The organism is Paenibacillus polysaccharolyticus (assembly GCF_023714295.1).
Taxonomy (GTDB): Bacteria; Bacillota; Bacilli; order Paenibacillales; family Paenibacillaceae; genus Paenibacillus; species Paenibacillus polysaccharolyticus_A.
On sequence record NZ_JAMAUN010000013.1, the window covers coordinates 57,672 to 115,342 of the forward strand.

General features: G+C 47.6%; 44 protein-coding genes (2 of these 44 cut by a window edge). 35 read left to right on the plus strand and 9 right to left on the minus strand.

Annotated features, from left to right (window positions below; translation table 11 throughout):
• The 9 genes from M3629_RS24145 to M3629_RS24185 all read left to right on the plus strand — a co-directional run.
• Positions 1–877 carry the 3' end of a sensor histidine kinase gene (locus M3629_RS24145; RefSeq protein ID WP_353056775.1) on the plus strand. 1,490 nt of this gene lie to the left of the window's left edge, so the window shows 877 of its 2,367 coding nt (coding positions 1,491–2,367); its start codon lies off the left edge, out of view; its stop codon occupies positions 875–877.
• Positions 865–2,484, plus strand: coding sequence for a response regulator transcription factor (locus tag M3629_RS24150; protein WP_251510960.1), 1,620 nt, complete (start codon positions 865–867; stop codon positions 2,482–2,484). Before M3629_RS24145 ends, M3629_RS24150 begins: the two co-directional genes overlap by 13 nt.
• 135 nt (positions 2,485–2,619) lie before the next feature.
• Positions 2,620–3,939: an extracellular solute-binding protein gene (locus tag M3629_RS24155; protein ID WP_251510961.1), complete on the plus strand. Its 1,320-nt coding sequence runs from the start codon at positions 2,620–2,622 to the stop codon at positions 3,937–3,939.
• A gap of 128 nt (positions 3,940–4,067) precedes the next feature.
• Positions 4,068–4,937, plus strand: coding sequence for a carbohydrate ABC transporter permease (locus M3629_RS24160; protein WP_154984848.1), 870 nt, complete (start codon positions 4,068–4,070; stop codon positions 4,935–4,937).
• Between the two features lie 15 nt (positions 4,938–4,952).
• Positions 4,953–5,834, plus strand: coding sequence for a carbohydrate ABC transporter permease (locus tag M3629_RS24165; protein WP_222592195.1), 882 nt, complete (start codon positions 4,953–4,955; stop codon positions 5,832–5,834).
• 325 nt (positions 5,835–6,159) lie between these two features.
• Positions 6,160–6,777 carry a polysaccharide deacetylase family protein gene (locus tag M3629_RS24170; protein ID WP_251510962.1) on the plus strand — a complete coding sequence of 206 codons (618 nt, stop codon included), beginning with the start codon at positions 6,160–6,162 and terminating at the stop codon, positions 6,775–6,777.
• Between the two features lie 178 nt (positions 6,778–6,955).
• Entirely contained in the window at positions 6,956–8,209 is a 1,254-nt protein-coding gene (locus tag M3629_RS24175; RefSeq protein WP_251510964.1) for a mechanosensitive ion channel family protein, read from the plus strand.
• Positions 8,210–8,426: 217 nt separating this feature from the next.
• Positions 8,427–10,376: an AraC family transcriptional regulator gene (locus tag M3629_RS24180; protein WP_251510965.1), complete on the plus strand. Its 1,950-nt coding sequence runs from the start codon at positions 8,427–8,429 to the stop codon at positions 10,374–10,376.
• Between the two features lie 125 nt (positions 10,377–10,501).
• Complete coding sequence (locus M3629_RS24185; RefSeq protein WP_251510966.1) at positions 10,502–11,353, plus strand: aldo/keto reductase; 852 nt, start codon at positions 10,502–10,504, stop codon at positions 11,351–11,353.
• 196 nt (positions 11,354–11,549) lie between these two features.
• Here the strand turns inward: M3629_RS24185 and M3629_RS24190 are convergent, their stop codons facing one another.
• Positions 11,550–14,723, minus strand: coding sequence for an alpha-mannosidase (locus M3629_RS24190; RefSeq protein WP_251510967.1), 3,174 nt, complete (start codon positions 14,721–14,723; stop codon positions 11,550–11,552).
• Between the two features lie 362 nt (positions 14,724–15,085).
• Between M3629_RS24190 and M3629_RS24195 the strand changes: the two genes are divergently transcribed.
• Both M3629_RS24195 and M3629_RS24200 read left to right on the plus strand, forming a co-directional pair.
• Positions 15,086–16,018, plus strand: coding sequence for an AraC family transcriptional regulator (locus tag M3629_RS24195; RefSeq protein WP_251510968.1), 933 nt, complete (start codon positions 15,086–15,088; stop codon positions 16,016–16,018).
• A gap of 260 nt (positions 16,019–16,278) precedes the next feature.
• Positions 16,279–17,316, plus strand: a complete 1,038-nt coding sequence (locus M3629_RS24200) for a fibronectin type III domain-containing protein (protein ID WP_251510969.1) — start codon at positions 16,279–16,281, stop codon at positions 17,314–17,316.
• Between the two features lie 122 nt (positions 17,317–17,438).
• On the opposite strand, the gene M3629_RS24205 is transcribed toward M3629_RS24200, so the two are convergent.
• The 4 genes from M3629_RS24205 to M3629_RS24220 all read right to left on the minus strand — a co-directional run bounded on the left by M3629_RS24205 (position 17,439) and on the right by M3629_RS24220 (position 20,442).
• Complete coding sequence (locus M3629_RS24205; protein WP_251510970.1) at positions 17,439–18,125, minus strand: ABC transporter ATP-binding protein; 687 nt, start codon at positions 18,123–18,125, stop codon at positions 17,439–17,441.
• On the minus strand, positions 18,125–19,246 hold the full coding sequence (locus tag M3629_RS24210; protein WP_251510971.1) for an ABC transporter permease: 1,122 nt from the start codon (positions 19,244–19,246) through the stop codon (positions 18,125–18,127). Before M3629_RS24210 ends, M3629_RS24205 begins: the two co-directional genes overlap by 1 nt.
• A gap of 113 nt (positions 19,247–19,359) precedes the next feature.
• Entirely contained in the window at positions 19,360–19,926 is a 567-nt protein-coding gene (locus M3629_RS24215; protein WP_251510973.1) for a TetR/AcrR family transcriptional regulator, read from the minus strand.
• A gap of 180 nt (positions 19,927–20,106) precedes the next feature.
• Positions 20,107–20,442: a winged helix-turn-helix transcriptional regulator gene (locus M3629_RS24220; protein WP_251510974.1), complete on the minus strand. Its 336-nt coding sequence runs from the start codon at positions 20,440–20,442 to the stop codon at positions 20,107–20,109.
• Positions 20,443–20,547: 105 nt separating this feature from the next.
• Here M3629_RS24220 and M3629_RS24225 point away from each other — a divergent pair, with 105 nt between their 5' ends.
• Complete coding sequence (locus M3629_RS24225; protein WP_154891536.1) at positions 20,548–20,934, plus strand: RidA family protein; 387 nt, start codon at positions 20,548–20,550, stop codon at positions 20,932–20,934.
• A gap of 153 nt (positions 20,935–21,087) precedes the next feature.
• Here the strand turns inward: M3629_RS24225 and pdxA are convergent, their stop codons facing one another.
• The 4 genes from pdxA to M3629_RS24245 form a co-directional block, all read right to left on the minus strand.
• Complete coding sequence (pdxA, locus tag M3629_RS24230) at positions 21,088–22,089, minus strand: 4-hydroxythreonine-4-phosphate dehydrogenase PdxA (protein ID WP_251510975.1); 1,002 nt, start codon at positions 22,087–22,089, stop codon at positions 21,088–21,090.
• Positions 22,086–23,381, minus strand: a complete 1,296-nt coding sequence (locus tag M3629_RS24235) for a four-carbon acid sugar kinase family protein (protein ID WP_251510976.1) — start codon at positions 23,379–23,381, stop codon at positions 22,086–22,088. The genes pdxA and M3629_RS24235 overlap by 4 nt, the downstream gene beginning before the upstream one ends.
• Before the next feature lie 311 nt (positions 23,382–23,692).
• On the minus strand, positions 23,693–24,679 hold the full coding sequence (locus M3629_RS24240; RefSeq protein ID WP_251510977.1) for a 2-keto-3-deoxygluconate permease: 987 nt from the start codon (positions 24,677–24,679) through the stop codon (positions 23,693–23,695).
• Between the two features lie 220 nt (positions 24,680–24,899).
• Complete coding sequence (locus M3629_RS24245) at positions 24,900–26,588, minus strand: PrpR N-terminal domain-containing protein (protein WP_251510978.1); 1,689 nt, start codon at positions 26,586–26,588, stop codon at positions 24,900–24,902.
• A 230-nt stretch (positions 26,589–26,818) separates the two neighbouring features.
• Here M3629_RS24245 and M3629_RS24250 point away from each other — a divergent pair, with 230 nt between their 5' ends.
• The 23 genes from M3629_RS24250 to M3629_RS24360 form a co-directional block, all read left to right on the plus strand.
• On the plus strand, positions 26,819–27,037 hold the full coding sequence (locus M3629_RS24250) for a hypothetical protein (protein WP_251510979.1): 219 nt from the start codon (positions 26,819–26,821) through the stop codon (positions 27,035–27,037).
• An 87-nt stretch (positions 27,038–27,124) separates the two neighbouring features.
• Complete coding sequence (locus M3629_RS24255) at positions 27,125–27,832, plus strand: PspA/IM30 family protein (protein WP_251511043.1); 708 nt, start codon at positions 27,125–27,127, stop codon at positions 27,830–27,832.
• Positions 27,833–27,862: 30 nt separating this feature from the next.
• Positions 27,863–28,894 carry a TFIIB-type zinc ribbon-containing protein gene (locus tag M3629_RS24260; RefSeq protein WP_251510981.1) on the plus strand — a complete coding sequence of 344 codons (1,032 nt, stop codon included), beginning with the start codon at positions 27,863–27,865 and terminating at the stop codon, positions 28,892–28,894.
• Positions 28,867–29,688, plus strand: coding sequence for a TPM domain-containing protein (locus tag M3629_RS24265; protein WP_435368268.1), 822 nt, complete (start codon positions 28,867–28,869; stop codon positions 29,686–29,688). Before M3629_RS24260 ends, M3629_RS24265 begins: the two co-directional genes overlap by 28 nt.
• A 96-nt stretch (positions 29,689–29,784) precedes the next feature.
• The gene (locus tag M3629_RS24270) at positions 29,785–30,804 is read left to right on the plus strand and encodes an SPFH domain-containing protein (protein ID WP_251510983.1); all 1,020 of its coding nucleotides are present in this window, start codon (positions 29,785–29,787) and stop codon (positions 30,802–30,804) included.
• A gap of 349 nt (positions 30,805–31,153) precedes the next feature.
• Entirely contained in the window at positions 31,154–31,381 is a 228-nt protein-coding gene (locus M3629_RS24275) for a DUF896 domain-containing protein (RefSeq protein WP_090924289.1), read from the plus strand.
• Between the two features lie 178 nt (positions 31,382–31,559).
• Positions 31,560–32,519 (plus strand): ring-cleaving dioxygenase, encoded by a 960-nt coding sequence (locus M3629_RS24280; RefSeq protein ID WP_251510984.1) that lies wholly within the window; start codon positions 31,560–31,562, stop codon positions 32,517–32,519.
• Between the two features lie 105 nt (positions 32,520–32,624).
• Positions 32,625–33,713 carry a low temperature requirement protein A gene (locus M3629_RS24285; protein WP_251510985.1) on the plus strand — a complete coding sequence of 363 codons (1,089 nt, stop codon included), beginning with the start codon at positions 32,625–32,627 and terminating at the stop codon, positions 33,711–33,713.
• 276 nt (positions 33,714–33,989) lie between these two features.
• On the plus strand, positions 33,990–36,797 hold the full coding sequence (locus tag M3629_RS24290; protein ID WP_435368269.1) for a glycoside hydrolase family 3 C-terminal domain-containing protein: 2,808 nt from the start codon (positions 33,990–33,992) through the stop codon (positions 36,795–36,797).
• 243 nt (positions 36,798–37,040) lie between these two features.
• Positions 37,041–37,232 (plus strand): hypothetical protein, encoded by a 192-nt coding sequence (locus M3629_RS24295; RefSeq protein WP_090924244.1) that lies wholly within the window; start codon positions 37,041–37,043, stop codon positions 37,230–37,232.
• A gap of 379 nt (positions 37,233–37,611) precedes the next feature.
• On the plus strand, positions 37,612–38,631 hold the full coding sequence (locus M3629_RS24300) for a sialidase family protein (RefSeq protein WP_251510988.1): 1,020 nt from the start codon (positions 37,612–37,614) through the stop codon (positions 38,629–38,631).
• Between the two features lie 77 nt (positions 38,632–38,708).
• Positions 38,709–39,614 carry a copper homeostasis protein CutC gene (locus tag M3629_RS24305; protein ID WP_251510990.1) on the plus strand — a complete coding sequence of 302 codons (906 nt, stop codon included), beginning with the start codon at positions 38,709–38,711 and terminating at the stop codon, positions 39,612–39,614.
• A gap of 163 nt (positions 39,615–39,777) precedes the next feature.
• On the plus strand, positions 39,778–41,256 hold the full coding sequence (locus tag M3629_RS24310; protein WP_251510992.1) for an alpha-L-fucosidase: 1,479 nt from the start codon (positions 39,778–39,780) through the stop codon (positions 41,254–41,256).
• Position 41,257: 1 nt separating this feature from the next.
• A complete protein-coding gene (locus M3629_RS24315; RefSeq protein WP_251510993.1) occupies positions 41,258–43,069 on the plus strand; it encodes a glycoside hydrolase family 35 protein in 1,812 nt (603 codons plus the stop codon).
• Positions 43,070–43,178: 109 nt separating this feature from the next.
• Positions 43,179–44,045 carry a sugar phosphate isomerase/epimerase family protein gene (locus M3629_RS24320; protein ID WP_251511044.1) on the plus strand — a complete coding sequence of 289 codons (867 nt, stop codon included), beginning with the start codon at positions 43,179–43,181 and terminating at the stop codon, positions 44,043–44,045.
• A 282-nt stretch (positions 44,046–44,327) separates the two neighbouring features.
• Positions 44,328–45,386, plus strand: coding sequence for a Gfo/Idh/MocA family protein (locus tag M3629_RS24325; protein WP_251510994.1), 1,059 nt, complete (start codon positions 44,328–44,330; stop codon positions 45,384–45,386).
• A 617-nt stretch (positions 45,387–46,003) separates the two neighbouring features.
• Positions 46,004–47,416, plus strand: a complete 1,413-nt coding sequence (locus M3629_RS24330; protein ID WP_251510995.1) for an alpha-L-fucosidase — start codon at positions 46,004–46,006, stop codon at positions 47,414–47,416.
• A 314-nt stretch (positions 47,417–47,730) separates the two neighbouring features.
• Positions 47,731–48,708, plus strand: coding sequence for an ABC transporter permease (locus M3629_RS24335; RefSeq protein WP_154891520.1), 978 nt, complete (start codon positions 47,731–47,733; stop codon positions 48,706–48,708).
• Between the two features lie 15 nt (positions 48,709–48,723).
• Positions 48,724–49,632: a carbohydrate ABC transporter permease gene (locus M3629_RS24340; RefSeq protein ID WP_090924237.1), complete on the plus strand. Its 909-nt coding sequence runs from the start codon at positions 48,724–48,726 to the stop codon at positions 49,630–49,632.
• A 102-nt stretch (positions 49,633–49,734) separates the two neighbouring features.
• Complete coding sequence (locus M3629_RS24345) at positions 49,735–51,369, plus strand: ABC transporter substrate-binding protein (RefSeq protein WP_251510996.1); 1,635 nt, start codon at positions 49,735–49,737, stop codon at positions 51,367–51,369.
• A gap of 170 nt (positions 51,370–51,539) precedes the next feature.
• Entirely contained in the window at positions 51,540–53,765 is a 2,226-nt protein-coding gene (locus M3629_RS24350; RefSeq protein WP_251510997.1) for a helix-turn-helix domain-containing protein, read from the plus strand.
• Between the two features lie 43 nt (positions 53,766–53,808).
• Positions 53,809–56,136 (plus strand): glycoside hydrolase family 3 N-terminal domain-containing protein, encoded by a 2,328-nt coding sequence (locus M3629_RS24355; protein ID WP_251510998.1) that lies wholly within the window; start codon positions 53,809–53,811, stop codon positions 56,134–56,136.
• Positions 56,133–57,671, plus strand: the 5' end (the start) of a protein-coding gene (locus M3629_RS24360; RefSeq protein WP_251511000.1) for an alpha-mannosidase. 1,767 nt of this gene lie beyond the right edge of the window; the window shows 1,539 of its 3,306 coding nt (coding positions 1–1,539); the start codon lies at positions 56,133–56,135; its stop codon lies off the right edge, out of view. Before M3629_RS24355 ends, M3629_RS24360 begins: the two co-directional genes overlap by 4 nt.

A 57,671-nucleotide genomic window follows, 5' to 3' on the forward strand; every position in this document is an offset into this window, starting at 1 on the left:
TTCTTTTATTATCTCTCGCAGCGTCATCAAGCCGATTCATAAGTTACTCCGATCCATGCAAAAAGCACCCAGTGGCAACTTCCGCAAAGTGAAAGTGGAGCTGAACAGTTACGAATTCGAACAGCTGTATAGTGGCTACAACCAGATGATTGAGCAGATCGAGCAGATGCTGAGTCGCATTATTCGGGAACAACAGACGATCCGCCGAGCGGAGCTAAACACGCTCCAGGCACAGATCAAACCGCACTTTCTGTACAACACACTCGACTCGATTACTTCTCTGGCGATGTCGGGTATGAACGATAAAGTGTGCGAGATGCTGGAGGCTCTTGGAAGTTATTATCGGCTGAGTGTGAGCAAAGGCAATGAGGTCATCACACTACGCGAAGAGGTTGAGATTGTACGTCACTATCTAACCATTCAGCAGGTGCGTTATCCGGGTGTATTTGAGGTGCGGTACGATATCGATCTGGACTGTGAGCAGGCAATGATTCCCAAACTCGTACTCCAACCTCTGGTGGAAAATTCACTCTATCATGGCATTCGCGCCAAAGGCAGCTCAGGCATTATACGTATTCAGGCGCAGCAATCGGGAGATAGCGTTACTCTAACACTTACGGATGACGGTGCGGGTATGTCCGAGGAACAAGTACAGCAGATTGAGCGCACAGAAAAGCACAAATTCTTAAGGCCTGTGCATGATCAGTCAGAGTCTAACTCCAATGTGAATGCAAGCTTTGGTCTGTGGGGAACGATGGAACGGCTGCGTATATTTTATGATCGTGAAGATGTGTTGAATCTTAAGAGTGTGCCTGGAAAAGGAACCACCATAACCATTACGATCCCGAAGGGAGACGTTGGATCATGGAACCATTAAAAGTACTGCTCGTGGATGACGAATATCTCATCCGAAATCTCCTACGTATGCGCATCGATTGGCAGGAACAAGGCATGCAGATCGTTGGCGAAGCCTGTGATGCGGCAGAAGCCTTAGAGCAGATAGAGTTGTTACATCCCGACATCGTATTCACGGATATTTATATGCCCAAGATGGACGGCATTGAGCTGAGTGGTCTCATTTTGGAGCGTTATCCGAACATCAAAATTGTAGTGGTGACAGGACACGATGAATTTGAATATGCACGTCAGAGTGTGAAGCTGGGCATATCCGATTTTATTTTGAAACCGATTCGAGCTACTGAATTATTACAGGTTACCACCAAGTTGCGAGCGGCTATCGAGCAGGAGAGAGGAAGGGAATATGAGCTGTCCAAGCTGCGAGAGGAGATGAAGCGCAGTCTGCCGTATCTCAAGGAACGTTTTGTGAATCAGTGGCTGCAAGGGGTGTTGCATGAGGAAGAGGTGCGGGAACAGGTGCGTTTCTTCGGCATTCCAATCGCTGCAGACAATCCGCAGTCTCGAGTAGCCATCATCGAGGTACAGGCCACGTTACCTTCACAAGCGGAGACTACTACAGAGGAAGTTCAGATCCTGCTGCGTATGAATGGTTTGAAGCACGTACAGACCTATTACCAGCAGGATATATACAAAATCATTGTCATGGACACACACAATCGTATTGTCATCCTTACGACTCACCCTGATGCCAAGCTAACCGAGCAAGCTGAGCAAATTCTGGGAGAACTTCGATGTCTGCTGAAAGTTGACGGTTCCGAGGCAGACGTAACGATCGGGATTGGACAGCTGTACTCCGGGTGGGAGAGAGTCTGTATCGCTTACCGTGAAGCATGTCTTGCTCTGGATTACCAGACGTTTGTGGGGAAAAATCAGGTCATCTGCTTCGAGGATCTCGTGATCGAAAGCGATCAACAAAGCCAGCCGTATCGCTCGGATAAAGGGCTTCTAGAGCAACTGCAATTCTGCATTAGCGTTGGTGCGAGAGAGGAGGCAGTATCTTTACTTCAACAGATCCTTGCTGCCCCATTCTCCAAACCAGCACAGTTCCGCATGGCGGCTATGGATGTAATTACTGAATGCCAACGTGCAGCCATGGAGCAGCAACTTGAGGGTGAGCAGGTATTCAACCAGGAAGCTGTTGCCATGATGCTGATGGCAGAGCATTTACCAGACTTGAGGGCGATGCTGGAGCAACATGTCCGGGCCATATCGGGTGTGATTAAAGACAAACGACAAGCGAAGGAAGTTAATTTAATCGATCAGGTCAAGGCGTATTTGGAAGAGCAGATGAGCAATGCAGAGGTGGGATTGTCGAGTACAGCCGCGGCTTTTTACGTAAGTCCGGGTCACTTGGGGCGTTTGATGAAAAAAGAAACCGGGCAGACGTTTGTGGAATATTTAACGCAGCTTCGTATGAAGAAGGCCGAATTATTGCTGAAGCAGACGGATTTGAAAGGGTATGAGATCGGGGAGCAGGTAGGTATCCCGGACCCGCATTATTTCAGCGTGTTATTCAAAAAACAGTTCGGCCGCTCTATGAACGAGTACCGAAACGTCCGAAATTAACCCGGTATATTTCAAAATGGTCACGCTTTCAATTGTGTTCGAATATTACAAGTCGATGCCTGTTTTCTAAATGGAGCGCAGTGCGAACCACTACTAAAATATGGATAGAACCAATAAAAAGATCAGGGAGGTCATATGATGAAAGCGCTATTAAAGAAATCGTTAAGTCTATTTTTGGCTTTGGGACTTGCGGGTAGTCTGGGGGCTTGTTCGTCCGATTCGTCCGGCGGAGCACAGGGAGAAAGCAATGGCAAGATCAAGCTGACGCTGTGGGATCAATCGGTTGGTACAACAGACCCGTCAGCCAAACTACTGCCTGAGATTGTGGAGAAATGGAATAGCGAGCATCCCGATATCCAGGTTGAACGTACAGGTACAACAGGTGAACAATACAAAACGAAAGTGAAAACATCCATTGCAGCTGGTGAGTCACCAGACCTGTTCTACGGAATGGGCGGGGGCAGCTTCATGCAGCCCTATATTAAATCCGGTAACGTACTGGAGATTACGAGTTATCTGACGGACGATATTAAGGAACGAATGGGTCCGGGGATGGCAGAAGCCATTAATATGGATGGCAAAATCTATACGCTACCTGTGTACACACACATCGCCAACCTTTACGTGAATACGGAGCTGTTTGAGCAGGCGGGTGCCAAAATCCCGACTACATATAACGAGCTGCTGGATGCTGTCAACAAACTGAAAGCGGCAGGAATTACCCCGGCTGTGATTGGTGAAAAAGACCGCTGGCCGGGCATGTACTGGTATGACATGATTGCGATGCGCCAAGCGGGGAATACGGCGGTGATCGAGGCGTTCAAAGATCCGTCCAAGTGGGATTCACCGGACTTTGTCGCGGCGGCTACCAAGATGCAGCAGTTGGCACAAGCCGGAGCATTTAACAGCAGTATGTTCAGTATGAGTTATGACGAGATGCTTGGCGCATTTAATGCAGGCAAAGGAGCTATGATGTTCCAAGCCAATTGGGTGAATGCAGGTATTGAAGACCCGTCTGCCTCGGCAGTCAAAGGCAAAGTGAAGGTGATTCCGTTCCCGGTATTTGAGGATGGCAAAGGCACTAGCACTGAAATCTTTGGCGGAGCTGTCGACGGTTTCTATATCAGCCAGACGACCAAACATCCGAAGGAAGCTACGGAATTCCTCATGTATCTGAGCGAGCAACTAGGCACACAAGGTTTCCTGGCGGGAGCGGGACTGCCAAGCTGGAAAACCGATTCACTCGACACGTCCAGCTTGTCTTCACTCGATCTGTCCGCGGCGGACATTATGAAAACGGCTACCTCGTTTATCGCCTGGTGGGATAACATTCTGCCAGCCGAGTCTGCGGAAGCACATAAAAATCTGATCGCACAGCTGCTGGCTGGTGACGTGACGCCAGAGGAGTTCTGCAAACAGATGGCGCAGCTGAAACCAACGGAGCTAAGTCTGTAGGCTAAACAGGCAAGCAAGTATAGGCTTATGCTACGTGCGCGCTCATATACACTTGTAAACCATCAAAATAATGCCCAAACGAGGCGTGATCCGGGATTTCCGGTCACGCCTTTGAGAGGAGAAGAGTCATGAACTCTGTATTTTCCAATAAAGGTACGATTGCCGTTTTTGTATTACCTACACTGATTCTGTTCTGCGGCATTGTGCTGATTCCGATCTTTGTCTCCAGTTATTACAGTCTGCTCGATTGGAATGGCGTGGGGAAAGGCGCGTTTATCGGTCTGGACAACTATGTGGAGATGTTCAAGGATACCCGAGTGATTAACTCGATCAAAAATTCCCTGCTCTTTGCAGGAGCCTCCGTATTCATTCAGTTGCCGATCTCACTGGTGCTGGCGTTGATTTTGGCATCCAACGTTAAGGGAGAGGGTTTCTACCGAACGGTGTATTTCATTCCTGTACTGATCTCTACAGTCGTTATTGCCCAGTTATGGTCGAAAATTTATAATGCCGATTACGGTCTGCTCAACGTGATGCTGCAAAACATTGGTCTATCCAGCTGGGCGCAGGATTGGCTGGGTCAGAAGGAGACGGCTCTGACGGCCTCCTTCATTCCAACGCTCTGGCAGTACATGGGATATCATATGTTGCTGATGTACGCTGGGGCAAAATCCGTTTCCCAGGATGTATTGGAGGCGGCACGAATTGACGGCGCTTCCCGGATGCGTGTGGCATGGTCCATTATGATCCCGCTGATGAAGCCGATTCTGAAGGTGTGTCTTGTATTTTCGGTGATCGGGGCGTTTAAGGTGTTTGACCTGATCTATGTGCTGACAGGCGGCGGACCGTTTTACAGTACAGAGGTGCCGAGCACGCTGATGTACGCTACCATTTTTGACACGTTCCGGTACGGATACGGCAGTGCTATTTCTGTTTTTATTATCGTGGAATGTCTGGTGTGTACCATCCTTATTAATTCGTTGTTTAAGACAGAGTAGAGGGAGGGAAGACGTATGAGTACGGTTAACAATATCATGTTGCAAAAAAAGCCCCAGCCTCGGCGCTCCCTCACCGGAGCTATCGGCAAAGTGTTATTGCAGGCGTTTCTGATCCTGATCGCCGTCATTCAGATCTATCCGCTGATTTGGCTGGCACTGTTTTCCCTGAAGGATAACAGTGAAATTTTCAGCGGTGACGTGGCAGGGCTACCCAAAGCCTTTCTGTGGAGCAACTATACCAAGGCGCTGTCTGATGGGCATGTCCTGAACTATTTTATGAATAGCGTGCTGGTCACGGCAGTCTCCATTATTCTGGTGCTGATTCTGTCCTCGATGACGGGATACGCGATTACAAGAATGAACTGGAAGCTCAGTGGGCTGACGATGACGTTGATTCTGCTCGGGATGATGGTGCCGATCCATGCGGCGCTGCTGCCGTTATTTATTATTTTGAAAAACCTGAGTCTGCTCAACAGTTACTGGGCCTTAATCATTCCTTATGTAGCCTTCGGCATTCCGATGGCGGTCTTCATCCTGGGCAGCTTTTTCAAAGGTATCCCGAGAGAGATGGAGGAGTCTGCCGTTATAGACGGATGCGGGATTTACCGCACGTTTTTCTCCATTATTTTGCCACTCGTAACCCCGGCGATCTCCACGGTAGCGATATTTACATTTTTGTCGTGCTGGAATGAGCTGATGTTTGCGGTCACGTTTATTAACAATACGGCGTATCAAACGCTGACGGTGGGTATGATGTCCATGGTTGGAACGTACATTACGCAGTGGGGTATCATTGGCGCGGGTCTAATGATTACGACCGTACCGACGGTTGTGATCTATCTGCTCCTGAACAAGCAGGTGCAGAAGAGTATGATTGCTGGTGCGATTAAAGGTTAGCTTTTTGCTAGTGTGATTACTATATAAGTTCAACTATTTTTTACACAAAAACGGAAAGGACAGAAAAAAGCTGGATAAGCGAAGCTAAAAGCTTTCTGAAAGAAAGCTACACCGGAAGCATACGCCTCGCCTTTATCACCGGATTTTTCCTTTTAAAAAGGGGAATCAAAAAATCTGGGGATAACAGCGATTGGAGGGTTGTTCTGTCATTGGAGTGCTTGTGTAAACATATCAAGTTCAACTTATATGGACTAGACCCCAGCTTCCAGCCGTGGAATAATAAGGGGGAGTTGATCTGAGCAGTCAGAGAGGGGAATGTGGTTACATGATAGCGCAGTTAGTTGAGCAGGTATCTGTACAGGAAAAGGTTGTAGCTTTTACGTTTGATGATGGCCCGCATCCGGTGTATACCCATCAAGTGCTGGACATTTTCCGCCGTGCAGGCGGGCATGCGACGTTTTTCATGATCGGCAAGGAGATGGAGGCATACCCGGATATTGCGGCACAGGTGCATCGTGAAGGCCATGAGATTGCCAATCATACATACACTCATCCGAACCTGACCGAGCTTACGCTGGATGAGGCCGGGGAAGAATTGCGGCAAGCAGAACGCCTTGTTCAAGAAGTCAGGGGTAATTCTGCCCGCAGCTTCCGTCCGCCTTATTTTGGCGTGAACGAGGACATTCTAGCTCTGGCTGCGGAGCGGGGTTACCGGACGATCGGTGCGGTGAACGGCGGTGCACAGGATTGGGACAATCCCGGGGTTGAACACATTTTGGAGCATACTCGTTCCGTGGTAAAACCCGGCAGTGTTTTGATCTTCCATGACGGATACGGGGAACGTTCCCAGACCGTAGAGGCGGTGCGTGTGCTGGTGGAAGAACTGACGGCGGAGGGATATCGCATGGTCACGGTGAGTGAATTGTTAAGAATGGCCGAGTGACATGGTGTAAGCTGTAAAATGAAGTGAAGTGTCATAAAATAGAACAGACCCGTCAATCTATAGATTGATGGGTCTTTTTATTGTGTAAATGGATGTAGAACATCTTCCATGTGTTTTACTTTACTATAAAATCTGCTCTATAATAGTAGGCTAAACTAGACTGCGTCAGGAGGAAACTATGGATTTTATCAAAAAACAGTTAACGGAACTAGGCATGACTGAGCCCTCCATCGGGTATGTTTCCAGTGTAATCATGATTATTTTTATTGCGCTGATCTCGATGATTGCCAATTATATTGCCAAACGACTTGTGCTTAAGGCCGTGCATCGGATTGTGAGCCATAACCGGTTCAAATGGGGGCATATCGTTGTCCAGAAACAGCTGTTCCAGCGACTTTCCCATCTTGTGCCGGCTATTATTATCTATTACACAGCTTACATTTTCCCGGGTTATCAGGCTTTGATTGAAAAAGCGGCCATGACCTACATGATTGTTATCATGATTACGGTGCTCAATGCATTGCTTAACGTGTTCGATGATATTTATCGTACCTATGAAGTGTCCAAAATTCGCCCGATCAAGAGTTACATTCAGGTAGCCAAAATTGTACTGTTTATCATCGGCGGTATTATCGTGATCTCCAGTCTGGTCGGACAGAATCCGTTGATCATCCTCAGTGGATTAGGTGCATTATCAGCAGTATTGATGCTCATCTTCAAAGATTCCATTCTGGGTCTGGTCGCGGGTGTGCAACTGTCATCCAATGATATGGTGCGAGTAGGCGACTGGATTGAGATGCCAAAATACAACGCGGACGGCGATGTCATCGACATTACATTGAATACGGTGAAAGTCATGAATTTTGATAAGACGATTACCATGATTCCGAGTTATGCGCTGATCTCTGACTCGTTCCGAAACTGGAGAGGCATGCAAGTGTCCGGTGGTAGACGGATTAAGCGGAGCATTTTTATCGATATCAGCAGTATCCGATTTTGTGACGAAGAGATGGTGGCTGAGTTCGAAAAAATCCACTATTTAAACAATTATGTAACGTCGAAATTAAAAGAGATTGAAGCGTACAACGAGGAGCATCAGGTGAATCGGGAAAGTAATGTGAATGGCAGACAACTCACCAACATCGGTGTGTTCCGTGAATATATTCATCAATATTTGCGACATCATCCGAAGATCAATAAGGATATGACGATGATTGTGAGACAGCTTGCTCCGGAGGATCGCGGATTACCTCTCGAAATTTATGCGTTCAGCAATGATACCAACTGGGCTGTATACGAGAATGTCCAGGCAGACATTTTTGACCATATCTTTGCAGTCGCATCAACGTTTGGGCTACGTGCCTTCCAGAATCCAACAGGCCATGACATTGTACAGCTCAAGGAAAATAAAGAATATGTGCCAGAATATTAATGAGGTATCCTACCCATCAAGTACTTTTTGAAGTGACTCTCCAATTCTTGCATCGTTTCATGATATAGTTCTAATACGTAGCTCAGAAGATATTTAGATAAGCCATTAACCTCTCCGGTTGATGGCTTTTGGTCTGTGATATAATAGGGCATATTTTGAGGACGTAGAATGATGCGAGGCAAGGTTCGGGAACAGGTACAGGCAGGGGGACATGAGGATGAAAAGCTCTAGCGAATGTAACGCTCATATTGAGCAGTGGAATCGATCAGCCGTGCGGTTGCAATGTATTCGGTCTTATCGTGCACAACATGAGGCAGTGCCAGATATGTCCGAGTTTGAAGCACATACGGGGTTTTTCTTTATTCTTACGCATGGAGAGATCGGAGTGAGGGTGTCGGATGAATTGGTTCATTGCCGCTCACCTTATATTTTCTATGGAGGAGAGGACAAGAGCACGAGTTTTGAAGCGCCGGATCACCATCAGGAATGGGCCGGATATCTGGTTCTATATACATTGTTATCTGCATCATCAGAGGGTCAGGAGAAGTTAACCCATTCTTATGGATTTACACCAAACGCGATGCTGCCGATTCAGGAAAAATGCGAAGCGATGGAACGTCACTGGAACAGTAATGAACTTTTAGATCAGCTACAAGCCCAATCTATTTTCTTGCCTATGGTGTACGAGGTTTTGAGCCAGAAACTGCAGACATTGGCACAACCAGAGCATACTAAAATCAACATGGTTACCGACGTTATCAAATATATCAAAGCGAACTATAGGGAGTCCATTACAGCGGAGAAACTGTCAGGCAGATATGATTGCAGTACAAGTTATTTATCGCGTTTATTTCGCAATCAGATCGGACTAGGGCCAATCGAGTATCTGATTCATGAGCGTGTCCACCGGGCCAAGCAGCTACTGTTGAAGTCGGATGCACGGATTCAGGATGTGGCAAGCAAGGTAGGCTATTCAGATGTATATTATTTCAGTCGTTTATTCAAAAAGCACACCGGTCACTCCCCGCTTCAATTTCGCGCGGAACATAAGCCGCAAGCCGCTGAGGTTCAGAATAATCCATTACGCCGTTTGGAATCGTCCATTGTATCCCTTCCCTTTGATTCTCATAATGAGAATGAGTCTTATTATCAACGGAGTGAGGAAGGGGATACATCCATGTTTCGATTTTCAAGACCTGCCTTTGGAGCGATGATGGTACTATGTACATCGTTAATTCTTAGTGCATGTCAGGCAAACAATTCCACAGGAGGGGCTGCGGCAGCTCAAGAGCCTGCAAGCCAGACAGCGACGGCGACCGCATCAGACAGTACTGCCGCGGAAACGAGAATTTATAAACACTTAAAAGGCGAAACAGCCATCCCTGTGCATCCACAACGTGTTGTCAGTTTCTTTCATCTTGGCGAGCTGATCGCGCTTGGCGTGAAACCGGTGGGCACAACGACATATGTTTTGGAAAATCCACACATTAGCGATAAGACAGGGATTACCGATATCGGCATACCGCCAGATGCGGAGAAGATTCTGTCCCTCCAACCAGACTTGATTGTAACAACACCTGCATTAGCCGAGATTGTGGAGGGTGGGTATGATGCACTGAGCAAGATTGCCCCAACCATTGTGATCGAGCAGAATAACGAACCCATCAAAGATATTGAGATGTTTGGGGATATTCTCGGTAAACAGGAAGAAGCGAAGCAGTGGAATGAGAAGTTTACAGCCCAAATCGCAGCGTACAAAGCGAAAATCAGTCCTTATATTCGTGCGGATGAAACGTTCTCTATACTAAACGTACGTCCAGATGCCCTTTTTGTATACGGAGATACGAATATGGGGGGCAATATTATTTATAAATATCTTGGGCTGAAGCCGGCAGCCAAGGTAGAGTCGGACGTCATTCATGGCGAAACATGGGAGGTATCCAGCGAGGTGATTCCCGATTTTATCGGTGACCGTCTGTTCCTGGCTGTGAATAAGGGTGCTGAGGACAAGCTCAAGGATGTACAAAAGCTGATCGATGCATCACCAGCGGGGAAATCAGGCCATGTGTACTCTATTGATTTTGACCAGTTCCTTCCGAGTGACCCTATTGCGGTAGAGAAACAACTGGACATCATTACAGATCTAATTATAGGAGATGGCAAATAGGACGTGAGCTGCCTGCCTGAATTGATTCAAGCCGGCGTGAAGGGGTAGAATAACGAGAGAATGCTTTATATTTCCAGTGCTGTTCAGGAAAGATCATACCACCTTTTACAAAGGAGAGTTCTCGAATGAATCATATCCCGGAATACACGTTGAATGATGGCTTGAAATTGCCTGCGATTGGATTTGGTACGTACAGTTTGAAAGGGGAGGCAGGGGTTCGATCCGTTGCGTCTGCGTTCGATGCAGGGTATCGCTTGATTGATACGGCATACAACTATGAAAATGAAGCTACCGTGGGTAGAGCAATCAAACAAAGCTCCATCGCGCGCGAGGATCTGCTCATTACCTCCAAACTGCCGGGCAGATATCATGCCTATGACAAAGCGCTAGTCGCGATTCAGGAATCGCTGTACAGAGCCGATCTGGACTATTATGACCTGTATCTGATCCACTGGCCTAATCCCAAGCAGAATATGTATGTAGAGGCGTGGCAAGCTTTAATTGAAGCGAGAAAACGCGGATATATCCGCTCCATCGGTGTCAGCAACTTCCTGCCTGAGCACAATGAACAGCTGATTCAAGAGACGGGTGTTGCACCGAGCCTGAACCAGATCGAGCTACATCCCTTCTTCGATCAAGCGAAGCAGCGGGAGCAGGATGCGAAGCATGGCATTGTGAACGAATCCTGGAGTCCCATCGGACGTGGGAATGATGCTTTGCAGGATATTTTGAAGGACGAGAATATTGTTCGCATTGCAGAAACGCACGATAAAACGCCTACACAGATTATATTGCGCTGGCATATTCAGCTTGGCTCTATTCCGATTCCGAAGGCAGGTTCCTTAGAGCATCAGCAAGAGAATATTAATATTTTTGATTTTGAGTTGAACGATGAGGAGATGCAGGTCATCGCTACGTTTAATCGTGCAGATGGACGATTGTGGAATCAAGACCCGAGTGAGTACGAGGAATTTTAAGAGATAACTGAGATTACTGAGTATTTAAATAGAACGCATAGAAAAAGAGTGCCCTCGTCCATAAGGATAAGCGGCACTCTTTTGGTATATCGAACGATGAATCGGCTAGCAACTAACCAGATTCCCGAACTCGTCTATGCACGGACATCTTCTGGGATTCGCCACTTTATAACAAGCCTGCTGCTCAGCTAGATGTCTATACGCGCGGAATACGGAACGTCAGAATTTCATATGGCTTAATGTCAAAAGCAATACGAGCATTCTCTACACGGCACTCTGCTTCGATATTCTCCAGCAAATCACATGCGTATGCTGTAGCACCTGTTCCCTCAGGCAATTGCAGGTAGGCACGGCTGCGGCGGCCATGGGCTTCATAGATACGGATAATCATGTCGTCGTTGTCCTCGGCTTTTTTGATAACCTCCAGCACGACATTCTCCTGATCTACAGAAGCAAGTGACCATGTATCCGGCAATGTTCCGGTTTGTGAATCTATCTCCAGACCAACCAATGGACGGTTAAGATCATAAGCTGCCTGAATAACACGTCCCTCACGGAAATCCCCCTGATGCGGATAGAGGGAGTAAGTGAACACATGCTGCTCTTTATCGGCATTTTCGTTCGGATAGGTTGCGCTCTTGATCAGGGATAGACGCATCACCGAATTGTGAATGTCGTATCCGTATTTGCAGTCATTCAGCAGGGCAGCCCCGTAACCGCTCTCGGCAAGATCGGCCCATTTCTGACCACACACCTCAAAACGAGCCTGATCCCAGCTTGTATTGCGGTGTGTCGCGCGTTCCACGTTACCATACTGGATCTCATAGACGGCTTTTTCACTCCAGATATCGAGCGGGAAGGCAGCTTTCAGCAACAAATGCTCCTGTTTCCAGTCTACGAAGGTGCGGAAGTCGATTCGCCGTGTATGTGCGTAGAAAATGATAGTTTGTTCAACGACAGAGTCCAGGAAATTTCTTTTCACTTGAAGCACGGAACGTACCGGGCCGCTTTCTACCCATTCCATCGATTGCAGGTCATTGATCTCCCACATATGCTGTTCATAATAATCGTCAATGTTCCATGCCTCATACTCTGCGGGACGATCCTCGAATACTTGCAGTACATTGCCACGCTCGCCGGATTGAAGCAGTTCACGCCCCTCCAGCTTGTCCCACACGGATACAAATTCAGCACTTTCATTCAGGCGAATGTCATACCAAGGGGTTTCGATGGATTGCTGCTCGGACTGCCACTGGGCAACCGATACACCTGCACTGCCAAGATCAGCGGCGGTATCTGGCGTGATGCGGAACGTTTTATATCCTGATGCAGGCACATTCTCGGCAAGGAATACAAGTCCGCCTTCTGGCGTGTACTGACTTGGTACAGGACGATCTCCATCGTATACTGTTACTTTTTTCGCAAAAGAAGGCAGTTCCACCACATCTGTCCGTGCAAAACCGGTTGGATTAAAGACAACGATGGCTTCGCCGTTCGACGTAATCTGGCTTACAATGCCGTTCAAAGCGCTGCTCTTCAACTCGTCCGTGACACGCAGCACCTCTTCATATTGCTCCTGCGAATCGATGTATACTTGCTCAATCGAACTGCCTGGCAGAATATCATGGAACTGATTCAGCATCGTCAGCTTCCAAGCGTGTTCCAATGCGTCGGTTGGATATGCAGCGTGTGCATCCGCTTGACGTTGAATCATGGAGAACAGCTCGGCATCGGACAGTGCAAATTCGCTGTGACGATTATATTTTTTATTACGAGCCATAGACGTGTACGTACCGCGGTGATATTCCAGATACAACTCGCCTGACCAGCGCGGAACCGAACGTACGCCGTCTAAATTCTGCTCTAATTTTTCGAAAAATTCACGCACAAATGTACGTTTCACTGTTGGTACGCCAGGGAGTCCTTTTTCAAGACGTCTGCCGTGCTCGAGCATTTCCTCGGTTGGTCCACCGCCGCCGTCTCCGAAGCCGAAGCATTGCAATACATCGGTGTTGATGGTTTTGTTCTGATATCGCTGCCATGTGCCTTTCACTTGGGAAGCATTGAATCGTCCGTTGTATGTGGTCTCGAAACGGTGCTTTCCGAATTCAGGGTGGGGAATATAGTCTTTGGCTGTAATAAAATGCGTCAGAACCTCCGAACCGTCAATGCCTCTCCAGTACATCGTATCGTTTGGAATCTGGTTGGTATCATTCCAGGCAATTTTGGTCGTCATAAAATAATCGATCCCGCTCTTGCGCATAATCTGCGGCATCGCTGCGCTATAACCGAATACATCGGGCAGCCAGAGCACACGGTTCTCTACGCCGAATTCTTCCTTGAAGAAACGTTTGCCATAGATAATCTGACGGATCATCGATTCACCCGAGATCAGGTTGCAATCTGCTTCCAGCCACATCGAACCTTCTGCTTCCCAGCGGCCTTCGGCCACTTTTTCTTTGATTTTCTCATATAAAGACGGAAAGTCGGCTTTCAAGTATGCGTAGAGCTGAGGCTGGGAGGACATGAAGGTGTACTCCGGAAATTTATCCATCAGATAGAGCACACTCGCGAAGCTACGGATAACCTTCTCCCGTGTCTGATCCAGCGTCCACAGCCATGCCACGTCAATATGAGTGTGACCAATGCAGTGAACGGTCGGGATATGATCACTGTCGGGGCGAGTTTCTCCATAGATATGGTTTTGCAGATACTCGCGTGCTTTCAGTACGGATGCGTGAAAAGCCGTGCTGTTCTCTTGGCGTAAATCGAGCAGATTTACAGCTTCGTTCAGCTGTTCGATCAGCTTCAGGCGCTCCAGATCATCCTCGCGTAGCAGATCTGCCGCATCCAGTGCAGCCTTTAAGTCATAATACAAATTCGAGACAGGCTCATGATGCTCGGCAATATATACGTTCAGGAAAACATCGGCTGCGGACGTACTGCAATAGGCGTACAGCGCCAGTTCAAACTCTTCCCCTTTGACTGCGGAAGGCGTCAGGTCGATCTCGGTATGATTCACATCCAGACCACAGATCAGCTCTCCGTTCAGGAAGGCCAGAAACTGCGGGTTATCATAGTTCCAAATATCTGTGGCACCGGTAACGATGGCGCAGACGACCTTTTTTCCTTCCAGATGGTCGGGAATCTGAATGCGGGTTTTGAAGCAGCTATGTACATCCTTGCCGCCCCAGCCGTCCCCTTTGCGGAACACGTTCCATGAAGAAGGATCTTCATGCACGAGATCCCATGTATGGTATCCGCTCTCTTTATGATAAAGCTCGGGTATATATGTCTTTGACGTTAATCGTGCACTTTCCAAGTGTTTCACAATCGTTTGGATTCGAGTAGACAAGGAATTCAATTTCATATGTGTTTCCCACCTTGGTATTTAGTAAGTACAGGCTGTAAGGGCTACTTCAACAACAATAGAAGCTTAATTATTGAAAACGCTGACATTTTAACTTTATCATATCAAATCAGAAATGATTGAAACTACGTAATGTATGCTGGAAATTCCGTATTTTTATTGCATTTCATGCTAAAATGAAGGTATGAATGATTAGGGCGTGTCTTGAAATCTACTGAAGTGCATCTTTCGCCCCCTGCTACGTCACTTCCCCTTGACGTGCAAAGGCACACCTGCGGGAAACTTCCTTGCTTGGAACGAAAATTCGGCAAAATTGGCTTTCTTCAGCGTTTTCAGACACGCCCTAGGGAAGGAGCATGTCCATGACATCATCGGTTTTGACATATGAGAAGGGATATGCGATCCATGTGAACCAGCCGGGGGATTCGCTTTATTATTACCTGGACTATGACGAGCGTTCGCATGATCTCAATATGGAATTTCAGCATTTTCACGATTTTTATGAAATTTGTATTCTGCTCGATCAGACCGCTGCACATATTATTGAAGGCAGTTTATACGAGATGCAGCCCTATGATATTGTGCTGCTTCGACCTGCTCTACTTCATAAAACCCAATATCCGAAGGGTTTGCCACCCAAGCGGTTAATGATTAATTTTGCTATGCCTCGCAGTGTTCCTGGACTTGAGAACGGTTACAGCGAGCTATTTACGATATTTAATGCGCAGGTTCCCATTTTCCGCTTCTCGGAAGAACGGCGTAAGGAAGTTCTTGCGCCCCTCAACGATATTTTTGCGATATCACAGCAGTTATCTCCTATTCAATCGGTGGCTATTCATCATAAGTTTGTCGAGTTTCTATGTGGTCTTCATCGTTATGCGGCGGAGAATAATTATGTCCGTGAGGAAAAAGGATCATCCATGACCCAGCGAATGTATGCCATTGCTTCCTATATTCATAGTCACTATCAGCAGGAGATGTCGCTGGATGAGGTGTCCAGACGCTTTTATGTAAGTGCACATCATTTATCGCGCCAGTTCAACAAAGTCACAGGCTTCACGTTTACGGAATATGTGCAGATGACCCGAATTCGAAATGCCCAACAGATGCTGCTACATTCGAGTGAGAAAATTACGGATATTGCGGCCCAATGCGGCTTCACCAGCTTTTCGCAGTTCAATCGCATTTTTAATAAGCAGAATGGAATGTCGCCAAGTGCGTATCGGCGTAGTAGACCTGCGCAGGACGAGCGTGAGATGGTACTTGTAGGAGGAGAGAAAAACGTAATAACCTAAGCGAGATGAAGAGAGGAATTGAATACAGAGTATCGTCTGAATTATGTGGAAGAGTCGAATGAGGGGAAATTGATTAGCGTAAAAAAGGAAGAGTCAGCAAAGAGGTCATGATGCTGGCTCTTTGTTATGGAATGAATAAGTTATACATAATCTTAATTTTATTTCATACATCAAAATTTACAATATATTCCATCTTATGTTTGGACAATGGAGAACATGAAGGATAGTATGATGTTTATAAAAAAACTGGAGGTTTCGTAATGTTAAAGAAATTAAAAGGTTTCATTGGTCTAACTGCGTTCATCCTGTTAGTCTCATCTTTTTTTGGACCGAGTGTAATGGCTGCAACAGTGGGTGAACCGTTATTAGCTGCTGAACAAGGGTGGCACAGAATAGATGATAAGGATAGTAGAATTGTCTATAGTGGTAACCAGTGGACAACAACGACAGGACCTCAATTCTATGGGAATTCGTTGCATTATCTGCCGAATAATCCAACGAACTCTTCTCAAACTGTAAAATTCTCTTTTTATGGTACACAGTTAAGAATAATTAGTACCCTTTATCAAGACTACACATCAAATCTAGTAATCACCATCGACGGTGTTGATTATGCTCCCGTTTCTGTAATTGGACCATCAGTTCAAATCAATCAAGCTCTTGTGTTTGAAGTAGCTGACCTCGTTTCAAAAGAACATACTGTACAAATAAAATCTACGGATACTAAAAGATGGGTTCTAGATGCCATTGATATTGATGATACCGGTTATTTAATCAATCCTAATCTTGCTTCTCCGATCTTAAAAGCAGAACCGGTTGTTTCTAAGATTAATCTCAGCTGGAATACCGTTAATGGGGCAACTTCATATAATGTTAAAAGATCCCTTTCGGCTGATGGGCCTTACGAAAAAATTGCTACTGTAAATTCAACTAACTATTCAGATTCTAACGTTACAGAGGGAACTACATATTATTATAAAATCACGGCCGTAAATAGTGTTGGAGAAGGGGTATCTTCCAATGAGGTTTCTGCCTCCCTTTTAATCATTCGAGAAAGAGCACTATTAACAATCACGTTGAACACGGGATTAGAGAAGGAATTCGATCTATCTATGCCCCAAGTAAATGCTTTTATTAATTGGTATGAAACAAAAGCTTCGGGTAATGGCCCCGTAATGTTTGCAGTCGATAAAGGCAAAAATAATATCGGGCCGTTTAAGAGTAGAAAAGACTATATCATTTTCGATAGAATCCTTACGTTTGAGGTTAATGAATATGTACCGGCTACCACAGAATAAATAACAATAATAAAGAGCAGCAGAACTGAAAATAGTTTCTGCTGCTTTTTATCTTGAAAATGCTAGATAGCTAAATGAAGCAGTTATCCTACTGAAATAGTAGTCATCGGTTAAAGTTTCTTCTAAGACGTTGCAGAAAGCGTTAATATTCCGTCATTCATTCGGTAAACCTTATCGCAATAGGCAAGCATACGCTCGTCATGCGTGACCATGATGGCCGCTTTTTGGCGTGATTTGACCTCTTGTGCCATGAGACTGACCACTTCATGTGCTCGCTTGGTATCCAAACTTGCGGTGGGTTCGTCTGCCAGGATCAGGTTAGGATCATTCATTAGAGCACGAGCAATGGCTGTCCGCTGTTTCTCGCCGCCTGACAATTCCTCTGGGAATTTCCGCAACTTCTGTCCGAGTCCTAGCTCTTCCAATAGCTTCATGGCAAATTGTTGATCCTCCTTACTGACGGTTCCGGACATTCGTTTTACGACAAGGAGCTGATCAAGAACATGCAGATAAGGAACTAGATTAGATGATTGCATAATAAAACCGATTTCTTTGAGTCGTATCGTGGACAACTGTTTCTCCGTAAGCATCGAGATCAGATTTCCATTTAGTCTGACTTCTCCCTCAGATGCTTTAAGCATCGCCCCAGCGATCGACAGAAATGTACTTTTACCAGAACCGGATGGTCCAACGACAGCAGCAAATTCTCCTGGTTCTACGGATAAGGACACATGGTCAAGAGCCTTCATCTGATTACTTCCTTCACCGTAAATCATCGTGACTTCGTTCATCTGCAGACCTGTAGTCATTATTCAACCCTCCCGAGCGCTTTGAGCGGATCAATCTTGGTAATTTTGCGAACAGATACCAACGAGCTTAACATTGCAATCACGAGTAAGACGATGGAATAGGTCACGACAAGGCTAGTCTCCAGCTTGAAAGGCATACCTTTAGGCATAATTGCAGCAGTTCCATAAGTCAGCAAAATACCGACCAGAATACTTGTTACCGACAGCACAAATACTTGCGATATTATCGTTTTACTCAGAAACTTGTTGCTGGCACCTATGGCTTTCATAATGCCAAACTGATTCGTCTTTTGCATCGTGATGACATAAAAGAATACACCGAGTACAAAGGCAGATATAGCGAGCAAAAAGGCCAGCATCATCAGAATCGTACCGTTCTCTTCTTTGTATCCGGGCATGCCTTGTACCGCTTCGCTTCGAGTAACGGTATCCGTACCAGACAACTTGTTATTGATTTCAGCTGAATTTATATTTTCGCCTTGCAGCATGATGGCATTGACAGGTTCAGCCAAGCCTTTATCGGAACCCGGGGCAGCGAAGGAGATTTGCCGCCATTGCTCCATCGGTGTAAATACGGATGCAACGTGGTTATACGTCTCATTCTCCACAAAACCGATAATGGTTAGGGATTCGGTCGTACCATCTAACTGAAACGTGTCTCCGAGTTTGAAGCCCTCATCTTTAAGGGAAGTATTCACCACGACACCCGTAGGCTTATCCGAAGATAAAGGTTGACCTTCGACTACCTTCGGTTCGAGGAAGCTTCCTGGAAGAATACCAATGATCGCAATATCGACTTTATCTTCATTTTTTGAATTTTTCCCTTTCATTGCTGTCGCCATCGTGCTACCCATGGGTGCGGCAGCTTCGACATTAGGTAGCTTCTCTGCCTCAGTCACCCGTTGACCAGACAATAAAGACTTGCTCATGGAGGACTGGGAGCCCTCTTCAAAAATGACATAGTCCGCTTTCATATTTTTGAAGGTAGATGCAGCTAGCGTGGATAACCCATTACCTAGACCAGATAAAATAAATACCAGCCAAGCGATCAATACAAAAATGATGATAATCATTAAGAATTTCAGTTTGCTATGCATTAATTCTTTTACAGCTAAAAACACTCTCTCAACCCCTTTTATGACACTTGTGTCAAATTTGAAGTGTCGCGACACACGTTCTCATTTATTAAACAATATAATTGACACTTGTGTCAAATTAGTACCAAGAAGAAAACTCAGCTCTTGGCTCCACCAATCCACGTTTGAAAAAGCAGTCTACCCCAATCAGCTGTAGGTAAATTCATCATGTTAGGTGTGTTAAACAAGTTGAAAAAGACACCAATAAGTACAGGTAGAGGGATATCTTGGCGGAGAGATTTATCCTGTTGAGCGCGTTCAAACAAACGTGATAATTGAAGTTTGAGTGTCTGATGCGCTTCTTCAATAAATTCAAGATCTCTTGCTGCTGCAGGAGAGTTGGAGGTATTAATTTTATTCGCATCCCCTAGAAGCTGATGGAGCGCAGCTTCTTCAACGTAAATAAGTAGCAGTTCTTCAAGCGATTCTAATGGGTCGGACTCATCAACGGCTGATGCATGTTCCAATACATTAGCGATGACTCTTTTCATGCAAGCAGCCACAATCTCCTCTTTATTGGCGTAATACTGATAGATGGTACTCCGAGCTCCGGAGAGATGCTGCGAAAGCAGCTTGAGGTGGAAACCGTCGTACCCATGCTCAAGCACCAATTTTTTGGTCATATCCAGCAGCTCTGTTTCCGTAAACGATTGCTTTCTTCCCATGAACAATCTCTTCTTTCGTCTGATTTAAAACGTGTCTTGTCGTACTACAATGGTGCAGCGACTGCAACACAATCTACTGAATATACTCAGTTTAGCATAAGATACCCGAATGCCGAATATAGACCATTGAAAATGACAGGGAATCCATCTTTATTCGTTGTCTCTAAAAGCTTTACCGCTTTAACGATTCTTTTCGCCCCACTCGCACAGCTGTTCCAGTACGGGTAATATTGTCTGTGCTTTCGATGTCAGTGAATATTCTACTTTGGGTGGAATCTGCGGAAACTCCTTACGAGTAACTAATCCATCGGCCTCGAGTTCCTTGAGCTGTGCACTTAAAACTTTGTACGTGATCGCTCCAATCTGCCGCTGCATTTCATTGAAACGAACCGGTTGCTTGGAAGCGAGCAGATATAAAATAATCATCTTCCACTTACCACCGATGACAGACATGGTGTAGCCAAAAGGTGTATCTTGAATAGCTATATTCTCACCGTCAAAGTCGGATATGCCCATGTTTACACTATCCTTTCAGATAGTACCTATCATTATTGTGCGTACTATCCTAATCTTTTTGCCCAGTCTATACTAGCCTTAATTTAAAGTAAAGGGGCTAGTTACATGACCACAATTCAAACGTACAATCATGATCTCTGGGATCACGGGATCTCTCAAGGCTACTGCGTCAACAATACGCTGTACATCTCTGGACAATTTTCTCACAACGCAGAAGGTAGCTTTGTTGGTGAGGGAGATATTCAGGCACAAGTATTACAGACATTAGAGAACTTGGATACCGTATTAGCACAGTTTGATGTAACCAGGTCTAATCTTGCATATGTTGAAATTTACTTGACTCAGGCGCAGAAGCACGGGGAAATCGCCATCGAAATGTTTAAAGAGTATATTGGTGAGCATCGACCGGCAGGCAGTCTGATTGGGGTAAATTATCTGGCATTCCCTGAACAATGGGTGGAGATTCGAGGCGTTGCCCATGTTGGTTCATAAAAATGGGAAACTAAGGAATCGTAGCTGTTCTTTTCATTAGAGGTGTATGGATATAAAAAAATAACAAGGCAAACCTTCGAATGAAGTAGGTTTGCCTTGGTTGATCTATATGATGTTTACTTTATAGAGCTATATACTAAAGGATTACTCTCTTTACACCAAGTCTTTCGGTGCAAGCTCGATGGCAGAACGGATGGCTGCCAGCATGCTTTTATCGTCAGCGATGTTTTGGCCAGCGATATCAAAGGCAGTACCGTGGTCCACGGATGTACGGATGATACCGCCTTTCAGGCCAACTGTGATATTCACGCCTTCCTCAATGCCCATCACCTTGATTGGGGCATGACCTTGGTCGTGGTAACAGGCTACAACGATGTCGAAGTCGCCGCGGCCTGCACGGAAGAAGAGCGTGTCCGCTGGGAGTGGGCCAACGACGTTAATGCCTTCCTGCTGCGCACGCTCAATGCCGGGCTGCAACTTCTCTTCTTCTTCCCCGTTGCCGAACAGACCATTCTCTCCGGCATGAGGGTTAATCCCGCATACCGCGACGCGTGGATTGTCAAAGCCTGCTTTTTTCAACGTATCATGAGCCAGCTTTACGACTGTGTAGGTTCTTTCCGGGTTAATGCTCGCGATGGCATCAATCAGACCCATGTGAGTGGTCAGGTGAATGACGCGCAAGTTAGGCGTAGTGAGCATCATGGAGAAGTCCTCGGTGTCCGTCAGGTCTGCCAAAATCTCCGTGTGGCCTGGATACAGATGACCTCCCAGATGCAGTGCTTCTTTGTTAAGCGGTGCTGTGCAGATCGAGTGAATCTGTTTCTTTTTCGCCAAATCAATGGCCTTCGCAAGAAACTGAAATGCCGCATCTCCCGCGACAGCTGACACTTTGCCGTACTCCAGATCAGCTGGAACAAGATTCAGATCAATGACATCGACAGTACCCAATTCATACTTTGCTTCTTCTGGTTCCTGAATAGAATTCACTTTCAAGTTGGAGCCGATCACGGGTAGCACACGCTCTAAAATCTTTGCATCACCGATCACAAGCGGGTTGCACTGATCATATACCTCTTGATGTGCCAGTGCTTTCATAATAATCTCCGGTCCAATGCCTGCGGCATCGCCCATCGTAATACCTACTGTGGGTTTCATACGAGAATGCCCCCTTTTAATTTTTGAACTGCACGGATAAAGACGTCCGGTTTGCCGAATCCGCCTGCTTTGGTAATCACATATAAATCTTCAATACCCATAAATCTGGAGATCGGCACGCCGATTTCAAGCTCGTCCAACAGTTCGAATCCGCTAATATTCCATTTCAGACAAATCTGTTTGGCGGTATCGCCGCCTGTCATAGATACTCCTTTGAAAAGTCCCTCTTCGAGCAGTCTGGCACAAATTTCGCCTATCGCACGTACGATTTCGTTGCTGACTTGGGTGTGATTCAATCCGCGATTCTCACCTGTTGCCCGCGCCAGTTCGATATCGATGGATTCGGCAGTGGAGTAGAGCACGACATCTTCCCCCTCCAGCGCTTTGGTTCTGACCTCATCGTAGACACGTTCCATCTCCGCAGTACGATCTGCCTCTGCCGATACGGCTTTGAACGAATGGAACGATACGGACGCGATTCGAGACTGACGGAGCAAACGATACAACTGCTCACGAGAGTTTTTATTCACACTGCCTACGACAGTCAAGATGGGGCCCGTATTCTCTGGGATCGTGAGTGCGGCGGATTTGGACTCTAGCTCATAGTGAGCGGGAAGATAGTTCGCAATCCCTGCTGAACCTACCCAAGCAAACGTATACGGCATGTCCTGTGTCATCTGCAAAATCTGCTCCAAATGTGCTTCCTCCGTGGAATCCACCAGTATATACGGAATGTTGTTTTGTTTGAACTGCTCCAGTTTGGCGTGTATCTGTTGTTGTCCGGCTTCCAGATCACCAACTGTAATCTCGCCCACGCGGTATTTCGTCTGCTGTTTGAGCAGATCCGGCAGGTAAGAGATCGTTACGGGTGTTTTTGGATCAAGAGCAATCTCTGTCTCCGCAAGTGGCACGCCGTTCAGGTAATGAATGCCCTCCAAAATAGTGCGGTTATTCTTGGGATAACCCGGGGCGATCATCATGAAATCGGGTTTCACCACATCGTATACTGCATCAATTTCGATGCCAATATTGCCTCGCATGGTGGAGTCCATCTTTTTGAAAAGGGTATCGAACCCGTTCTCGGTCAGCAACTTGGCTGCATGATACACGCGATTATAAGCTTCCTCTGCTGCAATAGAACGGCTGTCTGTATCAAAAACAACGGTATCATAAGAGGCCAGTGAGGCCTCATCCATGTTAAATAGAACACTTGTCTTCAGGCCATGCCGGGCTAGCTGCACCCCGCTGTCATTGGCACCGGTCAGATCATCTGCAATAATGGCCAGTTTCATGCAGTCATCCCTCCTTTAGTTTTCGTTTGTTACATTAACCATATAAATTGAACCAAGGGTGTTACACGGATCACTCCGATGACAGAATAACCTTCCAATCGCTGTTATCCCCAGATTTCTTGAATCCCTTTTCCAAAGGGGGAAATCCGGTGATAAAGGCGAAGCTTATGCTTCCGATGTAGCTTTCTTTCAGAAAGCTTTTGGCTTCGCTTCTCCAGGTTTTTTCTGTCCTCTCCGTTAATGTGTAAATAGATAGTTCAATTTATATGGTAAAAAATTCAAAAAAATTACTCAGTATTAATGCCCATTATTTATGTGGTCGGTCGTTCATTATATTTGGCGACCCCGCCTGATTTCTCCAGCCGTTTGGAGAGGAAACCGATAAAGATCGGCAACAAAATTGCCGTGGTCACAACACTTGCCGCAATCTGCACCGTAGCAATCTCCGCAATAGGGCCAAATGAAGCGTTGGCAGCTACGATGGCAGCTGGTGTACCTACCGCATTACCCGCTGTGGAGCCTTCGGATGCGCCAACAATGGGATTCCAGCCGATGGCTTTGAAGAGCAAGTATCCAACCCCGCCTGTAAGAAGCACGGTCAGCACGCCGAGCAGAATTCCACCAAGTCCACCTTGGATAATAGAGGAGAAGTTGATGCCCATACCGAGTGCAAAGGCAAAAAACGGAACGAGCTTGTCACTGCCTTTGTGCAGCCATTCAGCCATATTACGATCCAGATTACCAATAATGACACCAACGATCAGTGGAAGCAATACTGCAACAAAGGACATCGGAGAGAACATGCCATTAGCAAAGCCCATCGCACCAAAGATCGAGAGCGCTACCATCGTTAGAAATGGACCGTCACTAAGTGCGAGGAACGGGTAGGCTGCTTTGTCATCTTCTTTACCGTATTGGCCCGCAAGTGCAATGTAGAGGCCACCGTTGGAATTCGTCATGGCAGCGATTATGGCTAAAGGAGCGAGTCCGAGAAATAAGCCGTTTGAGTCAGCGAATAAAATAGCGATAAATCCAAGGCCTGCGCCGATTGCCCATTTGAATGTAAGCAAGGTCAGCCCTTTACCGACAGAGGAACCGGCTGTTTTGAACGTAATCTGTGTACCGGCAATTAACAGAAATAATGCAATGAGTGTGCTCGCACTGTTTACAAAGAGCGCTTCTGTAAATCCACCAATGCGCAGGGCATTCGGAAAAAATGTATTGATCGTTGCACCCAGCAACAGGGGAACAACCATCATACCGCCAGGGATGCGATCGAGAGTAGCTTTAATGTTCATAGTCGTAGCTCCTTATGAAGTAATCGTTTTCTTAAGCGCTTGCAGAGACTATGTTAGCTTATGTTGTTTAAATTAGCAACAATAAATTATTGTAAATTTGAAATAGATATATAAATGTTTAAAAATGCAACACATCATCATACATAGTCCATTATCCATTGAACGAGCAATAGAATGCTGCTCTTGAAAAGAAGCCCATAAAAAAGACGTAAACTTAAAGTTAATCTTTAAGTTTACGCCATAATGTGGCTCGGTTAATCCCCAGACGCTCAGCGGCTTTGGATTGATTATTATTTTCTTCCTGTAGCACCCGCTTAATGACTTCCTGCTCAATTTCTTTTAATGTACCACCAAGCTTCATTGCACTTACATTTGCCGCAGACTGTTGATGAAGTAGACGGTTTAAAGTGCCCCTCGTAATGACATAATCCGGTTCATTCAGCGCAGCTTGTTTGATCAGATGTTTCAGTTGATTGACGTTCATCTGTGCGGCCTGATCCCGAATTAACTGTAGTGCATCCTCCTTGATTCGTACAGCGGTAGTGCCGTATTTGTGATAATACCCCGTCAGGAAATGCTGCATCAACGGTTCAAGATCCTCAGCACGGTCAGCAAGGCTTGGCATCATGAGTGTGTTCAGCTTCAGCCGGAGTGTCCAATTAGGATCAGGCACTTGCTCACTTAGAATAAACAGACCGATGTTGTTTTGGAGACAGGTCTCGATGAAGGTAAGCAGCTCAGGATCGCTCAGGCGTGATTCGATCTGATTCAGCTCGACCGTTTTCACCTTGGTTAACGGGATTTTGTGCAAATGGCCTGAAGGAACTTGGGAGAGATCAATTTGCAACAAAAGTCCACCGCCTGCGTGCATCTGATGCATATGTTTGACCAGAAAGGATTTACCAGAGTCGGCTTCGCCCAATAAGTATATCGCTTCATTATGCGAATAGAGTGCGCGGATATTCTTTAATACAGCCTGCATGGCAGGTGATTCGGCAACGATGGGCTCCATCGAGGAATCGGTGAACGTGGTGATGCCGAATTGTGCAAATGCGTAAGGTTCTCCTTTTTCCAGCAGATATACCTTGTAGCTCTTGTTATCCAGCTTGGTTTCATAAGCCTGCACCGTCAATTGGTAATCGTCTACCATAAACACGTTCTGAATTTTGGATTGATGGAACTCCAGACTTGTGTTCATTAGATACAAGTGATTTTCGGTGAGTGGATTATGATCAAAATCAGCCCAGTTTTCAAAAACTACTTCGTCCTGTTCGTCCAAAATCAGCAGATTCCGATGCTCTTGGGTCACGAGATCATGGAGTATGATGGAGACCGTCTGATTTTTGCTCAAATAACGGTAGACTAGCTGTGCATCCTCCATGGCTCTGAGAATGGATTCGGTGCCCGATTGAATCAATAAACCGTCCAGACCGTAGGCCTTTGCGGTATTCACGGTAATAACGTCACCCACAATCTGCTGGTACCCAGAGGCCTTCAACTCCAGTAGTAACCTGGCGACCTCTTCGGAGCTATGTATGGTGTAAACTTTGAGCGGCAGATCCATCAGGTCGATTATGGACTGTGCGCCAGATGTAATGTTGGAGAATCCAACGATAGCTGTATGTCCGTTAAACTGGCTTGCCAGTGTGAGAGAACGAATCATGTCATAGCCAGATAGCTGCACATCGATGACAGGAACGGCCACCGCCTGTTTAATAAGTTGCGCGGTTCCGCCGCGGCTAATAATAATTTCTGCACCGTTTTTCTCAGCTTGAATGGCCAGCTCTACCCCTTTTGCCAAGTCACCCACATCGGTCTGGATGGATAGCTCAGGATAGCGAGGTATGCATTCTTCTATAATAGGAATCATCGATTCATAAGGAGCGATGAAATGAACTCGTGTACGCATAGTTTTCCTGCCTTTTATAAAATCATTGATCCCTTTATTATAGCTAATTTGAAGAAGAAAGGCATCTTTGAAGAGGAGTGAAGCGAGGTATGAAGAACGATGTGACGAACTGCACTGAATCAAAACAACATGTATTTCAAAATTAAAGCATTGGGGAAGGGATTTGCTAAGTGCATAGTTAGAGCGCGTTTGCGACATCAAAGCTAATTTATATAAAGGAGTCGAGACATATGCCCAATATACATAAAGCCGCTGATCCAGACCATATTATCCAGTGTGTGGTGGAGCGATTCCCTTGCAGAGTGCTTTGGAGCGAAGGCCGTCCGTGTCTGGAGTATCAGCGGCAGGAGAATGTGGCAGAGATTACGGAATACGTGCGGACTGCGTATGGCGTGGAGCTGCTGGATGTCTTTTTTACAGCGGTGGAGAGCCTGTCTGAAGAGATGTAGCCAGAGCTTAGAATCATTTTAATGAAACGTATGCCGTCCTATTCATGTATTATATTCATATGAACATACCCGAAGGAGGAACGAATGATGGGAATCTTATCGAGGTTTAGAGACGTGATGAAGGCCAATGTAAATCATATGTTGAACCGGACAGACGACCCGGAGAAAACCGTGAACGAGTACATGCGAAGCCTGAGCGGTGATTTGGGACAGGTGAAAGCAGAGACTGCCGCGGTGCTTACGGATGAAAATCGGGCCAAGCGGGCACTGGATGAGTGCCAGGCTGAGGTGAACAAGTTGCAGCGCTATGCGGAGAAATCAGCGGAGTCAGGTGATGTGGACAAGGCACGCAGCTTTTTGGAGAAAAAAGTGAAGCTGGCTGACAAACGCAATGAATTACAAGCGGCATATGACCGTGCCTCCGCCAAAGCGCAGATGATGAAACACATGAACGACAAGCTCGTTGCAGATTTGGGGAAATTGGAAGCCAGGCACGCAGAACTGAAAGGCCGAATAGCTGATGCACGGGCACAACAACAGTTAAATGAAAAGAATGCCTCTGCAAGCCTTGCTGAATCCGCGTTTAAAGCGATGGAAGATCGAGCGAATCAGGCATTAAATGAAGCGGAGGCACTTGCCGAGCTTCGTGCAGGCGCACAGGAAGATGATCTGGATGAACTGATTGCGCAGTTAGAGCGGGATATGAACGCGGATGCGGGTAATAGGAATAGAGAGAATCCAAGTCCAAGTGCGGACGAGGAACTGGCAGCGATCCAGGAGAAACTAGGGAAGTAAGACATCCAATTGAGACACGGAGGTGAACAGATGCCGGTATTAGAGTATAAATGTCCGAACTGCGGCAGCGGCATGATTTTTGATAGTGTATCCGGTGCGTTATCCTGCCCGAGCTGCGGACGTCAGGATAACATTGAACAGCTCCCCGATCCTTTGAAGAAGCAGGTGTTTACCGAGGGGGAAGTGAAGGAATATCACTGCAACAGCTGCGGAGCAGATATCGTGACCGAGCCGGAGACAAGTGCAACGACATGCAGTTTCTGCGGTGCGGCGGTGGTGCTGAGTGATCGGCTGACGGGCAATTTGGCCCCGGCGATGGTGATTCCCTTTTCCATCAACAAAGAGCAAGCGAAACAGGCGTTCAAAAAATGGTGCAGAAACGGTCTGCTCACGCCTGGTGGCTTCATGACCGCTGATCGCATCCAGAGCGTTACCGGCATATACGTGCCGTTCTGGCTGTATGATCTACATAACCGAATTGAGGTTCATGCTCAAGGCACCAAGGTACGATCCTACACGCAGGGTGACTACCGATATACGGAGACGCAGCATTTTGATATTTATCGTAAAATTCGGTTGGAATACGTGAATCTGCCCATTGATGCGTCAGAAAAAATGAATGACGATCTGATGGATAAGCTGGAGCCTTTTCCTTACAAGGAACTGAAATTATTCAAAACCCCGTATCTGGCGGGATATATTGCGGAAAAATACAGTTATACCGAAGATGAGCTTTTTCCAAGGGCCAAGGATAAAACGAGATCCTACATTGATTCGTACATCGCTTCTACCGTATCGGGATATACGAGCGTGAGCTATACCAGTAAAGACATTGATACGACACTCAAAAATGCAGACTATGTGCTGCTACCTGTATGGATGGTCAACTACGATTACAATCGCAAACAATACACCTTTGCCATGAATGGACAGACGGGTAAAGTAGTCGGCAAACCGCCGATCAGTAAAGCCAAAGTGGCCGGATGGTTCACGGGGGTCTCGGCCGTTTCACTGTTGTCGCTGAAGCTGGTGTCATGGATGATGGGAGGCGGATTCCTGTGAGCCAAAAAAGACCCTTAGTTGCGATAGCTGCGCTAATTGTACTTCTAGTAACCATGTTCGCTCCGATCTTCCCTATATCATCGGCATCCGCAGCGGAGAACAAAAACCTCATCTACGATGAGGCTAACCTGTTAAGTGAGCAGGATCGGAATGAATTAAATGCACTGGCGAATCAGTATTCAGCAGAGCGGCAGACGGACTTGATCATTTACACGACTAACAACGAGGAACAGAAAAGTGACAAGCTGCTAACTCAGGAATTCTACGATAACCGGGCACCAGGGTATGATAAACCTCACGGGAACACCGTTATGCTGACATTGGATATGTATAATCGGGATGTATACGCAGCGGGTTTTTATAAGGGTGAAGAATACGTTGATAACAGCAGGGCAGATAAAATCACAGAAAAAATTGCCCCAGACCTGTCGGATGGCAATTATCGGCTGGCTTTTGAGAAGTTCTTGAACCTGTCCTACGAATATCTTGATCTTAAGCCTGGTGTAAACCCGGACAATATTCTGTTCAAGACATGGTTTCAACTTGCTGCATCCTTAGCTGTTGGTGGTATTGTCGTTGGCGTTATGATGTATCGTTCGGGTGGACGTGTCACGGTCAATCGCGCTACCTATGAGGATTCAGAGAACTCGCATGTGATTGATCGTCAGGATCGATATATTCGTACAACGGTCACGAAGACCAAAATTGAGAAGAATAACAATAACGGCGGAGGCGGCGGTGGCGGTACAACCGCGGGTGGACACTCACACAGTGGCAGCAGCCGGTCATTCTAACTGTAATTAGCAGAGACACATCGCAATCATTTTCTATTTTATGACACAACGTATATAAGGCCTGACAGGTTTACTATAGAAGGGACGGGATTAAACATGGGATTTTTCAAAAATCAATTTTCCAACGTGGTGGAATGGGAAGAATTCAGAGATGATATGATCTTCTGGAAGTGGAGTAACCGAGAGATTAAAAAGGGTAGTAAGCTGATTATCCGCTCAGGGCAGGATGCGATATTTCTGAATAATGGCAAGGTGGAAGGTATTTTTGAGGACGAAGGTTCATTTAATATCGATTCGGAGATCATTCCGTTTTTGTCTACGCTGAAAGGGTTCAAGTTCGGATTCAACAGCGGTATGCGGGTTGAAGTTTTGTTTGTAAATACAAAAGAGTTCACTGTACGCTGGGGCACACAGAGTCCGGTATTGATTCCAACACCACAGCTTCCGGGCGGTATGCCAATTCGTGCGAACGGAACGTTTAACTTTAAAGTGAGTGACTATGTAACACTGATTGATAAAATCGCAGGCATCAAACAAAGCTATCTGGTGGATGATGTCAAAATCCGTATTACATCTGTGCTGGATCAGTTACTGATGAAGTGGATCAGCCGTGAGGGCAAGGACATGTTCAATCTACAAGCGAATGCATCCGATATTGCACGCGGTATTCAAGAGGATCTGGATATGCAGATGATGGATATCGGAATTGGCATTACCGGCTTCCAGGTAATGAGTTTCAACTATCCACAGGAGATTCAGGACATGATCACCAAAACGGCCTCTCATGAGATGATCGGCAATCTGCAAAAGTACCAGCAGGTGAGTATGACCGACGGGATCTCTTCCGGTAAAGTACAGGGCGGCGGTGCAGCTTCCGATATGGCAGGTATGATGATGGGCATGAACATGGCGAATGAGATGATGAAAAACATGAACCAGAACAACCAGAACTCCAATCACCAAAGTTCAAATAGCCAAGGTCAACAGCAGAATAGTAATGGAAGTGCATCTCAGTCTTCCGGTGGTGATGGCAAGAAGCCTAACTTCTGCCCGAACTGTGGCGCCAAAAATGAAGGAGCTAATTTCTGTCCGAACTGCGGACAAAAGCTGGGCTAATAGCTTATAAATTCCGGCCCCACTGTCATGGGATACTTGAGATTTAAACTCAAGTTAAGCTTATCTAATATATTCCAAGCTTACTTATCTTCGAATAAAAGGTTAGTTCTACAGGATATCCTATCCGTAGGGCTAACCTTTTATTGATTCTAATGATAGGAATTCATACGTTTGAGTACAAAGTAGACCCGCTTTATTTTTCGTGAATAACAAAGTGTTGACAATCGAAATAAAATCAATTATCTTTATCTTAAGATATTTAATTTTAATGAAAGTGACAGCAATGCTAAAGAAAGAATATACTCTAATAAATATCTTTAATTGAATGATAGGAGGAGAGATCCAGATGATGATTCCGACACTGACACGAATTAATGAACTCGCGAGAAAAGCTAAAGCGGGTGGGTTGACGGAGATGGAGCAAGCAGAACAGACTCGCCTTCGCCAGGAATATTTGCAGACTTTCCGTGGTTCGGTCAACGACATTTTGCTGAATGCCACCATCTACGATCCAAACGGCGATGACGTGACTCCAGATAAATTGAAACAAGAACAGGCTTCCAGACAGAATCCATAGATTTTGTTGTAAAAGCAGAGGGATATTAAAGGTTCCCTGATCGGGAGTTCACGTTAAACTGTGCTACTCGTGCGGATGTTAGTCTCGATCCAGCACTAGTGGCACAGATCATATATCTTAATTTAAAGATAATATAATTCCAATATAAATAAGCATACAAACCAAGGAGGAAATAATCATGAATATTCAAACGACAGGTATCCACCACATTACCGCTTTTGCTGGAGATCCGCAAGCTAACGTTGATTTTTACGCTGGAGTTCTGGGACTTCGTCTGGTGAAAAAAACAGTGAACTTCGACGCACCGGATGTGTACCATCTGTACTTTGGAGATGAACAAGGCAGTCCGGGGACGATCATTACCTTCTTCCCGGCGGCAGGCTCACCACGTGGCCAGATTGGCGGCGGTCAGGTCGGCATTACTTCGTATGTCATTCCACCGGGTTCTATGGACTTCTGGCAAAATCGTCTGGAAAGTTTTAATATCGAATTAACTCGCACTAACCGCTTTGATGAGGAATTGCTGCAATTCGAAGATAGCGAAGGCTTGCGTCTGGAGCTCGTTGAGCGGGAAGAAGGAGCGGCAAATACTTGGGTGCAGGAAGGTATTCCTGCTGAACATGCAATCAAAGGGTTCGGTGGAGCCGTACTGTTCAGTGTGAATCCGCAGCGTACAATGGATGCACTTGAGCGTATTCTCGGATTTGTGAAAGTGGGCGAAAATGAAGAATATGCCCGCTTCCGTTCCATCGGAGACATTGGCAACATCGTGGATGTGCCTGTTACCCGCGTGCCACTTGGTATGGGCGGCGCAGGAACGGTGCACCATATCGCATGGCGTGCAGTCGATGATGCACAGCACGCGCAGTGGAGCGAAGCCGTGCGCGAGTATGGCTACCAGCCGACTCCGGTACGGGATCGCCAGTATTTTAACGCGATTTACTTCAGAGAAGCTGGCGGCATTTTGTTCGAAATTGCGACTGATCCTCCAGGCTTTGCCAAAGACGAACCCGCCGAAGCGCTTGGACAGAAACTGATGCTGCCAGAGTGGTTTGAACAATACCGGACTCAGATCGAGGATAATCTGCAGCCGATTCAAGTCAGAACACTTACTCCTGCCACAGCTGTAACAGAGTGAGGTAGAGAGATAAAGGATATTGGAAGTTTGTTCTGTCCTCGAAGTTTGCGTGTGGACACCTTTGTTTCAACGAATATGAAACTAAACCAAAAGGAGCATTGAGGGATGATGGAGAAAAAGGTCACCTGGCTGGAGCTGTTCTATGATTTGCTTTTCGTCGCGGCAGTCTCCAAAGCAGGCCATGTCTTGTTACATGCCGAGCACGGCGTCATTACATGGGAATATTTATTAAAGTTCGTGTTAATCTTCATCCCGGTATGGTGGGCGTGGGTAGGTCAGACCTTGTTCATCAACCGTTATGGTCAGGATATTCTGAGCCATCGGATTTTCCTCATCCTTCAACTGCTGTCGGTTCTCATTATGACGGCAAGTCTGTCCACTCATTTTGACGAACACTATCTATCCTTTTTCGTAGGTTATATTGGTTCCAGAGCATTTACCGCGATTCAGTACCTGACGATCCACAAATCGAAAAGCGAGCATCAGCAGCAGGCCGCCCGTTTCCTGGGCCTCTCGTTTATCATTGGCATCGTGATCTCATCGGGTTCGCTGTTCTTTGATTCTTGGGTGCGGTATGTGATTTTGTATGCCGGAATTGCCGTGGATATTATTTTACCGCTGCTTGGTCGTAAAAATCTGGTGAAGGTGCCTGTACAGACCCATCATCTGCTGGAACGTTTTGCTCTCTTTACGCTCATTCTGCTCGGTGAATCCGTTGTCAGCATTATCGCGGTATTGTCAGCCGACCACTGGGATTGGAAATCGATCTTGTTCGCTGTTTTTACGTCCCTGTTTGTCATCGCCATGTGGTGGCAGTACTTCGATAACGTGGAGAAAAAAGTGAGCAAAGAGATGCAAACCGCCGGGCAGGCCATTATCTACGGGCATCTATTTATCTACATCTCCCTGAGTATGATCGCTGCATCGATCCAACTGCTGTACCAGAACCTGCTGAGTTATGAGTTTATGCTTGCGTTTGTATTTGGCTCGGTGTTGTTGTATTTCCTGTCGACGACTCTTGTGTTTCATCGCTACAGACATCCGCATCTCCGTCTCCGTCCGACTCATATGGTGGTCATGGTGGGGCTGTTAGTAGCCTTTGTGGTGGTGGATCTAGTCTACCGCGTTCCCGGATATGTCATCATGGGTGAGGATATGTTGTTCTTTCTGGTATATGCGAAGCTGACGACATGATCTACGTTTATATAAAAAGAGAAGCGAGAGCCACGGACGACTTTGTTCGTGGCTTTCATTTTTGCTATAAGAACATAAATATTTCTCATATATTTTCATGTACGCAATCTGTTAAGATGGGACTAGGTACAAGTAAATCTGCCATATCCAAGAAGTTAATTCTATTTTTAAATGAGCTTAGTCGGGGAAAGAGCGTTATCAAGGTATTTTGCCATCGTAGTGAATTGGGGTACGATCTAATCTTGTTTTATAAATAGCCAGTTCAAAGATATGGAGATGACATTTCAGGAGGGAAATCACTTGAGTACAAATCTAATTGGTGTTCCATTGGAAGGGTTTGCAGAATTTAGCCGTACAGTGGCTGCCGAAGGAGCCGTTTTGCTTAAAAATGAAGGACAGGTGCTTCCACTTGGTCATTCCGAAAACGTTTCAGTTTTTGGCCGAATTCAAGTGGATTATTATCGCAGCGGTACAGGTTCAGGCGGGAGTGTCCATGTCGCGTATACCACGAATCTGCTGGATGGACTACGCAGTAAAAAGAACATCAGCGTCAATGAAGAACTGGCAGCGGTTTATGAGAAATGGATCGAGGAAAATCCGTTTGACGATGGCGGCAAAGTATGGGCGGCCGAGCCATGGAACCAGAAGGAAATGCCGCTTACAGACGAGCTGGTCGCACAAGCTAGAAGTAAATCGAGTAAAGCCATTGTGGTCATTGGGCGTACCGCAGGGGAAGATCAGGATAATGCAGATGCACCCGGAAGTTATCGTCTGACAGACGATGAAAAGGCAATGCTGAAGCATGTCACGAACCATTTTGAACATACAATTGTGGTACTTAACGTCTCTAATATTATGGATATGAGCTGGCTGGACGAAACGGTTCTGCATCCGATTCAAGGTGTAATTTACTCCTGGCACGGCGGCATGGAAGGCGGTAACGCAATTGCGGACGTACTGGTTGGAGACGTGACACCAAGTGGTAAACTAACGGATACAATTGCTTATTCGATTGAAGATTACCCTTCTACAAGCAACTACGGAAATGAGTTCAAGAACCTGTATCAGGAAGATATTTATGTGGGTTATCGTTTTTTCGAAACGTTTCGACCTGAAAAAGTACAATTTGAGTTCGGTTACGGCTTGTCGTACACCACTTTTGCCACACAAATTGAGGAAGCTCGTACCGTTGCCAACAACGGGGAGACATCGATCGAGGTTCGTGTGAACGTGACCAACTCCGGTACAACCTATGCAGGTAAAGAAGTGGTACAGGTTTATTACGAAGCACCGCAAGGGGAACTGGGACAACCGGTGAAAGCACTTGCCGCTTTTGGCAAAACAGGACTGTTGCAGCCCGGCGATTCCGAGCTGTTAACGATCCGTTTTCCGGTAAACCGCATGGCTTCGTATGATGATGCGGGTGTAACAGGATATGCTTCCGCATACGTGCTTGAAGCAGGAACGTACCGTCTGCATGTGGGTACGAGTGTGAAGCAGGTAGAACATGTTGGGATTGATGGCCAAGACGGCTACGTTGTGGACAAGGTTCAACTGGTGAAACAATTGCAGGAAGCGATGGCGCCGACGGAAGATTTTACACGGTTGAAACCGGGCGTTCGCAAGGCGGATGGATCATATGAGCTGACTTATGTAGATGTGCCAAAGCGCAAAGTGTCTATCGCGGATCGCATCACGCAGAACTTGCCGCAAACGTTGGAACAAACGGGCAACCAGGGATATAAACTGAGCGACGTGAAGGCAGGGAAAGTCAGTCTGGAAGCTTTTGTGGCTCAACTAAGCGATCAGGATCTGGCAGCAATTGTACGCGGTGAAGGCATGAGCAGTCCGCTGGTTACTTCGGGAACGGCATCGGCTTTTGGCGGTGTGAGCGACAGCCTGTTTAACTATGGCATTCCCGTGGCCTGTACGGCTGACGGTCCATCCGGTATTCGTATGGATAGTGGGGAAAAAGCAACACAAGTATCCATTGGTACACTTCTGGCGGCAACGTGGAACGCAGAATTGGTAGAAGAACTGTATGTAATGGAAGGACAGGAGCTGCTTCGCAATCAGGTGGACACCTTGCTCGGACCTGGACTCAATATCCGCCGCAGTCCGCTGAATGGTCGTAACTTCGAGTACTTCTCGGAAGATCCGCTGATTTCTGGTGTATTTGCCGCAGCATGTACGAAAGGCATTATGAAGGGCGGCTCTAACGCCACTCTGAAACACTTTGCCTGCAACAACCAGGAGAAACACCGCAGCAAAGTCGATGCCGTTGTATCCGAACGTGCTCTTCGTGAAATTTATCTGAAAGGGTTCGAGATTGCGGTGAAAGAGGGTGGAGCGAACTCCATCATGACCTCTTACAATCCGATTAACGGACACTGGGCTGCATCCAACTACGATCTGAACACGACGATTCTGCGTGGAGAGTGGAACTTCGACGGCATTGTGATGACCGACTGGTGGGCCATTATGAACGATGTGGTAGAAGGCGGAGAAGCCGATCGCAAGTTCACGAACTGGATGGTTCGCGCTCAGAACGACCTGTACATGGTTGTGCCAAACTATGGCGCAGAGATCAACGGCTGGGATGACAATACAATGGAATCGCTCGAAAATGGAACCTTGACCCGCGGCGAGCTGCAGCGCTCCGCGATCAATATCTGCAAATTTATCATGAACGCGCCGGTATCCTCGCGCAAACATGAGATTGTAGAGAACGTGGCTTCGTTCCAAGCGAACGCGTCCCTGTCTGTGGCAGACGCTCAGTCATTGGCTGAGAATGCACAGGTAAAACCTGCGGCAGCTGAGCCTGTATATATGAAAGTGGATGAAGCAGGCCAGTACCGGATTATTGTGCAGATCATGTCACCTGAGCCTGAACTGGCGCAAAGTGCATGTAATGTGCTGCTCAATGATCAGCTTGCTACGACGATTCAAACGAACGGTACTGAAGGCAAATGGATCAGACAAAAGCTGGTGAAGGTGCAACTGGAAGCCGGGCTGTATGAACTCAAGCTCGACTTTACCAAACCAGGTCTGCAGATCGATTGGATCGAATTCAAGCAGGTGTAGGTTGGGTTTTAACGGGTATGCTTGCGATATAAAAGGTGACATGTAAATGGATTGGCACTTGCATCCATTCGGGTCTCTTTCTAAGTAGAAAGTGTAATAGTGTGGTGCTAGAACCATTACTGGGATGATAACAAAGGACACTGCCTGCAGTGTCCTTTTGTTGTCACCGGAGGAGCAGACTGTTATGATCGAGTTACGGGATCGTGGTCAAACAGAATAATGGGGTCAGGGGTGTGGCAAACGATGAAAAGATACAATTACTTAAGTCCGATTTTGCTGATTGTTGTTGCATTGATCGTACGAGGACTGGTGACTAACGTATGTATGTTGTTTGGCTTGTCGCAAGAGGTGTCCAGCAATATTGCGATGCTTGCCATGATTATTGTGGCTTTGATTATGTTTAACCGAATGACAAAAGCCCGGCGTAACAAGTAAAACGGTGTGGTTTCCGATGGGACAAGTAGGTAGAAAAAAGCAATTTTGAAAGCCCTTTATTTTTTTGAAGGGTTAGGAATAGGTAAGAAAGATGCTAGCACAGGATACAAAGACGATGTAGAGATTCTTCTGCTTCGTCTTTTTTGCGTCATGTCTCAAAAATTTTTCGCCCATCAAAGGGTTGCATGGTAGACCGTGAATTCTATAAAGTTGTGGTTTTAGGGTTCACCTTCGGGTATTGACGTTCACTACCTAACGTTTTAGACTGAAGCTATAATTGAATAACGAATAAAATAACAAAAATAACAAATGGTGATGGTAGTCAAAGCAATAAGAGTCATGGAGGCAGTGAAAGAAGTAAAAGGCAGGGGGCTCACTCATGATCATGATGGCAGAGAAACAATATGTTTTTCGAGAAGGACAGCTTTTTCAGAGCAGTCATGCATCTACGCTTGCTGTTTTGCCAACTGGTTTAGTTATTGCGTCTTGGTTCGCAGGCTCGTATGAAAAATCCAGCGACACTGCCATTTGGATGGCTATTCAGGAGCAAGATGGCTTGTGGTCAGCGCCGCGCAAAGTAGCGGATGAAGAAGGCATTGCCCATTGGAACCCGGTGCTGTATGCACATGGGGGTTCACTTGTACTCTTTTACAAGGTGGGACACGAAATTACAGACTGGCATACGCGCATCATGCGCTCGGAGGATGGCGGGCAGACGTGGACGGCTGCTCGTGAGTTGGTTCCCGGTGATGTGGGTGGTCGTGGTCCGGTGCGCAATAAACCTGTACAGCTAACGGATGGAACCATTTTGGCTCCGGCTTCTATTGAGCGAATGGATATGGAGAATCCGGGCAAACAGGTGTGGGAAGCTTTTGTTGATATTTCAACCGATGAGGGCATGACATGGACGAAAAGTGAACCCATTCCGATGAACCTGTCTGCTTATGTGGGGGCAAATCATTGGATTGCAAAAGGTCTGATTCAGCCTGCTCTGTGGACTTCAAGTACGGATGATGTACATATGTTACTCCGTAGTACGGAGGGGAGGATTTTCCGTAGCGACTCGGTGGATGGCGGCAGGACATGGTGTGAAGCGTACCCGACAGAACTGCCAAACAACAATAGCGGAATTGATGTCACACGCCTGGAGGGTGGCATGCTTGCGCTTGTTTACAATCCCGTGAGCGGATATGCGACAGAGAGTCCCCGGACACCACTGGTGGTTGCTTTTTCGAATGACAATGGTGCGAGCTGGGGAAATGAATGGGTGCTTGAAGATGCTCCGGGCGAGTATTCTTATCCTGCCATCGTATCTCAGGGACAGAACCTGTATATCTCGTATACGTGGAAAAGAGACCGGGTTGCGTTCTGGAAACTGAACGTTCACACATCGGAATAAAGCAAGGACCGCAGAAGCGCTGATTTAAGCGTTTCTTCGGTCCTTTCTGTCGTGGTTACTTGTGAGGAGGTGTGCCTATGAATAGGCGAGTCAACAACTTAAAGCCAATATTGGAAGTCATTGCGCTAGACGCGGCAGATGCCCAAGCGGCTGAGCAGGGGGGAGCCGATCGGATCGAGCTGGTATCGGCTATGTCCGAAGGGGGTCTTACGCCCAGCTATCGGCAGATTGAACAAGTTGTATCGCGGGTGTCAATTCCAGTGTATGTCATGATACGGCCTCATAGCCGCTCGTTCTGCTATAGCGCTGATGATCTTCAGGCGATGATCCAAGACATACGTGTGGCGAGGGAGCTCGGTGCCGCAGGCATCGTGATTGGAGCTCTCACCAATGAGGGAGAAGTAGATCGCTCCTTTTTACAAACTTGTCTGTTAAGCGCTCAGGGGATGGGAGTTACGTTTCATCGCGCCATCGATTCGAGTGCACATGTGGTGAGAGCACTGGAGAGCATTGGTAGCGTCAATGGAGGGAACGAGGGTAAGGGCAGGTATGAGCATGAGAGGGAGATGAAAAACAAGAGTGAGAGTGTTAGTGAAAGTAAGAACAGGAGCAGTAGCGAGAATAACAGCAAGGACAAGAGTGAGTGTGAGAGCAAGAGCAAGAGTGCAAGCGTTAGTAAGAGCGAGGAGAGTGTCGTTGAGCGTGTACTTACATCGGGAGGGAAACTTACAGCACCTGAGGGTTTGCTCGAACTACAGCAGTTGCAGGAGATAGGACAGAGGTTGAATATAGCGATTATGGCAGGTTCGGGTGTCACGATTGAAGGGATTCCAACCCTCGTGAGCCGAACAGGGATCACAGAGATGCATATGGGATCGGGCGTGCGGTGTGGAGGCAGTTTCGATCACCCTGTGGATGCTCAGCTTGTCGTTCAGGCCAAAGCAACGTTGATTCGTGCAGTACAAGAGCTGCGGTATTGGTAGCTACTGTGTGGATGGTGTTAGAAACAGCCGACATAGCGGCGGCTATAGAAGCGGATGGATAGCTATATCAGTTGGTGTAAAAGAATAGTTCAACTTATATAGAACAAAAAGCAATAAAAGCAATAAAAGCAAAATGCACTTTTCATATAAGGGAGTGTGGGCCATGAATTCAAAGTTTTCACCAGCATCAGCGGATTGGATTAAAACGGCGGCAGAGGTTAGCCCATCCGAGCGTCAAATGCGATGGCAGGAGATGGAGTTTTATGCTTTTATCCATTTTACCGTGAACACATTTACGGATCGGGAGTGGGGGACGGGTGAGGAAGACCCGGCGATCTTTAACCCTACTGAACTACATGCAGGACAATGGGTAGAGGCATGTAAGGATGCAGGCATGAAAGGATTAATTTTAACGTGCAAGCACCATGACGGATTCTGTCTATGGCCCAGCCGTTATACAGATCATACGGTCGCAGCAAGTCCATGGCGAAATGGATCTGGTGATCTGGTTCGAGAAGTTGCGGATGCCTGTCGTGACGCCGGGTTGAAATTCGGGGTGTATCTCTCACCCTGGGATCGCCATGAAGCATGTTATGGGGATTCGGAGCGGTATAATGCCTTTTTCCTTCATCAATTGCGCGAACTGCTGACGAACTACGGTGATATTTTCTGTGTCTGGTTTGATGGAGCGTGCGGCGAAGGGTCAAATGGGAAAAGGCAGGTCTATGACTGGGACGCCTATTACGCGCTCATTCGTGAGCTCCAGCCAGAAGCGGTCATTTCGGTTTGTGGCCCAGACGTACGCTGGTGTGGCAATGAGGCAGGACATACGCGCGAATCGGAATGGAGCGTTGTACCGGCGCATATGCAGGATAATGAGAAGATTCAGGAGCAGTCGCAACAGGTGGATGATGGAGCGTTTGCGAGGAAAATCAATACACAGGACCGTGATCTGGGGAGTCGGAGCGTTATCCGTGATTATGCAGATCAGCTGGTGTGGTATCCTGCCGAGGTGAATACTTCGATACGTCCGGGCTGGTTCTATCATGCGAGTGAGGATGATCAGGTCAAAACGCTGGAGGAACTGCTTTCCGTTTATTACGGCGTCGTGGGCGGCAACGCCTGTTTTTTGCTTAACCTGCCACCAGACACGCGTGGTCGGATTCATGAAAATGATGTCCAGCGTCTGAGCGAGTTAGGTTTGGCGCTGCGTACCACGTTCAGTGAAGACTTGGCGCAAGGCGCACAGGCAAAGGCTTCGGAGACGATGGATGAAGCGCATGATGCTTCACAAGTGCTAAATTCGGATGGAGAGCGCAAACCAAAAGCGTATTGGTGCCCACGCGAAGGAACAGAGCAGGCGTGGATTGAATTGATTTTGCCGGAAGAAAAGACCTTCGACCGTGTGATGTTGATGGAACATATCGGATCGGGTCAGCGGATTGAACGGTTTACTCTGGAAGTATGTAGTGACGATGGTCGATGGCATGACATATATGCCGGAACGGTGGTGGGGTATAAGCGGATTTGCTGTTTTCCAAAAGTGACTGCACGCCGGGTTCGAGTAACCATTCAGGAGTCCAGATGGTTCCCGACGTTATCTAGATTCAGTTTATTTTACAGTGAACGGGAGGACATGTGAGATGGCAGTACTGACGGCTCAGGGGTCACAATTCATACTGGATGGGGAACCGATTCAGATTCTATCAGGAGCCATTCATTATTTTCGAGTCGTGCCCAAGTATTGGGAGGATCGGCTGCTGAAGCTGAAGGCCTGCGGATTCAATACGGTGGAGACCTATGTGCCATGGAATGTGCATGAGCCGCAGCCAGGAGAGTATTGTTTTGAAGGCATGGCGGATGTGGAGAAATTTATTCGACTTGCGGGGAGCTTGGGGCTGCATGTGATCGTTCGTCCAAGTCCTTACATCTGTGCGGAGTGGGAATTTGGCGGATTGCCTTCCTGGCTGCTTGCAGATGACCATCTGCGGCTTCGTTGCAGTGATTCGGCGTTTCTGGCGCATGTGGATCGGTATTACGATGTGCTTTTACCCACATTAAAACCCCTTCTGAGCACCTCTGGCGGACCCATTATTGCATTGCAGATTGAAAATGAATACGGCAGCTTCGGAAACGATGCGAGTTATCTGCAATATTTGCGAGATGGCATGGTGAGGCGGGGCATGGATGTGCTCCTGTTCACCTCGGATGGGCCAACCGATCATATGCTACAGGCTGGTTCCGTGCCAGGACACTTGGCAACAGTTAATTTTGGGTCGGGGACCGAGTGGGCGTTTGCCAAGCTGCGTGAATATCAAGCAGAGGAACCGCTTATGTGTATGGAGTTTTGGAATGGCTGGTTCGATCACTGGGGCGAATCTCATCACACTCGGGAAGCGGAAGATGTAGCTAAAGTGCTGGAGGAAATGTTAGAAGCAGGCGCTTCGGTGAACTTCTACATGTTCCATGGCGGTACGAATTTTGCATTTTATAATGGGGCGAACTGTCAGCAAAAGGATCAATACGAACCAACCATTACAAGTTACGACTATGACTCTCTGCTTAGTGAATCGGGTGAGCCAACAGCGAAATTTCATGCAGTAAGGGAGGTTATCTCGCGGTATAGCCTTTCTAAAAAACAGGATCATGGCTCTGAGCCGGGAGATTTAGTTTTACCAGAACCTATAGGAACGGCTGCTTACGGCAGGATCGAGATGAGGCAACATGCTAGTTTGCTTCAACAACTGAATGCACTGGCTATTCCAATGCACCGTACAAACCCGGAGCCGATGGAGAAGCTGGGGCAGGATTATGGGTTTATCAGCTACCAGACGCGGATATCCGGGCCAAGAGAGCGGCAGGAGTTGGTCGTTCAGGAGGTTCGTGATCGGGCAATGGTGTTTGTAGATGGCCTTTTACAGGGAGTACTGGAACGTGGGAATCCCACGGCGACAACGATATCCTTTGAAGTACCCGCGGAAGGCACGGAGTTGCTCATTCTCGTTGAGAATATGGGGCGAATCAATTATGGTCCGTACCTGAGAGATCCGAAGGGAATTACGGAGGGTGTGCGGCATGGATTTCAGTTTTTATACGATTGGACGATTCATTGTTTGCCGATGACCGATCTTTCGGGTTTATCTTTTGCTGTGCTGTCTGAGCTTGAGAGTAGCGTAAGAACAGTAACAGAGGAGCCATTTTTTTATCGAGGAAGTCTTCATATTGAAGATGTGTTGGATATAAAGGATACTTTTCTTCGTCTGGACGGCTGGACAAAAGGGGTTGCATTTGTAAACGGATTCAATCTGGGGCGCTACTGGAATAAAGGCCCGCAACAGACGTTGTATGTCCCTGCGCCTCTTCTCCGTCTGGGGGAGAACGAGATCATTATATTTGAGCTTCATGGGACGGCAGATGCCGCCGTCATGTTCGTGGATCAGCCGGATTTGGGCTAGAAAAGGAAAATCGGTGAGCCATGCGATTATTGGCAATTGCTCTATGGACTGGAACAAGGTATACGTTGGGTATGGACACCCATCACAGGAGAGGGAGAGGATGAGGAAGATGAAAGTTGGACTCAGCACATACAGTTTGCAGCAAGCGTTGGATCGTAAGGAGCTGACTGTGCCGGATGCCGTTCGGTGGATTGCGGAGCAGGGCGGGCAGCATGTGGAGATTGTACCGATGGGCTTCAGTTTGATTGATGATCCAGCGTTAATTGAGGAAATCAAAGCTACGGCTCGGGAGTTTGGTATCGACATCTCCAATTATGCCATTGGTGCGAACTTTGCGGTTCAGGAGAGCGACGAGACGTTGGAAGAAGAAATTCAGAGTGTTATGCGCCATGTAGATGTCGCCGCTGCCCTGGGTGTGAAACGGATGCGCCACGATGTGGCTTTCCGGCCTGCACCGGAGGGAACTGTAGCACAGTTTGAAGCCGACCTGCCCGTACTCGTCAAAGCCTGTCAGCGAATTGCCGACTATGCCGCAGGCTTTGGCATTACAACAAGTGTGGAGAACCACGGATATTATGTGCAATCGAGCGAGCGGATTCAGCGGCTGTTACATGAGACGGGTCGGGAAAATTTCAAAACGACGCTGGATATCGGGAATTTTCTCTGTGTGGATGAAGATCCGGTGAGTGCGGTGAAAAATAACATTGCTCACGCGTCTATCGTTCACGCCAAAGACTTCTACTGGCGTCCTTCCACCCGGAATCCCGGCGAAGGCTGGTTCCAGACTTCCCATGGCAATTATCTGCGTGGTGCTATCGTGGGCCATGGTGATATCGACATGCCTGAAGTGTTCCGTGTGATGAAGCGGTCCGGTTACGACGGATATATCTCGGTTGAATTCGAAGGCATGGAGGATTGCCGAACCGCCTCGCGCATTGCAATGGATAACGTGCGCCGTTTGTGGGATGAGGCGTGACAATATGTAGTTATGTGCCTTGCTATGATCTGGGATCGCTATGCAATCCCGTGTCGATTGGTTTAGTGCTATGAGGTGCAGTGTAGTGTAGGGAGTAACATGGCGTACGTTTAAATAGAGTTCATCCAAAAATCGGCTGTATGAAAGTAGCCGCAGTAAACTGATTTTTCAAAATTTAACGGTTATAAGCTTGATTTGCGGATCGTAAGACTTTTATTTCAAAGATGGCTCTGAAGAGCTGAACGGTATTCATTTCATTTTTAACACTGGAGGGGTAGTGAAATGTCCAAATTAAAAGTTGCCGTCATCGGTGCCGGTTCGATATCCGATTGCCACCTGCAAGCGTATGCCAGTAATCCGGAAGTAGAGATTTATGCGATCTGTGATCTGAACGAAACGCGTGCCGCCGATGTGGCGAAGCAGTATGGAGCAACCCATGTGTTTACGGACTATAGAGACTTGCTCGCTCTGCCGGAAATCGATTCGGTTAGCATCTGTACCTGGAATGATTCGCACGCGGAGATCAGTATTGCTGCGCTTGATGCGGGCAAAAACGTGCTCTGCGAGAAACCCCTCTGCCAGACGGTGGAGGAAGCACTTGAGGTAGAAAAAGCCGTCCATCGCAGTGGGAAGCTGCTGCAAGTTGGTTTTGTTCGCCGCTATAGTGACAATGCTCAGATTTTGAAAAAGTTCATCGACGAAGGTGAACTTGGCGAAATCTATTATGCCAAAGCCTCCAGTCTGCGCCGTCTGGGCAACCCGGGTGGCTGGTTTGCGGATAAAAGTCGCTCTGGCGGCGGCCCGTTAATTGATATCGGCGTACATGTCATCGACATTTGCTGGTATCTGATGGGTAGACCGAAGGTGAAATCCGTTTCCGCTAACGTCTCCAATCGTCTCGGCAACCGGGCTAACATTCGCAATCTTTCGTTTTATAAGGCCGCCGATTACGATGCGGAACAGAACACCGTGGAAGATATGGCGAATGCATTGATCCGTTTTGAAAATGGGGCAAGCTTGCTGGTTGACGTTAGTTTCACTCTCCATGCCAAAGCTGATGAAACAGCAGTTAAGCTATACGGCGACAAAGGCGGAGCCGAGCTGGAGCCCGAGATTTCAATTATTGGCGAGAAGTTCGATACCATTCTGAATATGACACCGCAGGTCGATTTCAAATCCTTTGACTTCATGGGTTCGTTCCGCAATGAAATCAACCACTTTATCGATAGCACGCAGGGCCGAAAAGAAACCCTCAGCCCCGTCGAAGACGGCGTGGAAGTCATGAAAATGCTGTGCGCCATCTACGAATCCGCACGCGAGGGCAAGGAAATCACGTTGTAATTCACACTTGAAACGGAGTGCCCCAGTGTAAATCCGCCAATGATCTTCAGTCATTTGTTCTACCCAAAACGGAGGAATAAGTACCCCGACGTAACCAAGTTACCCCATCGACGAGGTGAAACCGTCTTGGGCCGCTGTAAAAACCTCTATTTACACCAAAACGGAGAGGTCAGAAATAAGCCGAAGAAGCGAAGCGTGCGCCTTTATCCCCGGATTTCCCAATAGGGAAATAGTTCAAAGAAATCCGGGGGTAACCAGCGATCGAAAGATGGTACTGCAATCAGAGTGCCCCAGTGTAAATCCACCAGTGATCTTAAGTCATTTGTTCTACCCAAAACGGAGGGAAAAGTAACCCGACGTACCCAAGTTACCCCATCGACGAGGTGAAACCGTCTTGGCCCGTTGTAAAAATCCATTTACACGTGAAACGGAGAGTGCAGAACCAATCTGGAGAAGCGGAGCGCTCGCCTTTACCACCGGATTTCCCCATCAGGGAAATAGTTCGAAGAAATCCGGGGGTAACAGCGATCGAAAGATGGTACTGCAATCGGAGTGGCCTAGTGTAAATCTCAACTCGTTACAACGTCAGAAATTTCAACTAAAGGAGATGCTTTATTTTGACTCAAACCAATCCCCCCCTGCCAGAGCAGGAAGAGCACATCGTTGAAGCAGGCGTGCACAACTTTAGCAAAGAAGACGAATGGGTAAAGCCGGATGATCCACTGCTACTAGAGCGGCTGGAGTGGTTCAAAGATCAGAAGCTCGGTTTGATGATGCACTGGGGACCATACTCGCAGCTCGGCTTGGTGGAATCATGGGCGCTGAGTGATGAGGATGGCGACTGGTCACGGGATGATGTGGACTGGACGGACGATATGGAGGACTTCAAGCGTGAATATTTTGACCTGAACAAAACCTTCAATCCGATCCGGTTCCAGCCCGAGGAATGGGCACAGATGGCCGCCGACAACGGCTTCAAATACTTCCTGTTTACGACCAAGCACCATGACGGTTTCTGCATGTGGGATACCAAAACAACCGATTACCGGATTACGGGCAAAGATACGCCGTTTCACACGCACAAATATGCCGATATCTGCCGTACGCTATTCGACGCGTTCCGAGCGAAGGGACTTGGCATCTCGGCGTATTTCTCCAAAGCAGACTGGCACACCCCTTATTACTGGGCACCGGGCATGGAGCGTGGACGGCATATGTGGCGCGGGCCTTCCTATGATCCGCACAAGTATCCCTGGATGTGGGAAAGGTTCGTGGAGTTCACTCATGAGCAGATCATGGAACTGCTGACGAACTATGGACGGATCGAGTGCCTGTGGCTCGATGCAGGCTGGGTACGTGAAGGCCGCCACGGTCAGGATATCCGTCTTGGCGAAGTGGTCGAGCGGGCGAGAAAGAGCACGCAGCCTTGGCTTCTGTCCGCAGATCGCACTGTAGGCGGGCCGTATGAAAACATCGTCACTCCAGAGCAGACGATCCCGGAGCATCCGATGAATATCCCGTGGGAGAGCTGTATTACCGTCGGGCACTCCTTTGCTTTTGGCTTCGATGATCAGTATAAATCAGGCCGGCAGCTTGCACATATTTTGCTCGAGGTGGTATCCAAAGGCGGGAATCTGGCACTGAATGTCGGGCCGCAGCCGGACGGACGTCTACCCAAAGGGGCCATTCGAGGCATCCAGGGACTCGGCGAATGGCTGAACACACACGGCGAGGGCATTTATGGCACCCGCATTTGCGCACCGTTTTACACGAAGGACTGGGCATTTACACAGAAAGAAGACGTGCACACCGTCTATGCCTTCCGCATGTATCGCAACGAGAGCGAGACCCCGGAAGAGCGACTGATCATTCCTTATGTGGAAAAGGTAGAGCGTATTGAACTCATCGGTACGAATGACGTACTTTCGTTTCAGCAGACCGAAGAAGGGCTGCTCGTGGAGTTGCCACGATCCGCTACAAGCAACCAAGCACCGATCACTCATACATTTAGATTGATCACCAAATCATAAAAATGCATGTCAATTCCGGGGGAGATATCAGGGCCTCCGGAATTTTATTTTTTATACATAGAACATACAGAATCCCAAAGAACATGGCTTTAAACACTTGCTGCACAAGGGTTTTTAGAATAAAGAGAGGTCGGAGAAAATTGCAAATTGATCAATAAGTCCCCGGCAAGGTACTATCAAATTAAGAAAGCGCTACCTGATATGATTGTTAACATTGATTGGATTCAAGGCAACAAATGAGCATCGAAAATGAACGTTTAAGAGATGTAAATGTAATGTATTATTACACTTGAGGCTGAGAAGGAGTGACGCAAATGAGTCGAGGTACAGATAGCATACCTGCGAACATAGAGCTGCAGCAATTACGTCAGACAGCGCCCAAGAAGCAGCATCCGTTTATCAAAAGCTTCAAAAAGCACTGGGAGCTGTACCTGCTTGTGCTACCTCCGGTGTTGTATCTATTGATCTTCAAATACATCCCGATGGTGGGCGTGCAGATTGCCTTCAAAGATTTCAGCGTGGTCAAAGGCATCTGGGGTAGCCCATGGGTGGGACTCAAACATTTTGAAGCCTTCTTTAATTCCCCAAACTTCTGGCTGCTGATCAAGAACACCATTGGCATCAGCTTTTATTCCCTCATTGCCGGTTTCCCTATACCGATCTTGCTCGCCTTGGCGCTGAACGAGATTCGAACGGGTTACTTTAAAAAGACCGTACAGATGGTCACGTATGCACCGCATTTTATCTCCACCGTTGTCATGGTATCCATCATCATTCTGATGCTCTCGCCACATGTAGGCGTCGTAGACAAGTTATTTACCTGGCTGGGTTTCCCGATGACCAACTTTATGGGCATTCCCGAATATTTCAAATCGATCTATGTCTGGTCCGGGGTATGGCAGGGCATGGGGTACTCCTCCATTATCTACATCGCGGCCTTGGCGGGAGTTGATCCATCCCTGTACGAAGCGGCCAAGATGGACGGTGCCTCAAGATTGCGGAAAATCTGGCATATCGACCTTCCGACCCTTGTTCCGGTCACCGTAATCATGTTGATTCTAAGTCTGGGCAGCATTATGGGCGTAGGTTTCGAGAAAATTTATCTTATGCAAAATCCGCTGAATACAAGTGCTTCGGAGGTCATCTCCACGTACGTGTACAAGGTCGGTCTGATCGGAGCGAATTTCAGCTTCTCCGCGGCTGTCGGATTCTTTAACTCCATCATTAACCTGATTCTGCTGGTCATCGTCAATAGCATTTCACGCAAAGTATCCGAGAACAGCTTGTGGTAAAGGAGGAGCATGTCCATGTTTAATCTGATCAATCGGAACCGAATCAAAGACCCCATTGGCGACCGTATTTTCATGACCATCAACTATATCTTTCTGATTGCCATTCTGTTAACGGTGTTCTACCCGCTCTTGTACATTGTCAGTTCCTCATTCAGCTCGTCACGTGCCGTAACATCCGGCCAGGTGTGGCTGTTCCCGGTTGATTTCAACATCAAGGCATACATCTCCATTTTCAAAAGCCAACAGCTCATGCTCGGGTTTTACAACACGATCATCTACACCGTGGTTGGTACGTTCATAAACGTCGCTCTGACGGTTATGCTAGCCTACCCGCTCTCCCGTAAGTCGTTCTATGGAAGGGGAGCGATCATTATCTTCATGATGATTACGATGTTTTTTGACGGGGGTCTGATTCCGACCTACCTGCTGATGAAAGACCTGCATCTGCTGGATACCCGCTGGGCGATGTGGCTGCCCGGAGCGCTTGCCGTGTTCCAGGTCATCGTTGCTCGCACCTTCTTCCAGTCGTCGATCCCCGAGGAACTTGGTGAAGCTGCCGAGATGGACGGGTGCCGGGATATTCGCTACCTGATCAGCGTGGTGCTGCCGCTCTCCAAACCGATTCTGGCGGTCATGACCCTGATGTACGCAGTAGGCCACTGGAATGCATACTTTGATGCACTCATTTACCTCCGTTCAGAGAAACTGTTCCCATTACAATATGTGCTTCGCAACTTGTTAATTCTGAATGCGGCTGACCCGGCCATGCTTGCGAATACAAGCCAGCAGATGCGAGATCAAGGGTTTGAGCAGGTGCTGAAATATGCGCTGATTGTGGTCGCAAGTATTCCGATTCTGATTATGTATCCGTTTGTGCAAAAACACTTCGTCAAAGGGGTTATGGTCGGTTCACTTAAAGGATAGATGGTAGCCGGTTTATGAAAGGAGGTGGGGGCACACGCCGGCTATATCAACCCGATAACTTAACCAGAGGTTTGCCGTTATGAACAAAAAGGAGGAGTCAGTTTGAGAAAATCCTGGATTTCAATTTTGTGTCTGGTCTTAGCTTCGATAACGATATTATCTGCATGCAGTTCATCTGAAAAAGTGGGTACAGGTAGCGAGGGGAGCGGCGAGAGCGGCGGCCCGGTGACGATGACTTTTTTTGCCCCACAAGGTAAAGCACCGATGGAAGACAATGAATTCACCAAGTTTATCGAAAAAAAGTTCAACGTGACCTTGAAATGGGATCTGGCCCCGACAGACGCTTTGCAGGATCGCAGACAATTGCTGCTAGCCAGCGGGGATTATCCTGAAGTATTCCTGCACGGTAAATTCACCACCTCGGATCTTCAAACCTATGGTAAACAAGGCGTGTTCCTCCCGCTTCAAGACCTGATCAAGCAATACGGCCCGAACCTCACCAAAGTGATGGAAGAGAAGCCTTATTTCAAGGATGCCATAACGGCACCGGACGGTAACATCTATGCATTGCCTATTTTCAATGAATGTTACCACTGTACGTATGCGCAGAAGTATTGGATCAACCAAGAGTGGCTGGATAAGGTGGGGCTGAAAATGCCAACGACGACAGATGAACTGTATACCGTTCTAAAGGCGTTCAAAACCCAAGACCCGAACGGCAACGGCAAAGCCGATGAGATTCCGCTCACAGGTGCACCGAACAAATATGTGTGGAACGGCAACATCGATGCCTATCTGATGAACAGCTTCATATACAACGATAACGATAAATACCTGATCGTGAACGATGGCAAGGTGAGTTTTGCCGCCAACCAGGAGGGATGGAAGAAAGGGCTGGAGTACATGCACAAGCTGTACGCGGATGGCCTGATCGACCCGGCTTCCTTCACACAGAATGACCAGGCGATTGGTCAACTGGGGAACAAAGAAGGAGACGAAGTAGTTGGTTCCATTACAACGGCACTAGTGAGCTATCTGGTGAACACATATGACAAAAAAATTACCCGTCACCAGCACTGGGAGATCGTGCCCCCACTCAAAGGCCCGGATGGTGTGCAGACGACTGGAGCAACGCAAAGTGTAGGTGAGTTTGAGTTTGCTATCACCAACAAAGCGACCGAAGCACAACAGATCGCAGCGATCAAAATTGTAGATTACATGTTCAGTGAAGAAGGTGCACTCTACGCAGAGTACGGCCCAACGGAAGGAAAGGGCTGGAAGAAAGCAGGCCCGGATGAGAAAAACATCAACGGCGAACCTGCCAAATACAGCTATTACAACCTGCCTGAACGTGATCCGAACGTGGTTGTGAACGAGAGCTGGTCACAGATCGGTGCGCATGATTTGTCCAATACGTTCCGTAATCTGTTTGCAGAGGGTCAAGACCCACTGTCTGCTGAAGGATACGGTACAAGGCTTGCTCAAGCGACGAAAGTATATGCTCCATACGCTCCCAAAGAGGTATATCCTGCCAACGTATTTATTCGTCCAGAAGATACCGAGACAGCAGCTCAACTGACCACCGCGATCAAAGATTATGTGCAGACGAATATGGCTCAGTTCATCATTGGCAGCAAGAGCATTGATAAGGACTGGGATTCATACGTCAAAGGTTTCGATGGGCTTGGATTAAGCAATTATCTGGATATCTATCAGCGTGCAATTGAGAAAAAGTGATGCAAAAGGACTGTCCCGCCTGTCACCCGTGACCGGGGCAGTCTTCTCCTATGACAACCCCACGTCATTCGATATAATGAACGCATAATTATGAAAATTTTGTGAACAGAGGCAAGGTGCAAGTGGTTTGTCGTCATGCAACATGAAATGGATTGGTGGGGGGCGCGGAGATGAACAACAATTGGTTCAGACGTTTGCTGTTATCATATTTGCCTATTTTTTTTATTGTGACGACGATTTTATTTTTTATTTTCTTTCAGGTATTCAATGAGCAGAACCGAAGGGAAGCGCTCAAGGCTAATGAATTTTTGGCTTCACAGGTGACACAGTATCTGGATAACTCTTTGCGGTCCATTGATTTCAAGGTACTGCGCGAGATTTTGACCAACTCGAATCTGAAAAATTATTTCTCGGTATCTGGCAGCGAGGATGTCTATGCCGGCATTCAGGCCGTTAAGGTTATCGATGAATTGAAGATAGAATACCCGCTGATCGACTCGATCTACCTGGTCAGATACAGCGATAACACCGTTTTTAGCAATGGCAAGGCCGTTCCAAGCAACGAATTCCCCGATGCAGCCTTTATCGCAGACAGCCGGACGAAGGATGAGCAGAAGTGGGTCGGCGCACGGTCATTCAAGGCGTTTCCTTCCCAATCGGCGGAGCAGGTCATTACGATTGTGCGAAATGTCGGGAACGGCAGAGGTCTTGTAGTGACCAACGTGGAGTTGAATACGCTGCAAAAGTCCATTATGCAGATGTACGACCCTGAATTTACGTTTGTGAACATCTACAACCGATCCGGGGGGAGTCTTTGGCATGGGGGTACGCCTGATGCTGAGATGCTTGCTTCCAAGCCAGCTTCCGCTTCGGGAGAGGTTTTCTCTGAATTCACATCCAGCTATAGTGGCTGGAAGGTGCAGACGGGGCTAAATAACGGGAAAATCATCAAGTTTACGTTGCAATTTTATAATATCTGGTTTATTTTCGCGGTCGCTGTTGTACTGATTGGAGTTGTATGGGTCGTTTATGTGACGCGTAGAAACTATAAACCGATCCAGCAGATTGTTACCCTGATTCAGACGGTCTCCTCACAGAAACCGTCTGCACTGAACTATGGCAAGGAGAATGAATTCCGTTTCATTCATACCACGCTGGAGCGCATGATCGACCAGACGAAGCAATATCAGGAGGAGCATGAAGAGAATCTGATTTTGCAGAAGAAGGTCTTCTTTCAGGAACTGCTGGAAGGTACGCGGGATTACACATGTCATGAGTTATCTGCGGAGATGAGCAAGTTCAAGCTACCGGAATTAGAGCATCGCTGGGCGGTGATGGTGGTGGAGATGGATCGATACGACGTGTTTGTGGATGAGTATCATCAGCAGGATCAAGCTCTCCTGAAATTTGTGCTGTCGAGTATTTTGCAAGAAAGTGCAAGGCAAGAAGGAACCGAGGTATGGGCAGAGTGGGTCTCGAGTCAGCGATTGTATGCCATCCTCTGGCTGCCTGAGGCGGAACAGTCCGAAGAGACAGAGCAACGCTTGCTCAGTGGTTATCTGGATCAGGTGGGTCAGTATTTGAATTTTACCGTAACCATTGGTGTGGGCCGGGTTGCTGTGGATATTCGCGGGCTTCGAGCTTCGCTTAAAGAGGCTGTGCATGCCCTGGAGTACAAGGCGGTTCTGGGCACCAATCAGATCATACCGTGCGGAGATGTACCGAGTTCGACGAATGATGTGTATGAGTTTCTTAAGACCATCTCCTTGCTCGTGCAGGCGATGCGGCTGTCAGACGATGTTTGGGAACAGCATTTTGAACGGCTGTTTAAGCAGATTCGTCAGTCTGTTCTGTCTCGTCAGGAGATTATGAACACGGTTCAGCTGTTATTCCAACATTATAATCGTGAATTTGCCGAGCTTCCTCGTGAATATCAGGAGTCATGGGCGACGATATTTACGCCATTGTTGCCACGGCTGGAAGGTTGGGAGACGCTGGATGACCTGCGCGAGCTGTGCCTGGAAGGGTTCCGTGAACTGGCGGAGCAGATGGAGACACTGCAATGCTCTCGTAAACATCGGTCACATATTCTGGAGATTCGCAAATATATCGAAGAGCATTACAACAATCCTGATCTGTCGCTGAATTACCTTAGTGATCTGTTCGATATCAATCCGAAGTATCTGAGCAAACTTTTCAAAGATGAGATCGGGGAGAAATTCGTGGATCTGCTCATTAGTCACCGGATCGAAAAAGCAAAACAACTCATGCAACAGACGGACAAAGCAATTCAGGAGATCAGTGAGGAAGTGGGATATACCAACTACAATTCCTTCAACCGCGCTTTTAAAAATGTCGTCGGCATGGCTCCAAGTGACTATCGCAAGGCGATGTAAGCTCCACGTATGACCAACTCACAGGCAGGAGGAGAATGTGCACATGCAAACGCAAACGGGCTACAAAGATGCATCACTTCCCATTCAGGAGCGGGTACGGGATCTGCTCGAACGAATGACAACCGCAGAGAAGATTGGACAGTTAATCCAGCCTATGGGGTGGAAAACGTACAAGAAAGCGGCAGACGGTACGGTACAGGTAACCGAAGAATTCGAGGCAGACATGGCGCAGGGTGGTGTCGGCTCCTTGTATGGTGTACTCAGGGCTGATCCATGGACAGAAGTTACTTTGGATACAGGGCTGACGCCACGGCAAGGAGCGGTGGCCACGAATGTGATTCAGCAATATGCGATAGAGCATTCCCGATTAGGGATTCCGATTCTGTTCGGAGAAGAATGTTCCCACGGGCATATGGCCATTGGTGCAACGGTCTTTCCTGTGCCTTTAACGGTAGGGAGCACATGGAATACCGATCTATATCGCAGGATGTGCGAGGCGATCGCTGTGGAAACCCGGAGTCAGGGCGGCGCAGCTACGTATTCTCCAGTGCTGGATGTTGTGCGTGACCCGAGATGGGGACGGACGGAGGAATGTTTTGCCGAAGACGCTTATCTGATCGGGCAGTTTGCCGTAGAAGCCATCTATGGATTGCAGGGAGAGCGTCTTAATTCAGACCGGACGGTGATAGCGACACTTAAACATTTTGCAGCGTACGGCAGTTCAGAGGGAGGACGCAACGCGGCGCCAGTGCATATGGGAATGCGTGAGTTGCACGAAATCGACTTGCTGCCGTTCAAACAAGCGGTGGAAGCCGGAGCCTGCTCGGTCATGACGGCCTATAACGAGATCGATGGCGTGCCGTGTACATCCAGTACGTACCTGCTGCATGATCTTTTGCGGAAAGAGTGGGGTTTTGACGGATTTGTCATTACCGATTTTGGGGCGATCCAGATGCTAGTGAACGGACACAATACGGCAGAGAATGGAGAGCAAGCCGTGGCCCAGTCCCTGCTGGCAGGTGTAGATATGGAGATGTCTGGATTCATGTACCGCAAACATCTGGCACAAGCGCTTGAACAGGGTTTACTGGAAGAGGCAGAACTAAATTTGGCGGTGCGACGGGTATTGGAGATGAAATTCAGGCTCGGTTTGTTTGAGCAGCCGTATGTTGATCCTGATTTTGCAGAAAAGGTTATCGGGTGTGAGGAACATGTTCGGCTCGCACGGGAGGTGGCACAAGAGGGAATTGTCCTGTTGAAAAATGAAGGCCATGTGCTTCCGCTTGCTACTCAGGGAATCAAACTGGCTGTGATCGGGCCGAACGCCAACCATATCTATAACCAGCTTGGAGATTATACCTCTCCGCAGCCAAGAGAGCAGATTGTGACGGTGCTGGATGGTATTACGCGCAAACTCGGTGGGACCGATTCTGCTCAGGTGCTGTATGCACCCGGATGTAGGATCAAGGGTGATTCGAGAGAAGGTTTTGCGCAGGCGCTGGCATGTGCGGAGCAGGCCGATGTCATCGTTATGGTGATGGGTGGATCGAGTGCGCGTGATTTTGGCGAAGGTACAATTGATCTGCGAACAGGGGCATCCGTGGTAACCGATGATCCGTGGAATGACATGGAGTGCGGGGAAGGTATTGACCGTTCTTCGTTGAACCTGATGGGTGTGCAGCTAGAACTGGTGCAGGAAATACATAAGCTGGGGAAACCGGTCGTTGTGGTGTATATTAACGGGCGCCCTATTGCCGAACCGTGGATCGACGAGCACATTCCAGCCATTCTGGAAGCATGGTATCCGGGGCAGGAAGGGGGCAATGCCATCGCCGATGTACTGTTTGGGGATGTGAATCCATCGGGGCGACTGACCGTATCCATTCCCAAACATGAAGGTCAGCTTCCCGTGTACTATCATGCGAAACGGACGCGCGGCAAACGGTATTTGGAGATGGATCTAACGCCGCAATATGCTTTCGGACATGGGCTTAGTTACACGGACTTCAAGTACGACAATGTACGAGTGACACCGGAAGTGATTGGCCCGAACGAGGAGGCACAGGTGCAGGTCGAAGTGACGAATGTGGGTGCTGTGGCAGGCAAAGAGGTCTTGCAGCTGTACATTAGCGATGTGACGGCTTCCGTTACCCGGGCTGAAATTGCCCTGAAGGGTTTTAGCAAAATCCATCTGGAGCCAGGAGAGACCCGAACGGTAACGTTTCCTGTGCAAAAAGAACATCTCGCACTGATCGACTCTCATCTCCAGTCTGTGGTGGAACCGGGTGAGTTCAAGCTGATGGTCGGACGCAGCTCTGTGGACTGGACGGCTTGCAGTCTGCATGTACAACAGGTGGAGGTGAAGGTATGATCCGAATGCAGCGGTTTATCGAAGATTTGAAGCAGAAGCAGTGGTTGGAAGTCGTTGAGCTTCCCGAGTGGCAGATGCAGCGAGCACGATATATTCGGCCGGGAGAATACGAGTATGAGCAAGAATATGCACATGAGCAGGAATATGCGCATGGTCAAGAGCGCGCATCTGAACAGGAAGGGCACGAGGCGATCCAGCATTCCCTGAATCCGTTGAACAGCAAGCACGGAACGACGTATTTTCTGAGCAAAAGAGTGCAGATTCCTGAAACGTGGCAGGGTGAGGCTATCGGATTCATTTTTGAAGCGGGTGGGGAAGGGTTGATGAAGGTCAACGGTGTTCCGTATCACGGTCTGGATCGTAATCATACCTTCGTACCTCTTCCAAGAGAACGTGTGGGAATCTCGCCACAGCTGGAGATCGAGCTGTATGACCCCATCCCTGAACCGCATGATCCCTTGAATCGGCAAGCGGTAATTCAGCCCCCGATTCAGGGGATACGAGCGGCGCTGGTGCATGTGAATCAACCGTTGCAGAGCCTGATGTACAGCATAATGGTACTTTCAGAATCGCTGCAGGCTTTACCGGAGAAGGATTTGAAACGCACAACATGGGTTCGGGCTGTCCATCAGGTGATGGATGAGATGCACCATGATCCGGGACGCTGGCAGGATGGTGTGTGGCTGCATGAGCTGGAGCAGAGAATCGCCCAGACCGTCGAGCGGGAAGACCCGGAGCAGCATCGAAGCGGGTTTATGCATCTGGTTGGACAGTCTCATATTGATGTGGCTTGGCTCTGGCCTGTGCGGGAAACCGTGCGCAAATCGAGCCGAACGTTCTCTACGATGTGTACGCTTATGGACACATACCCGGATTTTGTGTACTCCCAGAGCCAGCCTCAACTATATGCTTTTGTTAAGGAGCATTATCCTGAGCTGTATGAAAGGGTGAAGGCACGAATTGCTGAAGGACGTTGGGAACTTGTTGGTGGCATGTGGGTGGAGCCAGATCTGAATATCCCAAGTGGTGAGTCCCTGGTGCGGCAGATTTTGTACGGACAGCAGTTCTATCAGTCGGAGTTTGGCAAACGTTCGAGCATTGAATGGCTGCCGGATACGTTTGGATATTGTGCTTCACTGCCTCAGATTCTGAGGCTTGCCGACATTCCTTATTTTATGACGACCAAACTAAACTGGAATGATACGAATGTGTTTCCGTATGATCTGTTCGACTGGGTGGGGATTGACGGTACCTCCGTGCTGTCTTACCTGAATCATGGTGTAAACGAACATACGCGTCCCAAAGATGTGCATGAACACTGGCAGTCCTACAAGCAAAAAGACGTTCATGCAGAGCAGATGTTGCTTTATGGACACGGCGATGGTGGCGGCGGTGTGACGAACGAAATGGTGGAGTTTGCGGAGCGTTCTCACCTGATGGCAGGGCAGCCGATCAGTCAATTCAGCACGGCGGGCGCCTTTTTTGAAGGCATTGCAGCGAGTAAGCCAACACTGCCGAAGTGGCATGGTGATCTA

Coding starts and splice junctions, on each gene's coding strand:
- M3629_RS24170 (WP_251510962.1), top strand. CDS start 6,160: ATGATAGCGCAGTTAGTTGAGCAGGTATCTGTACAGGAAAAGGTTGTA.
- M3629_RS24320 (WP_251511044.1), top strand. CDS start 43,179: ATGAAAGTTGGACTCAGCACATACAGTTTGCAGCAAGCGTTGGATCGT.
- M3629_RS24325 (WP_251510994.1), top strand. CDS start 44,328: ATGTCCAAATTAAAAGTTGCCGTCATCGGTGCCGGTTCGATATCCGAT.
- M3629_RS24155 (WP_251510961.1), top strand. CDS start 2,620: ATGATGAAAGCGCTATTAAAGAAATCGTTAAGTCTATTTTTGGCTTTG.
- M3629_RS24340 (WP_090924237.1), top strand. CDS start 48,724: ATGTTTAATCTGATCAATCGGAACCGAATCAAAGACCCCATTGGCGAC.
- M3629_RS24280 (WP_251510984.1), top strand. CDS start 31,560: ATGAATATTCAAACGACAGGTATCCACCACATTACCGCTTTTGCTGGA.
- M3629_RS24335 (WP_154891520.1), top strand. CDS start 47,731: ATGAGTCGAGGTACAGATAGCATACCTGCGAACATAGAGCTGCAGCAA.
- M3629_RS24315 (WP_251510993.1), top strand. CDS start 41,258: ATGGCAGTACTGACGGCTCAGGGGTCACAATTCATACTGGATGGGGAA.
- M3629_RS24260 (WP_251510981.1), top strand. CDS start 27,863: ATGCCGGTATTAGAGTATAAATGTCCGAACTGCGGCAGCGGCATGATT.
- M3629_RS24285 (WP_251510985.1), top strand. CDS start 32,625: ATGATGGAGAAAAAGGTCACCTGGCTGGAGCTGTTCTATGATTTGCTT.
- M3629_RS24185 (WP_251510966.1), top strand. CDS start 10,502: ATGAATCATATCCCGGAATACACGTTGAATGATGGCTTGAAATTGCCT.
- M3629_RS24270 (WP_251510983.1), top strand. CDS start 29,785: ATGGGATTTTTCAAAAATCAATTTTCCAACGTGGTGGAATGGGAAGAA.
- M3629_RS24355 (WP_251510998.1), top strand. CDS start 53,809: ATGCAAACGCAAACGGGCTACAAAGATGCATCACTTCCCATTCAGGAG.
- M3629_RS24205 (WP_251510970.1), bottom strand. CDS start 18,125: ATGACTACAGGTCTGCAGATGAACGAAGTCACGATGATTTACGGTGAA.
- pdxA (WP_251510975.1), bottom strand. CDS start 22,089: ATGAAACCCACAGTAGGTATTACGATGGGCGATGCCGCAGGCATTGGA.
- M3629_RS24245 (WP_251510978.1), bottom strand. CDS start 26,588: ATGCGTACACGAGTTCATTTCATCGCTCCTTATGAATCGATGATTCCT.
- M3629_RS24190 (WP_251510967.1), bottom strand. CDS start 14,723: ATGAAATTGAATTCCTTGTCTACTCGAATCCAAACGATTGTGAAACAC.
- M3629_RS24175 (WP_251510964.1), top strand. CDS start 6,956: ATGGATTTTATCAAAAAACAGTTAACGGAACTAGGCATGACTGAGCCC.
- M3629_RS24305 (WP_251510990.1), top strand. CDS start 38,709: ATGAATAGGCGAGTCAACAACTTAAAGCCAATATTGGAAGTCATTGCG.
- M3629_RS24255 (WP_251511043.1), top strand. CDS start 27,125: ATGGGAATCTTATCGAGGTTTAGAGACGTGATGAAGGCCAATGTAAAT.
- M3629_RS24240 (WP_251510977.1), bottom strand. CDS start 24,679: ATGAACATTAAAGCTACTCTCGATCGCATCCCTGGCGGTATGATGGTT.
- M3629_RS24220 (WP_251510974.1), bottom strand. CDS start 20,442: ATGGGCATATCCGACTTTGACGGTGAGAATATAGCTATTCAAGATACA.
- M3629_RS24265 (WP_435368268.1), top strand. CDS start 28,867: ATGGATGATGGGAGGCGGATTCCTGTGAGCCAAAAAAGACCCTTAGTT.
- M3629_RS24195 (WP_251510968.1), top strand. CDS start 15,086: ATGACATCATCGGTTTTGACATATGAGAAGGGATATGCGATCCATGTG.
- M3629_RS24150 (WP_251510960.1), top strand. CDS start 865: ATGGAACCATTAAAAGTACTGCTCGTGGATGACGAATATCTCATCCGA.
- M3629_RS24300 (WP_251510988.1), top strand. CDS start 37,612: ATGATCATGATGGCAGAGAAACAATATGTTTTTCGAGAAGGACAGCTT.
- M3629_RS24200 (WP_251510969.1), top strand. CDS start 16,279: ATGTTAAAGAAATTAAAAGGTTTCATTGGTCTAACTGCGTTCATCCTG.
- M3629_RS24160 (WP_154984848.1), top strand. CDS start 4,068: ATGAACTCTGTATTTTCCAATAAAGGTACGATTGCCGTTTTTGTATTA.
- M3629_RS24295 (WP_090924244.1), top strand. CDS start 37,041: ATGAAAAGATACAATTACTTAAGTCCGATTTTGCTGATTGTTGTTGCA.
- M3629_RS24250 (WP_251510979.1), top strand. CDS start 26,819: ATGCCCAATATACATAAAGCCGCTGATCCAGACCATATTATCCAGTGT.
- M3629_RS24350 (WP_251510997.1), top strand. CDS start 51,540: ATGAACAACAATTGGTTCAGACGTTTGCTGTTATCATATTTGCCTATT.
- M3629_RS24235 (WP_251510976.1), bottom strand. CDS start 23,381: ATGAAACTGGCCATTATTGCAGATGATCTGACCGGTGCCAATGACAGC.
- M3629_RS24225 (WP_154891536.1), top strand. CDS start 20,548: ATGACCACAATTCAAACGTACAATCATGATCTCTGGGATCACGGGATC.
- M3629_RS24310 (WP_251510992.1), top strand. CDS start 39,778: ATGAATTCAAAGTTTTCACCAGCATCAGCGGATTGGATTAAAACGGCG.
- M3629_RS24290 (WP_435368269.1), top strand. CDS start 33,990: ATGACATTTCAGGAGGGAAATCACTTGAGTACAAATCTAATTGGTGTT.
- M3629_RS24275 (WP_090924289.1), top strand. CDS start 31,154: ATGATTCCGACACTGACACGAATTAATGAACTCGCGAGAAAAGCTAAA.
- M3629_RS24165 (WP_222592195.1), top strand. CDS start 4,953: ATGAGTACGGTTAACAATATCATGTTGCAAAAAAAGCCCCAGCCTCGG.
- M3629_RS24180 (WP_251510965.1), top strand. CDS start 8,427: ATGAAAAGCTCTAGCGAATGTAACGCTCATATTGAGCAGTGGAATCGA.
- M3629_RS24215 (WP_251510973.1), bottom strand. CDS start 19,926: ATGGGAAGAAAGCAATCGTTTACGGAAACAGAGCTGCTGGATATGACC.